This window comes from Sphingopyxis panaciterrae, from assembly GCF_011762125.1.
Taxonomy (GTDB): Bacteria; Pseudomonadota; Alphaproteobacteria; order Sphingomonadales; family Sphingomonadaceae; genus Sphingopyxis; species Sphingopyxis panaciterrae.
Map to the genome: position 1 here is coordinate 170601 of NZ_JAASQN010000002.1, position 56484 is coordinate 227084.

At 65.5% G+C, this 56484-nt stretch carries 52 protein-coding genes and 2 tRNA genes (1 of these 54 cut by a window edge); 19 read left to right on the forward strand and 35 right to left on the reverse strand.

The window, feature by feature from the left end:
• Positions 1-148: 148 nt before the first annotated feature.
• Positions 149-955 carry an N-formylglutamate amidohydrolase gene (locus tag FHR22_RS08505; protein ID WP_166941127.1) on the reverse strand — a complete coding sequence of 269 codons (807 nt, stop codon included), beginning with the start codon at positions 953-955 and terminating at the stop codon, positions 149-151.
• A gap of 210 nt (positions 956-1165) precedes the next feature.
• On the opposite strand from FHR22_RS08505, the gene cpdR reads away from it, so the two are divergent.
• Positions 1166-1543: a cell cycle two-component system response regulator CpdR gene (gene cpdR / locus FHR22_RS08510; RefSeq protein WP_166941129.1), complete on the forward strand. Its 378-nt coding sequence runs from the start codon at positions 1166-1168 to the stop codon at positions 1541-1543.
• Between the two features lie 71 nt (positions 1544-1614).
• Positions 1615-1689: transfer RNA gene (locus tag FHR22_RS08515), tRNA-Val, on the forward strand.
• Between the two features lie 181 nt (positions 1690-1870).
• Here the strand turns inward: FHR22_RS08515 and FHR22_RS08520 are convergent.
• Positions 1871-2662 (reverse strand): SDR family oxidoreductase, encoded by a 792-nt coding sequence (locus FHR22_RS08520; RefSeq protein WP_166941131.1) that lies wholly within the window; start codon positions 2660-2662, stop codon positions 1871-1873.
• A gap of 106 nt (positions 2663-2768) precedes the next feature.
• Here FHR22_RS08520 and FHR22_RS08525 point away from each other — a divergent pair, with 106 nt between their 5' ends.
• The 4 genes from FHR22_RS08525 (at position 2769) to FHR22_RS08540 (ending at position 7750) form a co-directional block, all read left to right on the forward strand.
• Positions 2769-3635, forward strand: coding sequence for an alpha/beta fold hydrolase (locus FHR22_RS08525; protein ID WP_166941133.1), 867 nt, complete (start codon positions 2769-2771; stop codon positions 3633-3635).
• A gap of 11 nt (positions 3636-3646) precedes the next feature.
• Positions 3647-4411, forward strand: coding sequence for an energy transducer TonB (locus FHR22_RS08530; RefSeq protein WP_243853621.1), 765 nt, complete (start codon positions 3647-3649; stop codon positions 4409-4411).
• Between the two features lie 145 nt (positions 4412-4556).
• Positions 4557-6968, forward strand: coding sequence for a TonB-dependent receptor (locus tag FHR22_RS08535; RefSeq protein WP_341786584.1), 2412 nt, complete (start codon positions 4557-4559; stop codon positions 6966-6968).
• A gap of 98 nt (positions 6969-7066) precedes the next feature.
• The gene (locus tag FHR22_RS08540; RefSeq protein ID WP_166941135.1) at positions 7067-7750 is read left to right on the forward strand and encodes a Fe2+-dependent dioxygenase; all 684 of its coding nucleotides are present in this window, start codon (positions 7067-7069) and stop codon (positions 7748-7750) included.
• Here the strand turns inward: FHR22_RS08540 and FHR22_RS08545 are convergent.
• The 5 genes from FHR22_RS08545 to FHR22_RS08565 form a co-directional block, all read right to left on the reverse strand.
• Entirely contained in the window at positions 7747-8697 is a 951-nt protein-coding gene (locus FHR22_RS08545; RefSeq protein WP_208417594.1) for an FAD:protein FMN transferase, read from the reverse strand. The genes FHR22_RS08540 and FHR22_RS08545 overlap by 4 nt on opposite strands.
• 11 nt (positions 8698-8708) lie before the next feature.
• Entirely contained in the window at positions 8709-9554 is an 846-nt protein-coding gene (locus tag FHR22_RS08550; RefSeq protein WP_166941137.1) for a DUF4198 domain-containing protein, read from the reverse strand.
• Positions 9555-9570: 16 nt separating this feature from the next.
• A complete protein-coding gene (locus FHR22_RS08555; RefSeq protein WP_341786585.1) occupies positions 9571-10092 on the reverse strand; it encodes a DUF2271 domain-containing protein in 522 nt (173 codons plus the stop codon).
• A gap of 12 nt (positions 10093-10104) precedes the next feature.
• The gene (locus tag FHR22_RS08560; protein WP_166941139.1) at positions 10105-10749 is read right to left on the reverse strand and encodes a PepSY-associated TM helix domain-containing protein; all 645 of its coding nucleotides are present in this window, start codon (positions 10747-10749) and stop codon (positions 10105-10107) included.
• 155 nt (positions 10750-10904) lie between these two features.
• Positions 10905-11342 (reverse strand): Lrp/AsnC family transcriptional regulator, encoded by a 438-nt coding sequence (locus FHR22_RS08565; protein WP_166941141.1) that lies wholly within the window; start codon positions 11340-11342, stop codon positions 10905-10907.
• 150 nt (positions 11343-11492) lie between these two features.
• On the opposite strand from FHR22_RS08565, the gene FHR22_RS08570 reads away from it, so the two are divergent.
• The gene (locus tag FHR22_RS08570; protein ID WP_166941143.1) at positions 11493-12542 is read left to right on the forward strand and encodes an ornithine cyclodeaminase; all 1050 of its coding nucleotides are present in this window, start codon (positions 11493-11495) and stop codon (positions 12540-12542) included.
• 223 nt (positions 12543-12765) lie between these two features.
• Here the strand turns inward: FHR22_RS08570 and FHR22_RS08575 are convergent.
• Positions 12766-12858: transfer RNA gene (locus FHR22_RS08575), tRNA-Ser, on the reverse strand.
• Positions 12859-13097: 239 nt separating this feature from the next.
• Between FHR22_RS08575 and FHR22_RS08580 the strand changes: the two genes are divergently transcribed.
• Positions 13098-13886 (forward strand): DUF1134 domain-containing protein, encoded by a 789-nt coding sequence (locus tag FHR22_RS08580; protein WP_166941145.1) that lies wholly within the window; start codon positions 13098-13100, stop codon positions 13884-13886.
• 486 nt (positions 13887-14372) lie between these two features.
• Here the strand turns inward: FHR22_RS08580 and FHR22_RS08585 are convergent, their stop codons facing one another.
• The 3 genes from FHR22_RS08585 to FHR22_RS08595 form a co-directional block, all read right to left on the reverse strand.
• Entirely contained in the window at positions 14373-15044 is a 672-nt protein-coding gene (locus FHR22_RS08585) for a fasciclin domain-containing protein (RefSeq protein ID WP_166941147.1), read from the reverse strand.
• Positions 15045-15151: 107 nt separating this feature from the next.
• Positions 15152-16273, reverse strand: a complete 1122-nt coding sequence (locus FHR22_RS08590; protein ID WP_166941148.1) for an NAD(P) transhydrogenase subunit alpha — start codon at positions 16271-16273, stop codon at positions 15152-15154.
• A 12-nt stretch (positions 16274-16285) separates the two neighbouring features.
• On the reverse strand, positions 16286-16408 hold the full coding sequence (locus FHR22_RS08595) for an aa3-type cytochrome c oxidase subunit IV (RefSeq protein ID WP_166941149.1): 123 nt from the start codon (positions 16406-16408) through the stop codon (positions 16286-16288).
• Positions 16409-16653: 245 nt separating this feature from the next.
• Here FHR22_RS08595 and FHR22_RS08600 point away from each other — a divergent pair, with 245 nt between their 5' ends.
• The 3 genes from FHR22_RS08600 to FHR22_RS08610 all read left to right on the forward strand — a co-directional run bounded on the left by FHR22_RS08600 (position 16654) and on the right by FHR22_RS08610 (position 19180).
• Positions 16654-18087: a sigma-54-dependent transcriptional regulator gene (locus FHR22_RS08600; protein ID WP_166941150.1), complete on the forward strand. Its 1434-nt coding sequence runs from the start codon at positions 16654-16656 to the stop codon at positions 18085-18087.
• A gap of 98 nt (positions 18088-18185) precedes the next feature.
• A complete protein-coding gene (locus FHR22_RS08605) occupies positions 18186-18839 on the forward strand; it encodes an SRPBCC family protein (RefSeq protein WP_166941151.1) in 654 nt (217 codons plus the stop codon).
• A complete protein-coding gene (locus tag FHR22_RS08610; RefSeq protein ID WP_166941152.1) occupies positions 18839-19180 on the forward strand; it encodes an ArsR/SmtB family transcription factor in 342 nt (113 codons plus the stop codon). Before FHR22_RS08605 ends, FHR22_RS08610 begins: the two co-directional genes overlap by 1 nt.
• Here FHR22_RS08610 and folP read toward each other — a convergent pair.
• The 7 genes from folP to glmM all read right to left on the reverse strand — a co-directional run bounded on the left by folP (position 19177) and on the right by glmM (position 25943).
• The gene (gene folP / locus FHR22_RS08615; protein WP_166941153.1) at positions 19177-20307 is read right to left on the reverse strand and encodes a dihydropteroate synthase; all 1131 of its coding nucleotides are present in this window, start codon (positions 20305-20307) and stop codon (positions 19177-19179) included. The genes FHR22_RS08610 and folP overlap by 4 nt on opposite strands.
• 100 nt (positions 20308-20407) lie before the next feature.
• Positions 20408-21547 carry a site-specific DNA-methyltransferase gene (locus FHR22_RS08620; protein ID WP_166941154.1) on the reverse strand — a complete coding sequence of 380 codons (1140 nt, stop codon included), beginning with the start codon at positions 21545-21547 and terminating at the stop codon, positions 20408-20410.
• A 217-nt stretch (positions 21548-21764) separates the two neighbouring features.
• Complete coding sequence (locus FHR22_RS08625; protein ID WP_166941156.1) at positions 21765-22661, reverse strand: oxidoreductase; 897 nt, start codon at positions 22659-22661, stop codon at positions 21765-21767.
• Positions 22662-22689: 28 nt separating this feature from the next.
• A complete protein-coding gene (locus FHR22_RS08630) occupies positions 22690-23244 on the reverse strand; it encodes a ribonuclease HII (RefSeq protein WP_166942555.1) in 555 nt (184 codons plus the stop codon).
• Positions 23241-24383: a bifunctional hydroxymethylpyrimidine kinase/phosphomethylpyrimidine kinase gene (thiD, locus tag FHR22_RS08635; protein WP_166941158.1), complete on the reverse strand. Its 1143-nt coding sequence runs from the start codon at positions 24381-24383 to the stop codon at positions 23241-23243. The genes FHR22_RS08630 and thiD overlap by 4 nt, the downstream gene beginning before the upstream one ends.
• Complete coding sequence (locus FHR22_RS08640; protein WP_166941160.1) at positions 24380-24604, reverse strand: DUF1272 domain-containing protein; 225 nt, start codon at positions 24602-24604, stop codon at positions 24380-24382. Before FHR22_RS08640 ends, thiD begins: the two co-directional genes overlap by 4 nt.
• The gene (gene glmM / locus FHR22_RS08645; RefSeq protein ID WP_166941162.1) at positions 24597-25943 is read right to left on the reverse strand and encodes a phosphoglucosamine mutase; all 1347 of its coding nucleotides are present in this window, start codon (positions 25941-25943) and stop codon (positions 24597-24599) included. The genes FHR22_RS08640 and glmM overlap by 8 nt, the downstream gene beginning before the upstream one ends.
• Positions 25944-26119: 176 nt before the next feature.
• On the opposite strand from glmM, the gene FHR22_RS08650 reads away from it, so the two are divergent.
• Positions 26120-27370: a dicarboxylate/amino acid:cation symporter gene (locus tag FHR22_RS08650; protein WP_166941164.1), complete on the forward strand. Its 1251-nt coding sequence runs from the start codon at positions 26120-26122 to the stop codon at positions 27368-27370.
• Complete coding sequence (locus FHR22_RS08655) at positions 27367-28362, forward strand: aldo/keto reductase (RefSeq protein ID WP_166941166.1); 996 nt, start codon at positions 27367-27369, stop codon at positions 28360-28362. The genes FHR22_RS08650 and FHR22_RS08655 overlap by 4 nt, the downstream gene beginning before the upstream one ends.
• Before the next feature lie 50 nt (positions 28363-28412).
• On the opposite strand, the gene FHR22_RS08660 is transcribed toward FHR22_RS08655, so the two are convergent.
• The 5 genes from FHR22_RS08660 to FHR22_RS08680 are packed head-to-tail and all read right to left on the reverse strand — an operon-like array spanning position 28413 to position 34067.
• Positions 28413-28937 (reverse strand): DUF1003 domain-containing protein, encoded by a 525-nt coding sequence (locus tag FHR22_RS08660; protein ID WP_166941168.1) that lies wholly within the window; start codon positions 28935-28937, stop codon positions 28413-28415.
• A 4-nt stretch (positions 28938-28941) separates the two neighbouring features.
• Positions 28942-29643 (reverse strand): NnrU family protein, encoded by a 702-nt coding sequence (locus FHR22_RS08665; protein WP_166941170.1) that lies wholly within the window; start codon positions 29641-29643, stop codon positions 28942-28944.
• A 53-nt stretch (positions 29644-29696) separates the two neighbouring features.
• Entirely contained in the window at positions 29697-30998 is a 1302-nt protein-coding gene (locus tag FHR22_RS08670; protein ID WP_166941172.1) for an amidohydrolase family protein, read from the reverse strand.
• The gene (locus tag FHR22_RS08675; RefSeq protein WP_166941174.1) at positions 30995-32419 is read right to left on the reverse strand and encodes an amidohydrolase; all 1425 of its coding nucleotides are present in this window, start codon (positions 32417-32419) and stop codon (positions 30995-30997) included. The genes FHR22_RS08670 and FHR22_RS08675 overlap by 4 nt, the downstream gene beginning before the upstream one ends.
• 4 nt (positions 32420-32423) lie before the next feature.
• Positions 32424-34067 carry a peptide MFS transporter gene (locus FHR22_RS08680; protein ID WP_166941176.1) on the reverse strand — a complete coding sequence of 548 codons (1644 nt, stop codon included), beginning with the start codon at positions 34065-34067 and terminating at the stop codon, positions 32424-32426.
• A gap of 185 nt (positions 34068-34252) precedes the next feature.
• On the opposite strand from FHR22_RS08680, the gene FHR22_RS08685 reads away from it, so the two are divergent.
• Positions 34253-34834, forward strand: coding sequence for a nitroreductase family protein (locus FHR22_RS08685; protein ID WP_166942558.1), 582 nt, complete (start codon positions 34253-34255; stop codon positions 34832-34834).
• Positions 34835-34905: 71 nt separating this feature from the next.
• Positions 34906-35253 (forward strand): GntR family transcriptional regulator, encoded by a 348-nt coding sequence (locus tag FHR22_RS08690; RefSeq protein ID WP_166941178.1) that lies wholly within the window; start codon positions 34906-34908, stop codon positions 35251-35253.
• Positions 35254-35268: 15 nt separating this feature from the next.
• Here the strand turns inward: FHR22_RS08690 and FHR22_RS08695 are convergent, their stop codons facing one another.
• From FHR22_RS08695 to FHR22_RS08740, 10 genes are all read right to left on the reverse strand, one after another.
• Positions 35269-37092 carry a tetratricopeptide repeat protein gene (locus tag FHR22_RS08695; protein WP_243853622.1) on the reverse strand — a complete coding sequence of 608 codons (1824 nt, stop codon included), beginning with the start codon at positions 37090-37092 and terminating at the stop codon, positions 35269-35271.
• A gap of 21 nt (positions 37093-37113) precedes the next feature.
• The gene (prsR, locus tag FHR22_RS08700) at positions 37114-38511 is read right to left on the reverse strand and encodes a PEP-CTERM-box response regulator transcription factor (RefSeq protein ID WP_166941182.1); all 1398 of its coding nucleotides are present in this window, start codon (positions 38509-38511) and stop codon (positions 37114-37116) included.
• Complete coding sequence (gene prsK, locus FHR22_RS08705) at positions 38508-40652, reverse strand: XrtA/PEP-CTERM system histidine kinase PrsK (RefSeq protein WP_208417595.1); 2145 nt, start codon at positions 40650-40652, stop codon at positions 38508-38510. Before prsK ends, prsR begins: the two co-directional genes overlap by 4 nt.
• 2 nt (positions 40653-40654) lie before the next feature.
• Positions 40655-42043, reverse strand: a complete 1389-nt coding sequence (locus FHR22_RS08710) for a TIGR03013 family XrtA/PEP-CTERM system glycosyltransferase (protein WP_166941186.1) — start codon at positions 42041-42043, stop codon at positions 40655-40657.
• A 341-nt stretch (positions 42044-42384) separates the two neighbouring features.
• The gene (locus FHR22_RS08715) at positions 42385-44433 is read right to left on the reverse strand and encodes a transglycosylase domain-containing protein (RefSeq protein ID WP_166941188.1); all 2049 of its coding nucleotides are present in this window, start codon (positions 44431-44433) and stop codon (positions 42385-42387) included.
• 90 nt (positions 44434-44523) lie between these two features.
• The gene (locus FHR22_RS08720) at positions 44524-46353 is read right to left on the reverse strand and encodes a DUF885 domain-containing protein (protein WP_166941190.1); all 1830 of its coding nucleotides are present in this window, start codon (positions 46351-46353) and stop codon (positions 44524-44526) included.
• A 32-nt stretch (positions 46354-46385) separates the two neighbouring features.
• Entirely contained in the window at positions 46386-47111 is a 726-nt protein-coding gene (locus FHR22_RS08725; protein WP_166941192.1) for a helix-turn-helix domain-containing protein, read from the reverse strand.
• Between the two features lie 5 nt (positions 47112-47116).
• The gene (locus tag FHR22_RS08730; RefSeq protein WP_166941194.1) at positions 47117-48166 is read right to left on the reverse strand and encodes a mannose-1-phosphate guanylyltransferase; all 1050 of its coding nucleotides are present in this window, start codon (positions 48164-48166) and stop codon (positions 47117-47119) included.
• A 284-nt stretch (positions 48167-48450) separates the two neighbouring features.
• Positions 48451-49731 carry a diguanylate cyclase domain-containing protein gene (locus FHR22_RS08735; protein ID WP_166941196.1) on the reverse strand — a complete coding sequence of 427 codons (1281 nt, stop codon included), beginning with the start codon at positions 49729-49731 and terminating at the stop codon, positions 48451-48453.
• Positions 49732-49827: 96 nt separating this feature from the next.
• Complete coding sequence (locus tag FHR22_RS08740) at positions 49828-51216, reverse strand: helix-turn-helix domain-containing protein (protein ID WP_166941198.1); 1389 nt, start codon at positions 51214-51216, stop codon at positions 49828-49830.
• A gap of 138 nt (positions 51217-51354) precedes the next feature.
• Between FHR22_RS08740 and FHR22_RS08745 the strand changes: the two genes are divergently transcribed.
• Together FHR22_RS08745 and FHR22_RS08750 are read left to right on the forward strand one after the other, a co-directional pair.
• Positions 51355-52947, forward strand: a complete 1593-nt coding sequence (locus FHR22_RS08745) for an isocitrate lyase (protein ID WP_166942562.1) — start codon at positions 51355-51357, stop codon at positions 52945-52947.
• Positions 52948-53266: 319 nt separating this feature from the next.
• Complete coding sequence (locus FHR22_RS08750) at positions 53267-53563, forward strand: WYL domain-containing protein (RefSeq protein ID WP_166941200.1); 297 nt, start codon at positions 53267-53269, stop codon at positions 53561-53563.
• 28 nt (positions 53564-53591) lie between these two features.
• Here FHR22_RS08750 and FHR22_RS08755 read toward each other — a convergent pair whose 3' ends face one another.
• Together FHR22_RS08755 and FHR22_RS08760 are read right to left on the reverse strand one after the other, a co-directional pair.
• Positions 53592-54575: a TerC family protein gene (locus FHR22_RS08755; RefSeq protein ID WP_166941202.1), complete on the reverse strand. Its 984-nt coding sequence runs from the start codon at positions 54573-54575 to the stop codon at positions 53592-53594.
• A 71-nt stretch (positions 54576-54646) separates the two neighbouring features.
• A complete protein-coding gene (locus FHR22_RS08760; RefSeq protein ID WP_166941204.1) occupies positions 54647-54844 on the reverse strand; it encodes a hypothetical protein in 198 nt (65 codons plus the stop codon).
• A 245-nt stretch (positions 54845-55089) separates the two neighbouring features.
• Between FHR22_RS08760 and FHR22_RS08765 the strand changes: the two genes are divergently transcribed.
• Complete coding sequence (locus tag FHR22_RS08765; protein ID WP_166941206.1) at positions 55090-55854, forward strand: crotonase/enoyl-CoA hydratase family protein; 765 nt, start codon at positions 55090-55092, stop codon at positions 55852-55854.
• A 2-nt stretch (positions 55855-55856) separates the two neighbouring features.
• A protein-coding gene (locus FHR22_RS08770) for an alpha/beta hydrolase family protein (RefSeq protein ID WP_166941208.1) crosses the window boundary here: on the forward strand, positions 55857-56484 show its 5' portion. It continues 251 nt past the right edge of the window; only the first 628 of its 879 coding nucleotides appear in the window; it begins with the start codon at positions 55857-55859; the stop codon falls past the right edge of the window.

The window sequence follows — 56484 nt, forward strand, 5'->3', positions numbered from 1 at the left end:
CATCCCGGGCTTGACCCGGGATCCCGCTTTTTAAGGTTATCCGGCAATTTGTGACGCCAAGCGGGACCCCGGATCAAGTCCGGGGTGACGAGGATGGAGATGGCAGCTCTCGGCCAAAACCCGCCCCACAGCAGATCGATATGTCCGCTTACTCCGCTGCCAGCGGCGGAATTTCGACAACGGGCGCCATCTGCCCCGCCTCCGCTACCAGCCGCGCGAACCACTGCGCCAGCGATGCCAGCCGATCCGCGTCCGGCAACCGGTCGGGCGCCAGATACAGGCTGCGGTCGATTTCGATCTGCACCGCATGAATCGCGCGCTCGGGCTGGCCGTGGGTGCGGACGATGTGTCCGCCCGCATAAGGCTGGTTGCGCGTCACCGGCACGTCGAGCCGCCCGGCCGCTTCGACCACAAAGTCGACCAGCCATGCCCCGGCGGTGACGCCATAATGGTCGCCGACGACGATTCGGGCGCCATGGCCTGCCTGCCCCGCCGGAATCGGCGGCATGCTGTGAAGATCGATCAATATGGCGTGTCCGAAGCGCCGCTGCGCCGCCGCAAGTTCTTCGGCGAGCGCCGTCTGATAGGGCCGATGGAAAGATACGAGCCGCCAGGCGAGCCCCGCACCGTCGATCGGACGCTTCCACAAAGGCCCGCAATCGGCGAGCCGCGTCGGCACGACACCGAGTCCCGCACGCTCCTTGCGCCCCGGCGCGGAAAATTGCGGCCGCAGCGCTGGCGCCACCTCGCTCGGCGCCATCTGGCTTTCACCCCGGTTGCAGTCGGCAACCGCGCGCGCCCAGAGCGCCTGCACCACCGTTGCCCCCGCCTCGCAGGCGCCGTGCGCGATCAGGTCGCACCATCCGTCCTCGAGCCGTTCGAGTTCGGGCCGCCCCACCCGCGCTGCGGAGAGGATCTCGGGCGGATAGATACGCCCCGCGTGGGGAATCGACACGATAACGGGTCCGCTGGCCGCGGGCCGATTGACAGCAATGGCGGCTGGCGGGATGGTGCGGTGCGGCATTCGCCATGCGTGCCAAAAAAGAGCAGGTAAATCCAGCGCTCACGGGAATTTGTTAAATCTCTCGCGCTATGACGCGGCTTCAGACATCGGAGTGGCCGGCAGCAACCGGCAGCAACGAGGACCAGGGGACAGACTTTCCATATGATTCGTATTTTGCTGGCCGAAGATGATGATGTGATGCGCGAATATCTCGCGCGGGCGCTGACCAGCGCCGGTTATCACGTGACCGCCGTCGATCGCGGGACCGAGGCCGTTCCCTATATCGATTCGGGCACCTTCGACCTGCTATTGTCCGATATTGTCATGCCCGAAATGGACGGGATCGAACTCGCCCAGCATAGCGCGAAGGTCGCGCCGCAGACGCAGGTGATGTTCATCACCGGCTTCGCCGCCGTATCGCTGCGCGCCGAGGAAAATGTGCCGCAGGCGAAATTGCTGTCGAAGCCCTTCCATCTCAAGGACCTGGTGCGCGAAGTCGATAATATGTTCGGCCGGGCCGACCGGTCGAGCCAACAATAACGACGCCAAAGCCAGCGAAGGGCTTGCCAAGCGATGCGGGGGATATTAGGGGCCGCGTCACCCCAAGGGATGGGCGTGTAGCTCAGTGGTAGAGCACTGTGTTGACATCGCAGGGGTCGCAAGTTCAATCCTTGCCACGCCCACCATTAAAAACGCCGCCACCCTGATGGGTTGGCGGCGTTTTTGCTGTGGGCAATCCGAACCTTCCCGTGCCCCTGCGAAGGCAGGGGCCCATCTCCCGCCATCACGAAATCCGGCGACCGGCGCTGGAAAAGGATAGCGCAGGCGATGGGCCCCTGCCTTCGCAGGGGCACGGAAGCATGGGGTTCAGGCCATGCCTTTTGCCAGATCGCCGCGCGAGGCATCGCCGATCTGGCTGCCGCCGTCGCAGTCAAGGATCGTGCCGGTGATATAGCCCGCCGCGGGCGAGCAGAGGAACACCGCCGATTCGGCGACCTCTTCGACTTCGCCCCAGCGCTTCATCGCGATCCGGTCATAATGCGCCTGCCGCGTTGCCGCATCGGGGGCGAGCCGCGCCATCCCCTCGGTCCCGGCGATCGGCCCGGGCGAGATACCGTTTACCCGCACCTCGGGGCCCCACTCGAGCGCGAGAACCCGGATCAGCTGGTTGATGCCCGCTTTCGCTGCGCAGGCATGCGCCTGCAACGCCGACGCATTGACCGCCTGCCCCGCGGTGATCGCGATCAGCGACGCGCCCGGCCGGACCAGCAGGTCGTGGCAGCCGCGAAACACGTTGAACGTGCCGTTGAGATCGATGTCGACGACGGTGCGAAACGCATTCGCCGACATGCCGAGTACCGGCGCCAGAAAATTGCCCGCCGCGCCCGAAATGACGATGTCCATCGGGCCCAGCTTGTCGGCCACCGTTTCCATCACCCCGCGAATCGCGGCATAGTCGCGCACGTCGCCCGACAGGCCGATCGCGTCATGACCGATCTCGGCGGCGGCGCGCTGCGCCTTGTCGGGGTCGCGGCCCGCAACCGCGACCTTCGCCCCCAGTTCGGCAAAGCGCTTCGCAATGCCCAGGTTGATGCCGCTCGTGCCCCCGGCGACGAATGCCGTCTTGCCGGCCAGCAGATTGTCGCGGAACGTGCTCATGGATTTCTTCTCCCCGATGCGGCGATCCGTCGGCGCCGCGCATGCGGGGTTGACGGGAGTGAATCAGTCGCCTTTTGAAACTCGACAAGACAGCAAGGATGAAACGATGGCAAGCGGCCCCACCTCGAACAGCTTTATCTCGCAGCGGCTGAAGCTCCATTATGCCGACTGGGGGAATCTGGACGCCCCGCCGCTTTTGCTCGTCCACGGCGGCCGCGACCATTGCCGCAGCTGGGATTGGGTCGCTGAACGGCTGGCGGATCGCTACCATGTCATCGCCCCCGATCTTCGCGGCCACGGCGACAGCGCCTGGTCGCCCGACGGCAATTATGAAATGGGCGCCTTCGTCTATGACCTGGCGCAGCTGATCCATCAACTCGACCTCGCACCGGTGACGATCGTCGCCCATTCGATGGGCGGCAATATTTCGACGCGTTATACGGGGCTCTATCCCGGCAATGTGAAAAAGCTGGTGTCGATCGAAGGGCTCGGCCCCTCCCCCGCGGTGCAGCAAGAGCGTGCAAAGACCCCGTTCGACGAACGCATGCGGCAATGGATCGCCGACAAACGGCAGGCGGCGGGCCGCTCGCCGAAGCGCTACGCCACGCTCGACGAAGCGCTGGCGCGGATGATGAGCGAGAACAGCTATCTGACCGAGGCGCAGGCACGTCACCTGACCATCCACGGCGCTAGCCGCAACGAGGACGGCAGCTGGAGCTGGAAGTTCGACAATTATCTCAACATCTGGACGATCTTCGATATGCCACAGGACGAACTGCACCGGCTGTGGTCGAACATCAGTTGCCCGACCCTGCTCCTCTACGGCGCCGACAGCTGGGCGTCGAACCCCGACAAGGACGGGCGCATGGCGCATTTCGGCACCGCCAAGGTGATCGAGTTCGAAAATGCCGGGCACTGGCTGCATCACGACCAGTTCGACCGGTTCATGTCCACGCTAGACGAATTCCTCTAAAAGCCCGTCGGTTGCGCGGGACCTTCACGCGCGTCGAGACGGCAGCGATGGCCTATACGGGGCAGATTTCAGTGCGACAGCGAATGGCGGCGGGCAGCGGCGCGCTGCTTGCCGTGGCCGCGATCGGCCTGGGTTTCGCCGCCGGGCTCGATCTCGACGTCGTTCGCAAGGCCGGCGAGACGATCTCCGCGATCGCGATTCCGGCGCCTGAGCCGCCGCGCGTCGAACCGGTGCCGCAAAAGGTCGCCGCTGAAACGCAGAGCGGCAAGGCCTCCGCTGCAAACCGCCATGCCAAGGCCGCCGCCATCGTCGCGCCGAAACCGGTAATCCCGCCGCCGGTGTCGCCGCCGATCGCGACGGCGACAAGGAGCGGCACCGGAAACGACGCTTCGGCAGGCGCCGCGCCGAACCCCGGCCCGGGATCGGGCGCCGGCGGGCAAGGTGACGGCACGGGCGCGGGCGGCACGGGGAGCGGAACCGGCGGCGGCACCAGGCCGGTCTGGCGCAGCGGCACGATCCGCGACCGCGATTATCCGAAATCGGCCAGCCGCGCGAAAACGGGCGGCGAGGTCGAGACGCGCTTCACCATCCTCCCGACCGGACGCGTATCGGGATGCCGCGTCACCCGGTCGAGCGGCGACGCATCGCTCGATGCGACGACGTGCCGCCTGATCGAAGACCGCTTTCGCTTCAAACCCGCCACCAACGGCGCCGGCGATCCAGTCGCCAGCCTGTATGGCTGGCGGCAAAGCTGGTGGCTCGAAACGCGACGCTGAGCCTGCCTTCCCCTACGTCCGCTTATATCTGCGGCTGGCAATGCGGCAAATTGCGACAATATCGCGAACGATTATCAATATCTGTTGACAGTGAGAACGACTCTCAATAGCGGCCTGCCCGTCCATAACAAAGGGGGTAACAGCCGTGAAAAATACGACGTCCGCCACATTCCTGGCGCTCTCCTGCGTCGGCAGCCTGATGAGCACGACCGCGCTGGCGGCCAATCTCGATGCCGAAACGTCGACCGATCAGCAAAGCGAACGCGAACGCCGCGAGGAGCGCGAGCAGATCGTCGTCACCGGGGACCATTATCAGACGCAGCAGGAATCGCCGAAATCGACGCGTTCGGTACGCGACACGCCGCAGACGGTCACCGTCATCACCGGCGAGACGATCGAGCAGCAGAACCTCCTTACCCTCCGCGACATGCTGTCGACGGTGCCCGGTATCACCTTCGGCGCCGCCGAAGGCGGTTCGCCCCCGGCCGACTCGATCAACTTCCGCGGCTATTCGGCGGGCAGCGACATCACGCAGGACGGCGTCCGCGACAGCGCGGCCTACAGCCGCTCCGACTCGTTCAACCTCGAACAGCTTGAAATCGTCAACGGCGCCAACTCGGTACAGAGCGGCGCCGGTTCGGTCGGCGGTTCGATCAACATCGTCACCAAGCGCCCGCTCGACGACACCCGCGTCATCGTGACCGGCGGCGTCGGCACCGACGATTATTACCGCGGCACCGTCGACGCCAATGTCCGTGTCAACGACCTGATCGCGGTCCGCCTCAACGCGATGGCGCACAAGAATGACGTTCCCGGCCGCGACGTCGAAAATTACGAGCGCTGGGGCGTTGCGCCGTCGATCAGCATCGGCATGTCGGGCCCAACCAAGCTGACGCTGCAATATCTGCACCAGGAAGACGACAATATCCCGCAATATGGCGTGCCCTATTATAACGGCATCATTCCGGGCGCCCACCGCAGCGACTATTTCGGCTATCGCAACGTCGATACGCAGGAGATCACGGTCGATCAGGCAACGGCGATCTTCGAGCATGAACTCAGCGACAACTGGTCGGTCCGCAACCTCGCGCGCTGGCAGCAGGTCAGCCAGTTGACCATCGTCGGCCCGCCGCAGGGCACCTATTGCCTCGCGAGCGGCGTGACGCCGACCGGCGGCGCCTGCACCGTCGATCTCGATACGCGCACCGGCCCTGGCCAAGTCTACAACATCACGATTCCGGCCGGCTATTATTACATCACCGGTCCGCGCGGCACCTATCGCGACAGCAAGAACGAACTGATGTACGATCAGATCGATTTCCGCGGCGTATTCAACACCGGTGCGATCGAACATACGATGGTTATCGGCGCGTCGGCGATGTGGGAAAAATATTCGCTGAACAGCGGCAGCGCCTATCGCAACGCCGACGGCAGCAATCCCTTTGCCTTCAACCCCGCCGCGCCCGATCCGACGGCGCATTTCCCTTATGTCAACATCGCCAATCCCAACGAGATCGTGATCGGCCCCAACCTGCCGGGTGCGACCTATGGCAGCAACGTCTACACCGGCCCCGTCAATCTGACCCAGACCGGCCGCCAGATCGGCGAAGTGAACAACTATGCCGTCTACCTGTTCGACGCGATGAAGCTCGGCAAGTTCGAACTCAACGGCGGTGTCCGCTATGAAAAGAGCAGCGGGTCGAACCGCAACGGTCTCGGCACCGTGATTCCGACCGAATATAGCGACAACCTCTTCTCCTACCGCATCGGTGCCGTTTACAAGCCGATCGAGGCCGTCACCCTCTACGCCGCCTTCGGCAACTCGAAGACGCCGTCGCAATCGTCGGTGAACGGCGCCTGCTCGGACGCGGTGGCCAACGGCAATTGCAACGTCAAACCCGAAGGCGCCAAAAATTACGAGATCGGCGTCAAGGCCGAGGTCGCGGGCGGCAAACTGCTGCTGAGCGCCGCCGCTTTCCGCAACGAGCGCGACAGCTACCGCGTCAATTCGGGCGATCCGCTGCTTCCCGACCAGGTCCTCGAAGGTCATTCGCGCGTCGATGGCCTTGCGTTGAGCGCGGTCGGGCAAATCCTGCCCGGCTGGTCGGTTACCGCCAACTACACCTATCTGAAGAGCAAGGTGATCCAGTCGGTGTCCGATTTCTGCCTCGCCAATCCGGGCCAGGGCAGCTGCACGAACTCACCCGCGTTTCCCGACGTGGTCGCGGGTGCGCTGTTGCAGAACACGCCGAAGCATTCGGGCAGCCTCTTCACCACCTACGAACTGCCGTTCGGCCTGAAGGTCGGTTATGGTGTGACCTATCAGGGCAAGTTCGCGTTCAACCTGCCGACGGCGACCGTCCCGGCGATCAGCTATTCCGACGATTATTGGGTTCACAACGCCTATCTGGCCTATGATTTCAACGATCGCATTTCGGCGCAGCTCAACGTGAAGAATTTCACCGACAAGCTCTACTACACCCGCATCCGCAACAATGGCTGGGCAACCCCCGGCGATGCGCGGTCGGCGGTGCTGACGCTCTCCGTCGGCTTCTGACCTACGGTGGCGGGGGCGGTTCGATACCGCTCCCGCCATTGATCCGCACCCCAACCTATGGCAGCGCGAAGCGGTAGTGCCGAAGGGACATCCCGCCCATGCTGATCGCCATTCCCGACCTTCTGTCCGCGGACGAATTGTCCGACGTCCGGATGATCATCGACGCTGCCGGCTGGATCGACGGCAATGCGACATCGGGACCGCAATCGGCGCTCGCCAAACGCAACGAACAATTGCCCGAAGATAGCGACGCCTCCAAACAGGCCGGGCGCCTCATTCTCGAAGCGCTGGGCCGCTCGCCGCTGTTCGTCGCATCGTCGCTCCCGCTCAAAATCTACCCGCCGCTGTTCAACAGCTATGGCGAGGGACAGGAGTTCGATACCCACGTCGACAACGCGATCCGCATCAAGCGCGGCGTCGATTTTCGTATCCGCAGCGACCTGTCGGTCACCGTCTTTCTCGAAGCGCCCGAAAATTACGACGGCGGCGACTTGCTGATCGAGGATCATTATGGCGTGCAGCGGGTCAAGCTTCCCGCCGGCCATGCCGTGGTCTACCCCTCGTCAAGCCTGCACCGCGTGACCCCGATCACCCGCGGGCGCCGCGTCGCCTCCTTCTTCTGGCTGCAATCGATGATCCGCGATGCCGAGGCGCGGCGCACCCTGTTCGACCTCGACCGCGCTATCCAGCGGCTGACCGGCGATCTTGGCGGCAAGGACCGTTCGGTGATCGAACTCACCGGCGTCTATCACAACCTATTGCGGCGCTGGGCAGACAGCTAAGCCAGCATCTCACGCCACGCGCGCGACAGATATTCGGCGTCGCCCGCCAGCACGCACGCGGCGAGGTCCCGCTCGTCGGCCAGCGCAATGGCGGCTTCCGGCCCCGGCACGGTCAGCGCGGTCGCCCAGCCGTCCGCCATCATGCAACTGCGGTGCACCACCGTCACCGACGACACGTCATGCGCGATCGGCCGCCGCGTGCGCGGATCGAAGCTGTGCGAATAATATCGGCCGCCGTCCGCAAATCCGCGGCGATAATTGCCCGACGTCGCGACGGAGAGGTCGTGAAGCGCGATGCGATAGGGTGCCACCGGCGATGCGGGCGGCAGCTCCAGGTCGACCCACCATGGCTGCCCGTCGGGGCGGATCCCCTCCCCGCGCAATTCGCCGCCGACCTCGATCAGAAAATGGCGGACACCGGCGGCGAGCAGCCATTCGGCGGCCAGGTCGACGCCATAGCCCTTGGCGATCCCCGACAGGTCGAGCGCCGCGCCGTCACCGCGCCGGATACGCCCGGTCGAAGCATCAAAATCGATTCCGCCGGCAGCGGGAGGAGCCGCCGGTTCGCCCGGCACCCGATCGACCGGCCCCGCGCTGCCAAAGCCCCAGCACTCGGTCAGCGCGCCGAGGCCCGGATCGAAAGCGCCGCCGCTCGCCTCGGCGATATCCAGCGCCGCCCCGACCACCTGCGCCAACCCGGCAGGAATGGTATGCCACGCCCCCGCAGCCGCGCGATTGAAGCGCGACAGGTCCGATGCCGGCTCCCACTGGCTCATCTGCGCGACGACCGTGTCGAGCGCCTCCTGAACGCCCTCAGCCACCCCCGCGGGCGGCGCCACCGCCTGCAGCGACCAGCTCGTCCCCATACTCTCACCGGCACAGGTCAGGATATTCGCCCCCGGATCGCGCCCGGCGAAAGCCGCCGGCGTCAGCGCCCGGGGGATCAATATGCGGTCGGTCAGGGCGCCATCACTTCCAGCGTCGTGACATAGCTCGCGCGGCGCTGCGGCGCTGCGGGGGCGGCTTCGGGCGCGCCCTCGCCTTCGGGCCGCTCGCTCCGCGGGGTCGTGACGTTGACCCAATACATGCCGGCTTCGGGCCAGGTCACCTCGACCTTGCCCTCGGCATCGGTCTTGAGGTCGATCTGGCCAAGCTGATCGCGATAGCGGATCCCGCCGGGAATGATCGTCACCGGGAGGCCCGCAGTCGGTTTGCCGTCGAGCAGGAACTGGAACGTCGCCGCCTCCCCCGAAATCAGGTCGTTGGGATGGGTGACCGGAACCAGCTCGATCCCCTTGCCCGTCGGCTTGAACAGCGTCGTCGTCGGCTCACCGACGGTCACGAAAATCTCGTTGCGATTATTCGATTCGGCCGTTTGCACGTTCGTCGCGCCGGCGGGAATCTTTTCCGCGAGATTGGCGGTCGTCGTCCCGCGCGGCAGGCGTTCGGTCTTGCCGTTCAGATCATAGCTGCCCATCAAGCCGTCGGACACCGACGCGATGCGCCACGTGCCCTTCTGCGTCAGATGCACGTCGAAGGTGCTGCGATACCGGCCGGTCGCCTTATTCTCGATCGCCGCTTCGGTGCCGTCGGGCGCCCAGGCCTTCAGCGCGTCGAGCCGCATCGGCTGATGCTCGAAATAGAACAGGTCGTTCGACACCGCGGCATCGACCGTCACCCACACATCGTCGCCCGACAGCACGGTCGACGACGGCATCATCCACTGGCGATGCGCGCTCGCCGGAACCGCGGCGAGCGCCACCAACGCAGCAGTCGCCGCGAAACCCCAAAATCGCTTGTTCATTCCCTGTCCTTTCAGATTAGCGGAAGGAGACCGAAACGGCCCCGAGTTCGCTTGCCCCCGCGGCGCGCCCGCCTGCACCGGCCTTGGCCGGCCAGGTAAAGGGAATGCGCAGCAATTCACGGCCGCCCACCTCACGCGCCGCCTCGATCACCAGCGTGTACTGGCCGGGCGTCTGCACGCCGAGCTGCGCGCGCGTGAACGAGATTTTGTGCGTACCCGGCGCGCGCGTCGCGCCGGTGATCCCGTTGGCGGGAAAGCTCATCGTGCGTCCCGATGCGCGCCACCACTGGCGAACATCGCGCAGCCATTTGGTGCCCTCGTTCGCCTTCATGTCATGGTCGTACCAGACCGCGACGGTCTTCGCCTTGGCGCCCGCCTTCTCGACCCAAAAGGCCACATAGGGTTTGTGATATTCGGCGACCTTCAGCCGCGGGATCGCGACGGTAACGTCCATCGTTCCCGGATCGGCGGCGAGTGCGGGCACGGCCAGCGTCGCGCCGGCACCAAAGGACAGGACGATACGATAGGGCAGTTGCACGGCGACAATCTCCTAGTGGATGAAAATGATGGCGATCGCGGCGGGAATCGCAATCCCGGCCCCGACGAGCGGCCAGGTGCTCTTCCGCTTGGCGGAATGAAGTTGCAGCAGGAACAACCCGGTGATCGCAAAGACCAGGCAGGCGCCCGCGAAGATATCGATGAACAGGCTCCATTCACCGCCCGAATTGCGGCCCTTGTGGAGGTCGTTGAGATAGGAGATCCAGCCGCGGCTGGTGACCTCGCTTGTCACCGCGCCGCTCGCCCGGTCGATCGCCACCCACGCGTCGCCGCCGGGACGCGGCGCGGGCAGATACACCTCTTCGGCCGACCATTCCGCCTCCGCCGACGCCCGCACCGGGAAATGATCCTCGACCCATGCTGCCACGGGTTTCGGCAGCCCCGCCTTGCCGTCGGCGTGCCCTGCCGATGCCAGTTGACGCAGCAAGGCCGGCGGCAATTGCCCACCCTTCTCGGTCACGACGGGCGTTCCCTCGATGTCGGCGGCATGATTGAGGGTGAAGCCGGTAATCGCGAACAGCAGCAAGCCGATCAGGCTGATGGCCGAACTCATCCAGTGCCACATATGGAGCTGTTTCAGCCAAAAGGCTTTCCGGCTCTTCTTGGTCGCCGGGCGCGAGGATGTGGGTGCGTGCATCGATGATTTCTGAACGGAAAGGATGACCGGCCATTATCGAGAACGATTCTCAATTACAATAATATTCGGGACATTTCCTTCGCGCACAGCCGATTCTTTCCCCTGGCGTCAGGACCCGTTAATTCCGCCGGGCGGATCATCATTGCCGCGTCGCGTCAAACGGTGCTCAGCAACAGGCTCGTCTCGCTGTTCTCGACCCCGTCGATCATCCGCACTTCGCGCAGCACGCGGTCGAAGTCCGACAGATTCTGGGCGCGGATATCGGCGACAAGGTCCCAACTCCCGTTGGTCGTATGCAACGAGCGGATTTCGGTAATGCCGCGAAGCTTGAGAATGACCTGCGTCGTCGACTTTCCGGTGACCTCGATGAGCATGACCGCACGCACGGTCCGGTCGTCATAATCCTCGCGAACACGGACCGTGAAGCCCAGCAGCGCACCCGTTTCCAGCAAACGGTCGAGCCTGTTCTGCACGGTACCGCGTGCGACACCCAAGGCATCGGCCAGCTTCGACAGCGACGCACGCCCATCGGCGCGAAGATGCGCGATGATACGGCGATCAAGATCATCAGGGATATATTTGGCGCTTCCCATGGCGAGCCCCTGTGAACGATATTGCCGGTTTGAACAAACCGGCTAGCAGATATGCTAGGTTTCATACAATATATAAGACCGGATTGCGATTTCGGTAGACAGGAGAGAAGCGTAAAATCGGACCACAGTCCATAAGGAAGAGGATCCGCCATGCCGCCTGTCGCCTCCGAGCTCGCGTATATTCCGTTCGTCAGCGTCGAAAATATGATGCGCCTCGTCCATCATTTCGGGATCGAAACCATCCTCGATGAACTGACCGACGCGGTCGAGGCGGATTATCGGCGGTGGGACCGCTTCGAAAAGGCTCCCCGCCTCGCCTCGCACTCGAAAGAGGGGGTGATCGAACTGATGCCGACTTCCGACGGCGAAGCCTTCAGTTTCAAATATGTGAATGGCCATCCGAGCAACACCGCAAAGGGGTTCCAGACCGTCGCGGCCTTCGGCCTCCTCGCGCGCGTCGACACCGGCTATCCGCTGATGCTCACCGAAATGACGCTGCTGACCGCGCTGCGGACCGCCGCGACCTCGGCGATGGCGGCACGACAACTGGCGCCGGAAGGCGCGCGGGTCATGGCGATGATCGGCAATGGCGCCCAGGCCGAATTTCAGGCGCTTGCGATGAAGGCGGTCGTCGGGATCGAGGAAGTGCGCCTTTACGACATCGATCCCGAAGCGATCGCAAAGACAGCGCGCAACCTCGCCGGCAGCGGCCTTCGCATCGTCACCTGTTCGGCCTCGCAAGATGCGATCGAGGGCGCACACATCATCACGACCTGCACCGCCGACAAGGCCTATGCCACGATCCTGACCGACAATATGGTCGGCGCCGGCGTCCATATCAACGCGATCGGCGGCGATTGCCCGGGCAAGACCGAACTCCACAGGGACATATTGGCGCGCGCCCGGACCTTCGTCGAATTCGAGCCGCAAACGCGGATCGAAGGCGAAATCCAGCAGATGGACGAAAGCTATCCCGTGACCGAATTCTGGCGGGTGCTGCAGGGTGACGCCGAAGGACGCGAGGACGTGCGCCAGATCACCCTGTTCGACAGCGTCGGCTTCGCGATCGAGGATTTCTCCGCCCTTCGCTACGTCTATGCCAAGCTGCAAGGCACCGACTTCTTTCAACAGATCGACATCTTGGCCGACCCCGACGATCCCCGCGACCTTTACGGCATGCTTCAGCGCGCGGCCGCCTGACCCTCCATCGCTGCCCGGCCAAGCGGGCCCGCCGCCGCCCGCCGGCTGCGGCCGCGATCAGCGGGCTGCAGCCCCTCTTCCCACATCTTCTTCGCCGGAAATTTGATGGCGACGAGGAGGCGCGCGCGCGCCCACCGCGCTCCTTCGAATCACTCGAATCATCGGCAAGCCCCGGAAGTCCCCGGACTTCCGGGCCGCTCGCAAATTCGAAGGGATAGTTAAGTGGCGGAGACGGAGGGATTCGAACCCTCGGTACCGGATTTACCAGTACGACGGTTTAGCAAACCGTTGGTTTCAGCCACTCACCCACGTCTCCGCATGGCCCGCCGCGCTAACGGCAGTCTGGCTTAGGCGGGTCGCTATAGCCATGGCTTTCGCGCCTCGCAACGCCAAACATTGCCCTTTTTTTACCCGTTCTGCACGACTCGCAGATGAAATGATTCGGCCTGGCGCAAAATCGACTCAAGTCATCGCCCATTCATTGCCCCTGATTCAAAGAGCGAGTCATGGTTAACCCGCATGGCGCCGCGCCGCGCCAACCGATTGGGGGACAATATGCGTAACAAATTCGCCGCCTTTGCCGTCACGGCCTTCGCCGCGATCGGACTGGCCGCATCGCCGATCCCGGCGATGGCGCAGATGACGCAGGTCGATCCGAACACCGCGATCGATTCGGACCTCGACAATCCGAATCCGGCGCCGCCATCCTCATCCGACACCCCGGCGGGCGACTACAATTCGTCCGGCAGCGACATCAACAGCGATCTCGCCACCGGCGACGAACAGACCGCCGTCGCCCCCGACACCGTCCCGACCGTCGGCACCGATCCCGAAACGGCGGCGGCGAATGCCAAGCCGGGCACCACCTACAAGAAGGACGATCTGATCGGCGCGGCCGAAGGCGTGTTCGGCAAGGGCGCCCAGGGCCTCGCCAGCATGATCGAGGACATATTGAAGAAGCAGGGCGAACCCAACGCTTACATCGTCGGCCGCGAAGCCAGCGGCGCGCTGGTCCTCGGCGTCCGCTACGGCTCGGGCACGCTTTACCACAAGGTGGAGGGCGAGCGCCCCGCCTATTGGACCGGGCCGTCGATCGGTTTCGACGCGGGCGCCAACGCCGGCAATACCTTCGTCCTCGTCTATAATCTGTTCGACAGCGAAGACCTCTACAAGCGCTTCCCCGCAGGCGAAGGCGCGGCCTATCTGATCGGCGGCTTCAATGCCTCCTATCTCCGCCGCGGCGACATCGTGCTGATCCCGATCCGCGTCGGCGTCGGCGCGCGCCTCGGCGCCAATGTCGGTTATATGAAGTTTCGCAAGAAGCAGAGCTGGGTGCCGTTCTGAGGCCGCAAAGCTAGCCAAGGGGGCGAAGCCCGCGCTTCGGCGCGGGCTTTTTCTTTGGTGATTGCGCCGGTTGCAAACGCAAAGCACGGATGCCCGCTTTGGGGTGGTGAGCGCACGTTCGCTAACCATCCATAACCGTCGCCCCCGCGAAGGCGGGGGCCGCTGGCAACCTTGCGCTCGGCCGATTGCGGCCCCCGCCTTCGCGGGGGCGACGGTTATTTGGCTAGCGTCCGCAATCGGCCGCTTCTTGCCGTTGCCTCCGCTCCTCGTCATCCCGGGCTTGACCCGGGATCCCGCTTTTTTGAGGGCAGCGACAGCTTTCGACTTCAAGCGGGACCCCGGATCAAGTCCGGGGTGGCGGTGAATGGCATGGCCGCTCCCAGCCGAAACCGGACATTCGAATTTGCCCGCGCCGCCCTGCGACGAAAATCCATTCCCGCTGCAACCCGCCAAGCAGAGGCCTGCCCGGCGGGTTACAATCTTGCGTCAGTTCACGGGATCAGCCGCCGGCGCAGCTTCGGTTGCCGGCGCGGCCGGCGCGGCATCGGCCGCAGGTTCGGCGGCAGCCAGCGTCGGCATCAGCACGCCATTAAGAACGTGGATCATGCCGTTCGACTGCGCGACATCGGCCTGGGTCACATAGCCCGAGCTGCCCTGCGTCCCGTCGACCTTGATGTTGCCCTGCACTTCGGTGAAGGTCAGCGGCTCGCCTTCGACCGTGGTCAGCGTCGTCTTGCCGCCGCCCGCCTTGATCTTGGCATACAGGTCGGTCGAGGTAATGCGGCCGGGGACGACGTGATATTTCAGCACCTGCGCCAGATGATCCTTGTTGAGCGGATCCATCAGATAGGCGGTCATCGGCGGCGGCACCGCGGAAAAGGCCTGATCGGTAGGCGCGAAGACGGTGAACGGCCCGGCGGCGCTCAGCGTGTCGGCCAGGCCGGCGGCGGTGATCGCCTGCACCAGCGTCTTGTGCTCGGGCGAGCTCGTCGCATTCTGGACGATATTCCAGCCATCCTGCATCGCGCCGGCGGCAGCATCGGCCTCGGCGGCGGTCGCTTCGCCTTCATCGGCGGCGCGCGCCTGGGCGGCAGGAACCGCCATCGCGGCGGCGGTCAGGGCAAATAGGGGAACAGCGAAAAACTTCGCACGCAGCATCATTACTCTCCGGTTGTTGATAAGTTCAGGGTTTGCAGACCCTGAACCATCCTAACCGGACGAAGTTCCAAGAAAAGGCCAAATTTGGCCATTTTCAGATAGAAATACTATCCCAGCAACCGCTCGTTGACGACCTTGCCGCCCTGCGTCAGGCGCACGGCGTTGCCGATTTCCTCGTCGAGCACGGGCTTGCCCTGCTCCTTGTCCCAGAAGGCCGACAGGAAGTTGAACAGGTTGCGGCTGAACAGCGCACTGGTGTCGGCGGGCATCAGCGCCGCGATATTGCTCGCGCCGATCACGGTGACGCCATGGATGCGCTTTGCTTCGCCCGACACCGATCCTTCGACATTGCCGCCGCTTTCGGCCGCCATGTCGACGATCACGCTGCCGGCGCGCATCGTCGCGAGCTGGGCGTCGCTGATCAGCCGCGGCGCCGGCCGCCCCGGGATCAGCGCGGTGGTGATGACGATGTCCTGCTTGGCGATGTGCGATGAGACCAGTTCGGCCTGCGCCGCCTTATATTCGTCCGACATTTCGGTGGCATAGCCGCCCGTGCCCTCGCCCTCGATCCCCGCGACACTCTCGACGAAGATCGGCTTGGCGCCGAGTGACATGATCTGTTCCTTGGTCGCGGCGCGTACGTCGGTCGCGCTGACCTGCGCACCCAGGCGCCGCGCGGTCGCGATCGCCTGAAGGCCCGCAACCCCGACGCCCATCACGAACGCCTTCGCGGCGCTGACCGTGCCCGCGGCGGTCATCATCATCGGAAAGGCGCGGCCATAGGCGTTTGCCGCCATCAGCACCGCCTTGTAGCCGGCGAGGTTCGCCTGGCTCGACAATATGTCCATCGACTGCGCGCGCGTGATGCGCGGCATGAATTCCATCGCGAGGGTTTCGAGGCCCAGCTTGGCATATTCGTCGACCCGCGCGCGCTCTCCGAACGGGTTGAGCCCGGCGGCGAGCCAGGCGCCGTCGGCGAAGCCCTTCAGCCCCGCGGGATCGGGGCCCTGGATGCCGAGGATGATGTTCGCCCCCTTCAGCACCGATGCGCGGTCGCCGACCGTCGCACCCGCGGCGGCATAATCGGCATCGGCGATCGAGGCCTGCTCGCCCGCTCCCGCTTCGACGGCCAGTTCAGCGCCCAGCCCGATGAATTTCTTCACCGTTTCGGGGGTTGCAGCGACGCGGGTCTCGCCGGCGGCGAGCTCCTTCAGCACAGCGATGCGCATCGCGGAGGCCGGTCAGGAAGCGAGCAGGAGAACGACGAAGATCGTCACGACCGCCGTAATAACCGACCCAACCTTCAGCAGATTGAGGAAACCCGCATAGGTTTCGTTCGCCGCCTTCATTTCCTGCTGTGCCATCGCTGTTCCCCTTATCTGTGTCAGCTTCGCCACGCGCATCGGCGCGGTGCAGAATCGGAATTTCGCGCTAGCCTTAGCCACGCTGTCCGATATGCTCAAGTGGGGCTTTGGCCGAAAAAAGCGGGATTCAGGCCCTCAGCAAAAGCGGAATGGCCTTAATCGCCCTTTTACCCCTGTCCGGTAAAGCGGTTCGCTATCGCGGAACTATGGCATAAGATGCCGATAAAGGGGCAGATTCGAAGACGATGGCAAGCACGCGTGACACGCGAATGGTGATGATCGTCGATAGCGAGCCTGCACAGCAGCGCTTTCTGTCGGCCCTCGTGTCGCGCGGCGGCTGGCGCAGCGTCGTCGCCGCCGACACCGACACCGCGCTCGCGAAACTCGGTACGCAGGAAGGCATGGCGCTCGACGCGGTCATCGTCGATCAGGGCGCGCCGGGCATGTCGATCCCCGATTTCGTCGCCGAACTGCGTCGCTGGCGCCCCGCGCTCCCGCTGGTCGTCATCACCATGCGCAACGGGGTCGAGGTCGCTGTCGGCGCAATGCGTGCCGGGGCCAGCGACTTCGTGCAGAAGCCGATCGCACCCGACCGGCTGCTCAGCGCGCTCGACCGCATCGTCTCGACCAGCGGACCGCAGGGTGAACTCCGTCCGCTGACCGAAAAGCTCCGCGCGCCGCTCGCCTTCGAAGAGATCATCGGGTCGAGCCCCAATTTCCGCAGCGCGCTGGCGATTGCGGCCAAGGCGGCGCGGGCGCGCGTGCCGGTGATGATCAACGGCCGGCCAGGCACCGGCAAGGAAGTCTTTGCCCGCGCGATCCACAGCGCGTCGCCGCGCGCGCGCGGCGCACTCGTCATGGTCGACTGTTCGGCGGTGTCGCCGGGGCTCATCGGGTCGGGGCTGTTCGGCCATGAACGCGGCGCCTTCGCCGGCGCGTTCGACCGCCAGGTCGGACGGCTCGTACAGGCCGACGCGGGCAGCATCATCATCGACCATGTCGAATGCATTCCGCTGGAAACGCAGGCAAAGCTCGTCGAATTCCTGAACACCGGCGAAGTCCAGATGATCGGCGGGAGCATCCGCCAGAGCGTCGACGTGCGGATCATCGCGACCAGCGCCAGCCCGCTCGACAAGCTGATCGAGGCGGGCCATTTCCGCGAAGACCTGTTTTACGCCCTGTCGAGCGCGCAATTCACCCTGCCCTCGCTGAGCGAGCGCCGCGGTGACGTCGGCCCGCTCGCGCGACATCTGCTCGCGCGGATCGGCGGATTGCCGGGAATGGGGCCGATCGGGGTCACCGACGACGCGCTGCGGTTGCTCGCCGCCTATGCCTGGCCCGGCAATGTCCGCCAGTTGCAGGACGTGCTGTTCCGCGCCGCGGTCGCCAGCAAGACCGACGTGCTGACCAGCGCCGATTTCCGCGCGATCGAGGCGACGTTGGGCGGCGGCGGGGTGGCGAGCGACGGCAATGTCGCGATCAACGGCGAAGCGATCGGTGTCACCCTGTACCTGCCCGACGGCAATCTGCGGCCGCTCGAAGAAATCGAGGCCGACGTCATCCGCCTCGCGATCGGCCATTATCGCGGCCGGATGAGCGAAGTCGCGCGCCGCCTCGGCATCGGGCGATCGACGCTGTACCGCAAGCTCGCCGACCTGGGGATCGATACGGCGGCCTGACGGCTCAACACATCGCTGACCCGGCCCAACATATAATCCTGTACTTATATAATCTCGAACTTATACATCTCTCCTGACAGCCATCAGGAGAGTCGCTCATGTCGTTCGAACCCGTTGCCCAGGCCGCCATGGTCGTCCGCAAGGTCGAGGATGTCACCCATGCGGGCCAGCGCGCCCGCGCCGTCGTCGCCTCACGCGATTATCCGACGGACATCGCCGACCTGTGGAACGCGATCACCGAAAAGGACCGCATTCCGCGGTGGTTCGCCCCGGTCAGCGGCGACCTCGAACTTGGCGGGCGCTATCAGATCAAGGGCAATGCCGGTGGAACGGTCACCGCGTGCGAACCGCCGCGGCGCTTTGCCCTGACCTGGGAATTTAGCGGCGGGATGAGCTGGGTCGAGGTCGAGCTGGCCGAAGCGGGTGGCGATCGCACGCGCCTGACGCTGCGGCATATCGCGCCGCTCGACGACAAGTCGGAAGAATTTTGGGACCGCTTCGGCCCCGGTGCGGTCGGCGTCGGCTGGGACCTGTCGCTGATGGGGCTCGGCTGGCATATCGAAACGGGTGAAAGCAATGAGCGCTTCGCCGAAGAGACGTGGGCGCTCGGCGACGAAGGCAAAGCCTTCGCGACCTGGAGCAGCGACGCCTGGACCGCCGCGTCGCTTGCCTATGGCACCGATGAAGCCGCGGCGCGGCGCGCGGGCGCCAGTACGACCGCCTTTTACACGGGCGCCGAAGCCCCCGAGTGATGCATGCGTTCGACATTCTCGGCGACCCGGTACGGCGGCGCATTCTCGAACTGCTCGCCGGCGGGCAACGCAGTTCGGGAGCGGTCACCGAGGTGATCATGGTCGAATTCGGCATCTCGCAGCCCGCGGTATCGCAGCATCTGCGTATCCTGCGTGACAGCGGCTTTGCCGTCGCGCGCGCCGAAGGACGGCAGCGTTTGTACGTCATCGCGCCCGAACGCTTCGACGAGGTCGATGCGTGGGTGCAGCGTTTCCGGCGCATGTGGGAACCGCGGTTCGAGGCGCTGGCAACCGAAGTCGCACGTGGGAAGAAGAAGCGAGGACCGGAAAGCGAAGACTAGGCCGTCAGCGCTGCATCCCTTAACCCGCGCCAGACGCGCAGCGCCTGCCGGTTTTCGGCAATGTCGTGCACGCGCAGCATCTGCGCTCCCTGGGTCGCCGCCTGATAATGCAGCGCGACGGTACCACCGAGCCGCTGGTCCGCGGGTGCCTCGTTATCGAGCGCGCCGATCATCCGCTTGCGGCTGGCGCCGAACAGGATCGGACAGCCAAGCGTGTGAAACAGCGCCAGACCGTTGATGAGCGCAAGATTGGCGGCAATTCCCTTGCCGAAGCCGAGCCCGGGATCGACGATGATCTTCACCGGATCGATACCCGCCGCAACACAGGCGGCAACGCGCTCGGCGAGCATGTCGTAGACATCGAACAAGACATGGTCATAGCCGCCGCCCTCGTGCGGATCGCTCTTTGCCGACGGCGCATGCATCAGCACCACCGGGCAGCCTGCCCGCACCACGACCTCCATCGCGCGGTCGTCGTAGCGCAGCGCCGAAATATCGTTGACGATGCCTGCGCCCGCGGCGAGCGCCGCCTCCATCACCGCGGCCTTGCGCGTGTCGATCGACACCGCGACGCCGCCCTTCGCCAGCGCCGACACGACGCCTTCGACCCGCTGGATTTCGTCGCCTTCCCAGATCAGCGGCGCGCCAGGCCGCGTCGATTCGCCGCCGACGTCGATGATCGCGGCGCCCGCCGACGCCATCGCAAAGCCCGCATCGGCGGCCGCGGCGGTATCGACATGTTTGCCGCCGTCCGAAAAGCTGTCGGGCGTGACGTTGAGGATACCCATCAGTTGCGGTTCGTTCAGCCGCACCGTTCGCGCGCCGAGTTGCAGCGCCCCGCGCGGCCGCACGGTCGCCGCGCGCTGCATCGCCGCCGCCCGTGCCAGCGCATCGGGCATCGCGGCGATCCAGGCGTCGAGATCGGATACGCTGACGATCGCCGATTTCACCGCCCCGCCATCGCGCAGACTGACCTGCCACGCCGCGAACCAGACCATCGTATCGGCAATGCGCAGGCAATCACCGTCGAGTTCGTGCGGGCGATCGACGAAGCAGGCCGGACGGCAATAGATTTGCGCCGAAGCCGACGCGCTGCCGAGGTCGGGTTTGGTCAGCGGATGGAACATGCTTCTTCCCCACATCGTCGCCCCCGCGAAGGCGGGGGCCGTTGGCGACCTTGCGCGACGCCGATAGCGGCCCCGCCTTCGTGGGGCGACGCCCTGTTTTTTACGCCTCGTTCGCCAGCAGCCAATCCTGCCGCACCGCATCGATCACGCGCAATTCCTTGCCGGTATCGACATGCCAGAATGTCCAGCCATTGCAGCTCGGCGTGCCCTGTACCCCCGCGCCGACCTTATGGATCGAACCCGCGGGCTGTCCTTCGCATTCCAGGCTGCCGTCGACGCGCACCTTCGCCTTCCAGCGGCGTTTCGTATCGGTCAGCACCGTCCCCGGCGCAATCATCCCGCATTCGACCAGCGTGCCAAAGGCAACGCGCGTCGCGGCCTTCGGCGCCATCATCGTCTTCACCGCGCTTTCGTCGAGCGGCAGCGCCATTTCGATGCGCTCTTTCGCGGCGGCGATATAATCATCCTCGCGCTCGATCCCGATGAAGTGACGGCCGAGGCGCTTCGCGACCGCGCCGGTCGTGCCGGTACCGAAGAAGGGATCGAGGATCACGTCGCCGGGGTTCGAGCAGGCGAGCAGGATGCGATAGAGCAGCGCCTCGGGCTTTTGCGTCGGGTGGACCTTGTGCCCGCCCTTTTTGAGCCGTTCCTGTCCCGCGCAGATCGGGATCAGCCAGTCGCTGCGCATCTGCAGCTCGTCGTTCAGCGTCTTCATCGCGCGATAGTTGAAAGTATAGCGCGCCTTCTCCCCCATCGACGCCCAGATCAGCGTCTCATGCGCGTTGGTAAAGCGAGTACCCTTGAAATTGGGCATCGGATTGGCCTTGCGCCACACGACATCGTTGAGGATCCAATATCCCTGGTCCTGCAACGCGGTGCCGACGCGAAAGATATTGTGATAGCTGCCGATCACCCAGATGCTGCCGCCGGGTTTCAGGATACGCTTCGCTTCCTTGAGCCAGCCATGAGTGAACCGGTCATAGGTCGCGAGGCTGTCGAACTTGTCCCACTCGTCGTCCACCGCATCGACCTGGCTGCCGTCGGGGCGCAGCAGGTCGCCGCCAAGCTGGAGATTATAGGGCGGGTCGGCGAAGATCATATCGACCGACGCGGCGGGCAGCGAACGCATCATCTCGACGCAGTCACCCTGCAGGATGCTGTCGAGCGGCAGGTCTGCGGGTGCGACCTTTACCGCGCGCTGCTTCGTCGCCGGGGCCTTGACCCGTTCCATCACACCCATGTTTCGCCCCTGTCTTCGACTGAAAGAAGGCCCTGATGAGTCAGGCGGCACCCGCCGTCAAGCACCGGACTCTAGGGATTCCGCGTGACTAACTGGTTAATATGAGGAGAACGAAAGGAGTCTGACACACCATATGGAGTCCGCCGCGAATCGCAGACTCAACCACTGGTGGTGTGATGATTCGGACTCACCCGCGAAAAAAAATTTGCGTTGCGGCTTAAATCCCCGGATCGATCCCGGTCAGCTCGATCGAACGCACCCACAGCTCGCGCGCCAGCTTCGGGTCGCGCGCATCGCGCGTCGCCCGCGCCGGGCCCGAGCGTCCCGACACTTCGCCAAGCCCCTGCGGACCCAGATAATCGCCGCCCTGCACATTCGCGCCCGTCGCCGCCTGCAAGGTCGGCCAGGCCCCCTGCGCCGCGCTGTTGAAAAAGGGCGTCGCGAGCGGTGTCATGGTGCGCAGCGGCAGCGGCAGGTGTCGCGTCAATTCGGTGAGCGCGACCCCCGGATGACATCCGATCGCCTGCGTCGCGCGTGCCGCAGCGCCGAGCCGCCGGTCGAGTTCGAACATATGGAGCAGGTTGGCGAGCTTGCTCGTCTGGTAGCGCTGCCAATTATGATAGCTCCGCGACGCCGACAGATCGCTGAAATCGATCTCGCCGCCCTTGTGCGCGATGCTCGACGTGATGACGATGCGGTCGTCGACATGGGCATGCACCAGCCCCGTAAAGGCGAAGGTGCCAAGGTGATTGACCCCGAATTGCAACTCATACCCTTGCTTGGTGAGCGTCCGCGGCGGGATCATGACCCCGGCATTGTTGATCAGCACGTCGATCCGCGGCCCCGCGAGCACCGCCTTGGCGGCGTCGCGAAGCTGGTCGATATCGGCAAGGTCGAGCGCGAGGAACGATAGTTCGGCGTTCGGGACATCGCCCCGGATACGGCTCATCGCCACCTCGGCCCGCTCGGCATCGCGGCAGGCAAGGACGACCTGCGCACCGCGCGCCGCCAGGACTCTCGCCGTCTCGAATCCGATCCCCGCATTGGCACCGGTGATAAGGAAAATACGCCCCGTTTGCGTGCCGACGTCGTCGGCCGTGAATCCGTTGCGCATCCGTGTCCCCTCTCAGGCTCCGGGCATTTCAGACCAGCTGCAGTTGAGCGACCGGCGCAAAACTGGTCCGATGAAGCGGCGTCGGTCCGTGCTGACGCAGCGCCGCAAGATGACGGGCGGTACCATAACCCATATTGGTCTCCCAGCCAAAAGCGGGAAAATCGCGCGCCATCGCGACCATATAGCGGTCGCGATGCTCCTTGGCGATGATGCTCGCCGCCGAAATGCACGGATGGATCGCATCGCCGCCGATGATCGCGGTCGCGGCATAGCGCCATTTCGGCAGCCGGTTTCCGTCGACCAGCACCTCGGCGGGCTCGAACCCCAGCGCCTCGACCGCGCGCGTCATCGCGAGGAAGGTCGCCTGCAATATGTTGATGCGGTCGATCTCGGCGACGCTCGCCTCGCCGACGCCCCAGCGGCAGCGCGCCTTGATCTGGATTTCCAGTTCGCCGCGGCGCTTCGCGGTGAGTTTCTTGCTATCGTCGAGCCCGGCAATCCCGCCCTCGCAGAGCAGCACCGCCGCCGCGACCACAGGCCCCGCGAGCGGTCCGCGGCCGGCTTCATCGACCCCGACGATCATATGCGCCATGGCGGATAACGCCGATATTCGCCCGCTTGGTAGAGGCACAGCCGGTTCCCCGCCGGATCGGTCAGCCGCGCCTCGCGCCAGCCCCATTCCTCATCCCTCGGCATCTGGTCGAAGCGCACTCCGCGCCGCGCCAGATACGCCACCCACGCGTCGAGCGCGCCGCTTTCCAGATAGGTCGTCGCGCCGCCCGCCACGCCGTCACCGACATGGATCGACAGCGTCACGCCATTGATCGCCTCGAACCGCGCATAACCATTGCTTGGCCTGTCGACGATCTGCGACAGGCCGAGCTGCTTGTAGAAGGCCACCGATGCCGCATAATCGGCGGCGGGCAGCGTGAACTGGTTGAGCGCCGGACCGGTAAAAAGCCCGTCGTTGCGCACCGCCTGCTGGCCCATCGGGCCATGGCCTTCGCCCAGACCCGGCGCATCGAGCAGCGCCAGCCGCACGAAATCGCGGGCCCGCGCGACCGCGGGCTCGATCGGCATGCCCTGCGCCAGCCCGGCCGCGATCGCACTTGCCAGCGTGCAGCCGGTGCCATGCGTATGCATGGTGTCGATCCGGGGTGCTTCCCAACGCGCGACCTCCCCTTCGCCGGGCTCGACCAGCCGGTCGGTGACCGTCTCGCCGGCGCCGTGCCCGCCCTTGACGAGCAAGGCGCAGCCGTGCGCGAGAATGGCGGCCTCGCCGCCCAGCGCATCGAGTTCGTCCAGATTGGGCGTCGCGACGGTCGCGCGGCCCAGCAGCGCCTCGAACGCCCGGATCGTCGCCGCATCGGCGAGCACCGATCCGCTCGTCGCGACCATCACGGGGTCGAACACCACCGGCACCGTCGCCAGATCGGCCCGGCGCAGCCGCTCCGCGACCGCCGCCGCGGTTTCGGCGCTGCCGATCATGCCGATCTTGATCGCATCGAGGCCGATATCGGCAACGACGCTATCGATCTGCATCAACACCATCTCGGCCGGGATCGCGTGCACGCCCTGCACGCCCATGCTGTTCTGCGCGGTGATCGCCGTAATCGCGGTCATCGCATGGCCGCCAAGCATCGTCACCGTCTTGATATCGGCCTGGATGCCCGCACCCCCGCCGCTATCCGATCCGGCAATGATCAGGACGCGTGCGGTCAACCCTTATACTTTCGCACCGTCGATCCCGGGTATTTCGCCAGCGCCGCGCCTTCGCGAAGCGGCCGGTCAAGCAGGTCGCCGCCGCAATTCGGGCATTGCTCGTCCAGCCGGTCGGCACAATTCGCGCAATAGGTGCATTCGAGCGAGCAGATGAACGCACCATGGGCGTTCGCAGGCAGATCACGCCCGCACTTTTCACAATCGGGTCTCATTTCAAGCATGTCGGTTCGCTGCCTCCTTTACGGCGTCGCATATCATATCGACGACCTGTTCAACCTGTGTCGCATCGTCGCCCTCGGCCATCACGCGGATCACCGGTTCGGTGCCCGACGCGCGAATAACCAGGCGACCGCGCCCTGCGAGTGCCGCCTCGCCATCGGCGATGACGGTCTGTACATGACTGTTCTCGAGCGGCTTGCCGCCCGCGAAACGCACATTCTTCAAAAGCTGCGGCACCGGATCGAACTGGTGGAGCAATTCGCTCGCGGGCCGCTCCGCCGCCACCAGTTCGGCCAGCACCTGGAGCCCGGCAAGCGTGCCGTCGCCCGTCGTCGCATGGTCCGACAGGATCATATGCCCCGACTGTTCGCCGCCGACGTTGAAGCCGCCTTCCTTCATCCGTTCGAGCACGTAGCGATCGCCCACCTTGGTGCGCTCGAGCCGCAATCCCTCGCCTTCGAGGAAGCGTTCGAGCCCGAGGTTCGACATCACCGTCGCGACGACGCCGCCGCCTTTCAGCCGGCCCTGCCGTGCCCAGCTTGCGCCGATCAGCCCCATGATCTGGTCGCCGTCGACAATCGCGCCCTTTTCATCGACGACGATCAGCCGGTCGGCATCACCGTCCAACGCGATGCCGATGTCGGCGCCGCTGGCGACGACGGTTTCCTGGAGCAATCCAGGCGAAGTCGAGCCGCATTTGTCGTTGATATTGGTACCATTGGGCGTGATCCCAACCGCGACGACATCGGCGCCGAGTTCCCAGAACACCGTCGGCGCGCTGTTATAGGCGGCACCGTTGGCGCAATCGAGGACGATCTTCAGCCCGTCCAGACGCATCGATTCGGGCAGGCTCTGTTTCACGGCGTGAATATAGCGCCCGCGCGCATCCTCGATGCGCTTGGCGCGGCCGATCTGCGCCGGTTCGGCAAGCTTGGGCTCACTCGCCAGCAGCAGTTCGATCTGGATTTCATCCTCGTCGGACAATTTATAGCCGTCGGGGCCGAACAGCTTGATCCCATTATCGTAAAAGGGGTTGTGGCTGGCCGACAGCATGACGCCCAGGTCGGCGCGCATCGATCGCGTCAGCATCGCCACCGCCGGGGTCGGCATCGGCCCCACCTGCACGACATCCATGCCGACGCTGGTGAAGCCGGCGACGAGCGCATTTTCGAGCATATAGCCGGAAATGCGGGTATCCTTGCCGATGACGACGCGATGCTTGTGATCGCCACGCAGGAAATGCGCGCCCGCCGCCATGCCGACGCGCATCGCCACCTCGACCGTCATCGGAATCTGGTTCGTCAGGCCGCGGATCCCGTCGGTTCCGAAAAACTTGCGCATGGCACCTCTGCTACTTAAGCCGTGAAGAAAGGCGAAGACCTGCCCCGGCTCCCCGGGATGGCCCCCGAGAAGCACTTTCCGGCCCAAAAACCGGTTCCCACTTTTACCGGGGGGTGCTCTAAGTCACTCAATTTTGCTTGGCAAGCAGGCCAGGAAAAACACGGGGGAAATCCATCTTGAAATCTGCCTGGTTCATCTTGTCGGCGCTGATCGCAGGGATGCTACTTGGCATCGGTGTCGAAATCGTGTCGCCCAGCGCGGGAACCGCGTCGCTGCCCTTCATCGAACCGATCGGCACCTTGTGGCTCAATGCGCTGAAAATGACGATCGTGCCGCTGATCGTCGCACTGCTGATCACCGGTATCACCGCGACTGCCGACGCCGCGCGGGCGGGTAAGCTCGCCGGGCGCGCTGTCATGACCTTCCTCGGCGCGATCTTCCTGTCGGGGTTGATGACGCTGGTGCTGTTGCCGCTGCTCCTCCGGCTCTTCCCGCTCTCGGCCGGCGCCGCCGCGGCGCTGCGCGACGGGCTCGGCGGCACGGCCGAGGCCGGCCCTTCACCGACCTTTGCCGATTTCCTGCTGTCGCTGATCCCGACCAACCCGATCGCGGCGGCCGCCGAGACCGCAATCCTGCCGCTGATCGTCTTCACCACCATTTTCGCCTTCGCCATCACGCGCATCTCGCCCGTCCATCGCGCGACGCTGTCGGGGCTGTTCAGCGCGCTGGGCGAGGCGATGCTCGTCGTCATCACCTGGGTGCTCGCGCTCGCGCCGATCGGCGTCTTCGCGCTCGGCTATGCGCTCGCGGTCAAGGCGGGCGTCGCGGCGTTCGGCGGCCTCGTCCATTATGTGCTGATGCTGTCGGCGATCGGCATTTCAATCACCATCCTCGGCCTGCTGCTCGCCTGGCTCGTCGTCGGCGTGCCGCTGCCGCGCTTCTTTCGCGCGATGGTGCCGACCTTCGCGGTCGCGATCAGTACCCAAAGCTCGCTCGCCAGCCTGCCCGCGATGCTCAAGGCGTCGCACGACCTTGGCGTCGACCCGAAAAAGGCCGACGTCGTCCTGCCGCTCGCGGTCGCGATCTTCCGGTTCACCAGCCCCGCAATGAACCTTGCCGTGGTCGTCTATGTCGCATGGCTGTTCGGCATCCAGCTGACGCCATGGGAAATGGCGGTCGGCCTGGCGGTCGCGATGGCGGCGGCGCTCTCATCGGTCAGCCTGCCCGGCTCGATCAGCTTCGTCACCTCGATCGCGCCGATCGCGGTGTCGATGGGCGTCCCCGTCGCGCCCCTGGGCCTGCTTGTCGCGGTCGAGACTTTTCCCGATATCTTCCGTACGCTCGGCAATGTCGTCGGCGACGTCGCCGCGACCAAATTCGCCGCCGACGAGATCGAGGACGATCCCCCATCAGGAGAAGCGCCATGAAATATCGCACCCTCGGCCATGGCCTTCAAGTTTCCGCGATCGGGATCGGCTGCATGCCGATGATCAAGGGCGGCAATATCCTCTACGGCGAAAATGCCGACCTCGGCGAATCGACGCGCGCGATCCACCGCGCGATCGACCTTGGCGTCACCTTCTTCGACACCGCGCAAATCTATGGCCCGTTCAGCAACGAAGAACTGCTCGGCGATGCGATCAAGGGCAGGCGCGACGGCCTCGTCATCGCGACCAAGTTCGGGTTCAAATTCGACGGCAACCAGATCGTCGGCGTCGACGGCTCGCCCGAAAATGCCCGTAAGGCCTGCGAAGGCTCGCTCCAGCGGCTCGGCATCGACACGATCGACCTGTTCTACCAGCACCGCGTCGATCCCTCGATCGCGATCGAAGAGGTCGTCGGCGGGATGATGGAGTTGGTGAACGAGGGCAAGGTCCGCCACATCGCGCTATCCGAAGCCGGCCCCGAAACGATCCGCCGCGCCGCCAAGGCCGCGCCGATCACCGCATTGCAGAGCGAATATTCGATCTGGGAGCGCGAGGTCGAGGACGAAATCCTGCCCGCCTGCCGCGAAAACGGCATCGGCTTCATCCCCTATTCGCCGCTCGGCCGCGGCTTCCTCGCCGGCACCATCCGCAGCCGCGACGAGCTGGCGGAGAATGACTGGCGCCGCAACGATCCGCGCTATTCTGAGGAGAATCTTCCCGCCAACCTCGCGATCGTCGATGCGATCGGCGCCGTCGCCGACCGGCATGGCGCGTCAAAGGCGCAGATCGCGCTCGCCTGGCTGCTGGCACAGGGCGACGATATCGTCCCGATCCCGGGCACCAAACGCCGCGCAACGATGGAAGACAGCGTCGCCGCCGCCGAGGTCATACTGACCGCTGCCGACCTCGCCGCGATCAACGCCGCCGCGCCCAAGGGCGGGACGAGCGGCCCGCGCTATGGCGAGGCGGGAATGCGGATGGTGCGGCTGTAAATTCCTTCTCCCTTGATGGAAAAAGGATACGCAGCCTTATCGCGAAGCGATTAGGCGGAGTCGGCGGGAGGCGGCTTGCCCAGCTCCCGTATCGCCCCGCTCAATTCATCCATCTTATGGTGCAGCCGCATGATCTCCAGCTCGGCGCGCAAATTGATCTCGTAATCGAGCCCCGCGGCGATGCGGTCCTTCGCCGAGGCGCGGTTCTGGCTCATCATGATGATCGGCGCCTGCACCGCGGCCAATGTCGACAGCATCAGATTGAGGAAGATGAAGGGATAGGGATCGAACGCCATCCCCCAGCGCGCGAGCACATCCGAATTGAGCAGCATCCAGCCGAGCAGGACGGCGGTGAAGGCAATGATGAACCCCCACGACCCGCCCACCGCCGCCACCCGGTCCGACAGCCGCGCGCCGAAGCTCGTTTCCTGATCGACCAGGTCGGCGGCATCGCGGCTGGTCAGGCGGCGTTCGGCGATCGCGTCGAGGACGCGGCGCTCGTCATCGTCGAGCTCCTCGAGCGGCCGCCCGAGGAGGCGCAGCGACAGGTCAGCGGTCTTCGTCGCATCGTGCATCGCGTCACCCGATCCAGCGCCAGATACCCGCGGCCATATAGCCCATCGCGCCATGCGCCCAGGTCGCGGCGATCCACAGCACGATGCCGCCGAACAAGGCATGCGGGCGCGGGATCGTGTCGCCCCATGGCGTTACCCCGCCGATCTGGCGCGCAAAGGGGATAAAGCTCGTCCGCGCCGCCCAATGCCGCCAGCTATCGCCCATCAGCCGCGCCTTTTTGACATCCTGCCCCGCCGACCCGGCGAGCGCGAGAAAGGCGATCGTCGCCGACAATATGAACTGCGCCGGGGTCGGCATCACCAGCGCATGCGCCAGCGCCCAGAGCGCAAAGCCCCACATCATCGGATGGCGCGTGATCGCATAAACCCCGCGCGGTGCGCCCTGCGCCGCGAAGGCGGCGTTCGGCGCCGGCAAGGCGGGATTGCCGATCAACGACCCCATGAACAATATGCTCGCGAACAGGACGATCGCCGATGCCACGCCCCAGAGCGCGTCGCCGACGACCCATAAGGGCGGCTCGGGCGGCATCCCGCGCCACGCCTGCACGACCATGATCAGGCACGCGATCGCAACGATCGAATAGACGATCAGGAACGCCCGCTCGCCCATCCGCCCGGCAAGCGGCGCGCGCATCGGGTGCGACAGCGCGAAATGCGTGCCGACGAACAGCACGCATGTCGTGACCAGCAGCGACATCGGTTGCATTGGGTCCTCTCCTCCCCGCTCTTTCCCGGCGCCGCGTTGGTCAGTCGCCGCGCCTACCTGTCATAAGCCTTGGGCAACGCCCCTTCGGCCGGCGTCGCATAACGGTCGCGCAGGCGGTCCTGCCGCGTCGTCAGCGATTGCGCCTTGCCGTCGATCCACACGCCGGTCGGCCGGCTGCCGAGTTCGAGCGGGTCATTATCCCAGATCACCACATCACCGACCCGGCCCGGGCGCAGCGATCCGATGCTGCCCTCCAGACCGACGGCCCGCGCCGGAGCGCTGCTGATCGACGCAAAGGCCTGGTCCCACGTCAGCCCGCTCGCCCCCGGCACGCGGGCGAGGCCGACAAGATTACCGGCATATTGCGTCGTATAGCCCATCTTGTGCGCATCGTCGTCGTCGAACACCCCGACCGACACATCGACCCCGGCCGCCTTCAACCGCCCGGCGTTCGACTGCGTCGCGCCGAGCCGCTCGAAGCTGTCGGGCAGGTCGCTGAGCGGTGATACCAGCACCGGTGCCTTCGCCGCCGCAATCTCGCGCGCGACCAGCCAGCCTTCGGTGACGCCGACGAGGACGAGCTTCAACGCGGGAAACTCGCCCTTCAGCTTGATGACGTTCAATATATCGGCGGCGCGATCGACGCGCACGAACAGCGGCGTCGTGCCGTCGATCACGCGCACCAGCGCCTCGGCATCGGCGCGCTGGATCATCGCGTCATTGCCCCATTCGGCCAATGTCGCGGGATTGCGGGCAAAGCTGCGCGCCGCGAGCAATTGTTCGCGGAACAGCAGGAAGGTCGCGGCGCGGCTCCCGCCTGCCTTCGCCGATCCCGCCTCGCCGAACGCGACGAACTGCAGCGCGCGCGGCTTGGTCACCATGTCCATGTCGTCGGCAAGGTCGACGACCGCGCCCTGCCCGGCGAACAGATTGCTGCTGCTTTCGGGCGCGACGATCGCGCGCGTGATGCCCGCCGCGCGGTTGACCGCGACGGGCGATCCCATCGGGTTGAGCGCCGGTGCGATGTCGAGCCCCGCCGAAAAGCGCGAGCGGCCCGCCGAACGGTCGTTGGTCCCGCTGACGGCGTCGACTTCGGTCAGCCCGACGCGGCTGAACGCCGCGACGATGCCGGGGGTCACCCATTTGCCCTGCGCATCGATGCGCTCCATGCCGGCCGGCACCGCAACACCGTCGCCCGCGGCAAAAACCTTGCCGCCGCGGATGATCACCGAACCACCCTCGATCGGCGCACTGCCATCGCCGATCACCAGCTTCGCATTGACGATGGCGACGTCCTGCGCGGCGGCGGGAAGCGCGGCCAGCGCCGCGGCGGACAGAAGGAACGCGCGGATCATTTCACATCCCCTTCACCCGGCTGGCCGAGTTCGAAGTCGGTCACCGGCCGCCGTTTCGGATCCTTGGCGTCGAACATCAGCGCGCCGTCGATCCAGACCTTTTCGGGGCGGGTATAAACGCTGAACGGATTGCCGTTCCACAGCACGACATCGGCCATCTTGCCGGGCTTCAGGCTGCCGATCTTGTCGGCCAGCCCGATCGCGCGCGCGGGGTTGATGCCGAGCCAGGTCCATGCCTGCTCGTCGCTGATCTGCATCCCCATGCGGCGACCGGCGGCGAGCGCCTTGGCGGCCTCCTGGTTCAGGCGCTGGATCTGGTTCGCGTCGTCCGAATGGACGATCGTGCACGCGCCTTCCTTGTACATCAGCGCGATATTCTCGGGCACCGCGTCATAAGCTTCCATCTTGAAGCCCCACCAGTCGGCCCACATCGCAGCGCAAATGCCTTCCTTCTTCAAGAGGTCGGCGATCTTATATGCCTCGACCGCATGATGGAACGCCGACACCTTATAGCCGAACTCGTGGCTCATATCGATGACCTGCGCCATTTCGTCGGCGCGGTAGCAATGATTCTGGACGAGGATTTCGCCCGACAGCACCCCCGCGAGCGTTTCCATCGCGAGGTCGCGGTCGACCGCCTTCCCCTCGTCGAGCTTCTTCTTATACGCTGCGGCCTTCGCCCAGGTCTGGCGATCGACCGCCATATTGCCCATGCGGGTCGACGGCATGCGGCCCTTCGCGCCATAGACGCGCTTGGGATTTTCGCCGCACGCCATCTTCAGGCCATAGGGGGCGCCGGGGAATTTCATCCCCTGCACGGTGCGCGACGGCACATTCTTGAGCACGACCGAACGGCCGCCCATCAAATTCGCGCTGCCCGGCAGGATTTCGAGCGTCGTGATGCCCCCGTTGGTCAGCGCCCGCGTAAAGCCCGGATCCTGCGGCCAGACGCTATGTTCGCTCCACACTTCGGCGGTGATCGGGCCGGTCGCTTCATTGCCGTCCGAATGCGCATCGACACTGGGCGACGGATAATCGCCAAGGTGGCTGTGAATGTCGATCACGCCGGGGGTCAGATATTTGCCGGTGCCGTCGATGACGTCGGCGTCGGTGGGCAATTCCATGTCGGAGCCGCCGACGCGGTCGACCTTGCCGCTCGACATCACGATCGACCCATTGTCGATCCGCCCGCCTTCGCCGTCGAAGATCGTGACACCCTTCACTACCGTCAGGCGGGTCGGATATCCCTTGTACGTCGACGGATAAGGATCCTTGTTGAACTTCACCGGCTTCGCCGCCACCGCAGCAGGCTCGTCGCTCGCCGACTTGGTATCGGTGCCACTCGAAGCCCCCGTCGCCGCGCAACCGGCGAACGCCAGCGACACCGCAGCCAGCAGGCTGCCTTTAACGCCGCGGATCATGCGCTTAAACTCCCTTGGGCTCGGGATGGACCCCGGCCGCCTGCGGCTCAGCCTCGCCGATGCCCGCCAAACCGTCTTCGCGATCGCGCAGCGTGTCGAGGTGCATCCACTTCTTCACGATCGGCGACAGGGCGAGCACGACGACGCTGACGCCGATGGTGATCAGGCCGATCTCCCAATAGATGCCCAGCGTCGCTTCCTTCGTCATGCTGCCGCTTTCGCCGCCCGTCGCCTCGCCGATCTTGCCCGCAACGAAATTGCCGACCGCGGTCATGTAGAACCACGCGCCCATGATCAGCGACGCGAGGTAGCTCGGCGCCAGCCGGTTCATCGCGCTGAGGCCGACCGGCGAGAGGCAAAGCTCGCCCGTCGTGTGGAGCAGATACAGCAGGAAGACGAAGACGACCGGCGTCATCGCTTCGGGCCCGACGCTCTGCGCGCCCCAGACGAAGACAAGGAAACCAACGCCGACCTGCGCCAGCGCGATGGCGAATTTCGCCGGCGCCGACGGCTCGAGACCGCGCTTGCCCAGCCATTGCCACAGGCCGGCAAAGACCGGTGCGAAGAGGATGATGTAGATCGGGTTGATCGACTGGAACACCGACGCGGGAACCCCGCCGATGTCGACATAGCGGTCGGTGTAGAGGTTGAAACTGCCGCCCGCCTGCTCGAACAGGCCCCAGAACAGCGGGTTGAGCGCGATCAGGAAAAGGATGGCGAACATGCGCTCGCGCGGTTCCTTGGGCAATTTGAAGCTTTCGTAGAGAACATAGCCGAGCAGCGCGAGGCCCGAGACGATCAGCAGGTTCTGGATGATATCCTGATATTGGATCAGCGCCCACATCACCGCGACCGCGGCGATGCCGGTGCCGTAGACGGTCATTTCCTTGCGCTTCGGCAGCGGCGCCGGCGCCTCGCCCGCGCCAAGCAGGACATTCTTGCCGAGCACGAAGACGATCAGCCCCGCGACCATGCCGATCCCGGCGAGGCCGAAGCCATAGGCCCAGCCGATTTTCTGCCCAAGATAGCCGACAAGGATCGTGCCGAGCGCGGCGCCGGTGTTAATCCCCATATAGAAGATCGTGTAGGCGGCGTCGCGGCGGACGTCGGTCAGGCGATAGAGCTGGCCGACCATCACCGAGATATTCGCCTTGAGAAAGCCCGATCCGACGATGATCAGCGCAAGCGCGAGCCAGAAGATGTTGATCGCGCCGTCAGCCTGCTTGACCGCCGCATCGGTAATCCCGTGATCGCCTTCGAACGCCATGAACAAATGGCCGAGCGCGAGCAGCACCCCGCCGAACACCACCGCCTTGCGCTGTCCCAGATAGCGGTCGGCCAGATAGCCGCCGAGCACGGGGGTGATGTAAACGAGGCTGGTATAGGCGCCATAGATCAGGTTCGATTTGCCATCCGAAAACAGCCAGTGCTGAGTGAGGTAGAAGATCAGCAGCGCACGCATGCCATAGTAGGAGAAACGCTCCCACATCTCGGCGAAGAAGAGCATGTAGAGGCCCTTGGGATGCCCCGCGAACTCGGGCTTCTTGCTACCGGCGATCAACGCGCCGATGGTCAGGAACACCCCCAAAATAACCAGCGCGATGACCGCGATCCAGTCGCCTTCGTCCCAAAGGCCCATCTCTTTCATCTATGCGTCCCTTTTCCCGATTATTTTTTGCGCCGGCTCCCGCCGCGCGAATGGGGCAACCTAGCGCGAAAATTACGCAAGGGAAGAATCTAATTGCGCGTGAAACCGGTTGGATCGGGCCGAAAACTGTTGCGAATGGTTCGCAACACTTGCGCAAACGTCAACAGCGCGCCACATGGTGCGCCATGTTCAACGACCATAGCTCGCTCCTCGCCCATCTCGCCACCCGCCGCTCGGGGAAGGCCCGCGACATGGTTGCGCCCGGCCCCGATTCCGCGCAGCTCAGGGACATCATCGCCCTTGCGCTCCGCACCCCCGATCATGGCAAGCTCGCGCCGTGGCGGATCGTCAACGTGGCCGACGATCAGCGCGAGGCGTTTGCGGCGCTGCTGAAGTCCGCCTGGGTCAGCGAGAATCCCGGCGCGGCGGGGATGGACCTGTCGGCGCTCGACCAGTTCGCGCATCAGGCGCCGACGCTGCTCGTCCTCGTCTCGACCCCCGTCCCGGGCGTCAAAATCCCGGTGTGGGAACAGCAGATGTCGGCGGGTGCCGTCGGCATGAACCTGCTCCATGCCGCGCACGCGCATGGCTTCGTCGGCAGCTGGCTGACCGGATGGGCAGCCTATAGCCCGAACGTCGCCGCCGCGTTCGGCGTAGGCGCGGGCGATACGATCGTCGGCTATTTCTTCCTCGGCACCGCGGGCGGGGAACTCTCCGAACGGCCGCGGCCCGAATATGACGATGTCGTTCGTGCCTGGGACATTTAATTTCAGACAAAAAAGCAAATTTGTAATAGGGTGCGTTTGACTGTGCTGCTGTCTTATGGCATTAAGGCGGCATGCTCGATCAGTCCAAACCCGTGTATCAGCGCCTGCGCGATGTCATCGCCAACGCGATCCTCGACGGCAGCTTCCGCGACGGCGACATGTTGCCGTCGGTCCGCTCGCTCGCGGCGGAGGAAGGCGCAAACCCGCTGACCGTCGCCAAGGCGTATCAGACCTTCCAGGACGAGGGACTGGTCACGGTGAAACGCGGCGTCGGCATGTTCGTCGCACAGGGCGCGACGGACCGGTTGCGGACGCTGATGCGCGAGGATTTCCTCAACAATGTCTGGCCACCTGTCGCCGACCAGATGCGCCGCATCGGACTGGATGCCCGGACCCTGCTCGATTTGACCGAGGCTTGAGTTAGCACTGCGGCCCTACCGCCCGATCTGCCGCGCCTTGTCGCGCAAATCGGCCGCACTCTGAATATCGCCGGCATCCGCCAGCCGGTCGGCGTATAGCCGCATGATCTCCGCATTCAGCGGTTGCAGGCGATAGGCGAGCGCGATCAGCGCGGTCGCACGCCGGCCATCGCCTTTCGCCGCCCACGCCTTCGAAAGCTCGCGCAGCACGACGACGTCGCGATTGCCGATGCGGCGGCGGACACGCTCGAAATGGGCGATCGCCTGGTCCCAATGTTCAAGATCCATCGCAAGGTGCCCGGCCAGCCGGTCGGCGGCGATACTCGACGGCTGGCTGTCGCGCAGCGCGAGGATCGCGGCGCTCGACCCGGCGGTATCCCCCGCGCGAAACAGCGCATGCGCCAGTCGCAAGGTCGTGCGCTCGCCGGCATCGAGGTCGCGCGCGGCGCGATAGGAGCGGACGGCGACCTCAAACTGCCCCCCCGCCATCGCGGCATCGCCGAGCAGGATATGGGCATCGGCGACGCCGCGGTTCGCATCGCGCAATTCGGTCGCCCGCTCGATCGCGCGGCCGCTCTGCCCCGCGGCGATATCGGCCGCGATCGCGGGGATCATCTTGGCGGGATTGAGCGGTTCGGCTTCGGCCGCCATCGACAGGAAACCATAGTCGTTGTCGACCGCGAACGGCGCCGCGTCGCCGCGCGACAGCGATGCGGCGCGCGCCAGATAGTCGGCCGCCTCGCCGCGCCGGCCCAGTTCGGCGGCCACGCGTCCCGCAAGCAGCAGCGACCAGCTGTCGGCATCGTCGCGGTCGACGACCGGGATCAGCGCCTCAGCCGCCCCGTCGGCATCTCCGCCCGCCCAGTCCGCGACCGCGAGGACGCGCCGCGCGGTCATATTATTCGGTTGTTCGGCAAGCAGCCGATCGGCCCAGGTCGCGGCGACCGCTTCACCGCCGAGCTCCAGCTCGACGATCGCGCTGAGCAGCATGAAGGCCGGCACCCCGTCCATCAGCCCGCGCGTCCGCTGCAACAGGCTGCGCGCGAGCCGATAATTGCCCGCGCGTGCGGCGAGCACCGCCTGCAGATAATAGATGCGCGGGTTGCCCGGCGCGATCGCCGCCGCGCGGCGCAACGCGCCGAGCATATCGCGATACCGGCCGAGGTCGCCGAGCGTCGCAGCCTGCTCGATCAGCGCATCGGCATTGTCGGGATCGGCGGCGAGCGCCGCGTCATACCACTCGATCGAGGCATTGAGCCCTTGCTCGGTGCGGATCAGGTTCGCCTTATAGGCGAGTGCCGCGCTATTGTCCTTGTCGAGCTCGATCGCATAATCGACCGCGTCGCGCGCACCCAGCGTGTCGGCATTGGCGTCGCGAAAGCGCGCGACATCGACCCACAGCGCCGATTCACGCGGCAGTTCGCGCACCGCGCGGTCGAACGCATCGCGCGCCGCGCCAAGGTCGCCATTGTCGAGATGGACATTGCCCGCGACCCACGCCGCCTCGCCCATCGCTTGCGGCGCGATCGGCCCCGCATCGAGCGTTTCGAGCGCGCGCGTCCCGTCGCCCTGCAACGCATAGGCCCGGGCGAGCAACGCGCGGAGCGCGCTTTCGTCGCCGCCGGCGCCGATCGCCGCCTGCACCGAAGCCGCGGCCGCCACCCCGTCGCCGAGCCGCAGTGCGACGCGCGCCAGTTCGACCCGCTCGTCGATCGCCTTCGGATTGTCGGCGACCGCCGCCTGCAAATCGGCGCGCCGCTGTTCGAGCGTCTGGCGCGTATCCGCCGGGCGCGCGCCGTCGCACCCGGCCAGCACCGCCGCGATCAGCAGCGCGCTCATCCAGGAACGCCGTCGCGTCATTCAGGCCTGCATCCGATATTGTTTGAGCAGGTCGTAAAGCGTCGGCCGGCTGATCCCGAGCAGCTTCGCCGCGGCCGAGATATTGCCTTCGCTCTGCGTCACCGCGCGGCGGATCGCGACGCGATCGGCCGCCTCGCGCGCGCTGCGCAGGTTCAGCCACGCCTCCTCGCCCGCCGCATCGCCGTCTGTCCCGCCCGACATGTCGAGGTCGCCCCTGGTCACCAGCTTGCCGTCGGCCATGATGACCGCGCGCTTGATCCGGTTTTCGAGCTCGCGGACATTCCCCGGCCAGCGCCCCTCGTCGATCGCCTGCAACGCGTCGGGCGCGAAACCGCGCACGCCGGGGTTCATCTCCGGCGCATATTGGTGCAGGAAATGCCGCGCGAGCAGCACCGCGTCGCCCGGCCGTTCCGCAAGCGACGGGATTTTCACCACCATCTCGGCGAGCCGGTAATAAAGATCGTCGCGAAAACTCTGCACCGCGATCATCGCATCGAGATCGCGGTGCGTCGCGCACACGATGCGGGTGTCGACCGCGATCGGCCGCCGCCCGCCGATCCGCTCGATCGTTCGCTCCTGCAGGAAGCGGAGCAATTTGACCTGCAGCGGCAGCGGAATGTCGCCGACCTCGTCGAGGAACAACGTCCCGCCATGCGCAAGTTCGATCTTGCCCTCGGTCGTCTTGACCGCGCCGGTGAACGCGCCCTTTTCATGCCCGAACAATTCGCTTTCGAGCAGATTTTCGGGAATTGCGGCGCAATTGATCGCGACGAACGCGCCGTCGCGGCGCCCGCTCGCCTCGTGCAATCCGCGCGCCAGCAATTCCTTGCCCGTCCCGCTCGCGCCGAGCAGCATGACACTGACGCCCAGGTTCGCAACCCGCTCGATCGTCCGCGCCACCTTCTGCATCTCGGGCGCGCCGGTGATCATCCCGCCGAGCACGCGATTGTCACTCGCCCCCTGCTCGGCCAGCCGGGCGTTTTCGACTTCCAGTTCGCGCACATGAAAGGCGCGGCGGACGATCAGCCCCAGTTCCTCGATATCGATCGGTTTCTGGTAGAAATCCCACGCCCCGTTCGCGATTGCGGTCAGCGCGCTCGCGCGTTCACCATGCCCCGACACCACGATCACCTTGGTGTCGGGCTTCATCTCCAGGATCGCCTTCAGCGTCCGGAAGCCTTCGCGCGTTCCGTCGGGATCGGGCGGCAATCCCAGGTCGAGCGTCACCACCGCCGGCTCTTCGGCGCGCAGCAGTTCGATTGCGCCGTCATGGTCGCCCGCGATCAGGACCATATATCCCTCATACGCCCATTTGAGCTGCGCCTGCAGCCCCGGATCATCCTCGACGATCAGCAGCTTGGGCAGCGATTTGGGAAGGTCGGAGCCGGTCTCGCTCATGGCTTTGCCACTTTCATCATCGGTTCGGGCGACCCCATATCGCCCCGCGTATCGGCCACCGGCAGCCACAGCGAAAAATTGCTGCCGCGTCCGGGCTCGCTCGCCACGTCGATCGTCCCGCCCATCGCCTGTGCCAGCCCGAGCGCCTCGAACGCGCCAAGGCCGAAACCCGCGTCCTTCGTCGACACGAAGGGCTTGAACAGTTCCTCGCGGATGAAGGCCCGGCTCATCCCGGTCCCTTCGTCGATCACGTCGATGCGGACGCGCCCCTGCTCGCCCGTCGCGACGATCTGGACCGGGCTGTTCGCCGGCGAGGCATCGATCGCATTGGCGGCAAGATGCTGGACGATCTGGCGGATCGAGGCCGCATCGCCCCACGCGGCAAGCCCCGCCTGGCAGCTGACGAACAGGGCCCGCCGCGGCCGCACTTCCGCCGCCACCGCCTGCAACAGCGGTTCGACCAGCACGCGTTCGGCTTCCGCCGCGCGGCCACGCGCGCGCGGCGAGAGGCGGACGAGCAGATCGGACAGGCGCCCCGCCGAAATCTTCAGCGTTTCGATCATGTCGGCGCGAAATTCGGGTTTGTCGGCATGCCGCTCGGCATTGCGCGCGAGCAGGCTGAGCTGGCTCGCCAGATTCTTGATGTCGTGCATGATGAAGGCGAAGCGACGGTTGAACTCGTCGAAACGCCGCGCTTCCGACAAGGCCTGCTGGCTCTGCGCTTCGGCAAGATAGGAAGCCGCCTGCTGCCCCGCGATACGCAGCACGTCGAGATCTTCCCAGTCGAGCGCACGCGAAATACCGGGCCGCTGGAGAATGACGACCGCGATCATGCGCTGGAAATGCAATATCGGCACGACCACCCACGCGCCCGGATCGGCGATCAGCCAGTCGGGGATCGCCAGATCGGCGTTCGGTCCCGTCGTCGTCCCCCGGCGCAGCGTGTCGAGTTCGACGATATGCCGCGTTTCCTGGAGCATGAAAGCCGACCGCAGCGACAGCGTCGCCCCGTCCGGGCCGTCCGCGCCGCCGGTCGGCCAATGCCAATGGTCGGTAACGCGAAAACCGCCGAGCGCGTCGGGCCGCATCAGCAGCGCCCCCGGGCTGCCGGTCAGTTCGGCGAGCGCTTTCGCGACGCGCCGGTGAAGATTGCCGTCGTCGGGTTCGGACGGTTCGCCCGCCTGCCCCCCGCCATCGCCCAGCGTTGCGGTGAAGCGCATCCATTCGGCGCGATAATCATAGCGATGCTCAAAGAAATGCTTCGATATCATCACCGAAAGCCACGCCCGCGCGCGGCGCGACACGAACAATAACCCGCCGGCGCCAAGGGCGACGATCAGGAAGATACCCTGCGCCAGATTGCCGTAATCGCCGCCGACAAGCCGCGCGATCGCGCCAGTCAGCCCGATCAGGATCAGATAGGCGGCGGCGCCCAGCAGGATGATCGTGCGCATCGCCGCGGTGCGCGAGAGCTGCATCCGTTCGCGCCCGATATCCATCGCCGCCACGACGTAAGTCGGCAGGGTCAACAGCGCCATCGCCGGCAGCAGCTGGATCAGCGTCGACGCCGGCTTGCCGGTCAGGGCGCCAAGCAACTGGAAATTGAGTTCATACCCCCACAGCATGGCAAAGCCGCCCGCGACCGCCATCGCCGGCATCCGCAGCGCGCTGCTCCCGTGGCGCGCGCCGCCGTCGATGATCAGCAGCCCGCCCGACGCGACGATCATCGCCGCAATTTCCACCATCGGGCGGATCCATGCCCCCGCCGCCGCGCCTTCGCGCCAATAGGCGGCTACGCCCGAAACGAAGCTGAGCAGGCTGATCGCGACGAGCAACCGCGCGATCAGGCGCAGCGGGCGCGGCATCGGCGCAGCGGGCGACCAGAAACTCGCGCCCAGCCAGCCGAGCATCGCGGCGTTGCGCACCGCCTGCGCCACCAGCGCCTCGGACGAACCGGGATCGAAAAGATAGAGCGTCGCACACCAGAATGCGCTCGCGCCGGCAGCGGCGATCAGCCAGCGCGGCGCCGGCACCAGCACCGCCATCCGCGCACGCGGCCGCGACAGCAGCCACAGCGTGACCCCGACGAAACCGACCAGCGCGAGCGCGGCGAGGATATGCGAAGCGCCCCCCAGCAGCATGGTCAGCGCGCTCCCTCCGGCCACAGCACGACGCGGACCGTCTGGAGCAGGATCAACAGGTCGAGGAAGGGCGAGTAATTTTTCGCATAATAAAGGTCATATTCAAGCTTCACGCGCGCATCCTCGACCGACGCGCCATAGGGATAATTGATCTGCGCCCAGCCCGTCAGCCCGGGCTTCACCATGTGCCGTTCGGCATAGAATGGCAGCTGCAGCTCGAGCTCTTCGACAAAGCTCGGCCGCTCGGGGCGCGGCCCGACGAAGCTCATGTCGCCTTTCAGCACGCACCAGAGCTGCGGCAGCTCGTCGATGCGAAGCTTGCGGATGATATTGCCGACGCGGGTGATCCGCGGGTCGTTCTCGCTTGCCCACACCGCCTTGCCAGCCGCCTCGGCGTCAGTGCGCATCGACCGGATTTTCAGGATATCATAGGGCTCGCCGAACATGCCGACGCGCGACTGGCGATAGAAAATAGGGCCCTTGCTGTCGAGTTTCACCGCGATGGCGGCGATCAGCATCAGCGGCAGGCCGATCACGAGCACGGCAAGGCTGGCGAGAATGTCGAACACCCGCTTGCCCGCTTTCGAAATCCGCTGTCCGGCCGAAAAGCCGTCGGAAAAGATGAGCCCGCTGGGATTGGTCGTCGCCAGGTCGACACGCCCCGTCTCGCGCTCGATAAAGCTCGCGATGTCGTTGACATGGACCCCCGTCGTCTTGACGCGCAACAGGTCGGCAAGCGGTAACGCGTTGCGCCGCTCTTCGAGCGCCAGCACGACCTCGCCCGCGCTCAGCGCAACGACATGATCCGACAGGTTCGGAATCTTCTCGCGCGGAACGGCGCCCGCCATCGTCTTTTCGAAATCGGCCATCGCGACGAAGCCGGCGATCGTCAGCCCGCTCCCCGGCTGATCGGCCAGCGCCTGCAATCGCGCCGCCCGCGGTCCGGCGCCGAGCACCAGGATGCGGCGGCGAAAGGCGTCGGGTGCCGCGGTCTGGGTCAGCGCGAGCCGGATCAGCGACAGCGCGGTGATCGCGAGGCCCATCGCATAAAGGCTGTTCGCGCGCCACAGGGTCACCGTCGGCAGCAGGAAGCCGAGCACGGCAATGAAGATGACGCCAAGCGAGACCGCGACGAGCAGGCGTGCGGTCGCAAAGCGCATCGAACGCAGCGCCTCGGTCCCGTACATGCCGGTCGCCATCATGCCGAGCGAATTGGCGATCGCAAAGGTCGCGATCGGCAGCCAGCGGTCGCCGAGCGGACCCGCGTCGAAACCGGCCTGCTGCGCATAAATATGCCACGCCCCCTCCGCCGAGCCGAGCAAGGCGAGGAAATCGACCAGCGCCAGCCAGACGACCGCATAGGGGACATAATGTTTGAACAGTCTGAACATGAAACCGCTGCGCCCTTCCGGGCTGCGACACTAGCTGCCAGGGGTGAAGTGTCGGTTAATTTTACACTCGCTTATGCCACGGGCGCGCCGGTGGCAAATCGAAAGCAGACGGGTGACGGAGTGGGGAGCCAGGACAGATGATCAGGCACGGCTGTTTTCGGCCCGGAGTTGCCGTCCCGTCCATCGTCACCCCGGACTTGATCCGGGGTGACGATAGACCTCGAAAACCGTCGGCGCCCTCAAAAAAAGCGGAATCCCGGGTCAAGCCCGGGATGACGAAAGTGGGTGGTGCCTATGGCAGCTCCCCACCCCAATGCCACCGTCCGTCTCAGCTATTCGCGCTACTGCGGTGGCGTGGGCGCTGCCGGCGGCGCCTCCCCCGGACGGCTTTCGTTGATCGGCAGCTTCAGGTCGATGCGCGTGCCGCCGATTTCGGTCGATATCACGGCATTGCCGTCCTGAACCCCGACGCGCGTCGTCTCGCCGATCGGGACCGCGCCGATATCGGGGATATCGAGCGGCTGGACCGGACCGGCGGGATTCTTCGCCGGCGCCGCCGGGCGCTTCTTCGTCCCCGCCGCGCCGGTCATGAAATCGCGCCAGATGCGCGCTGGCGCGCCGCCCCCCGAAACGCCGCGCAGCGGTGAATTGTCGTCATTGCCGATCCATATCCCGACGACGAGGCCGTTTGCATAGCCGACGAACAGCGCGTCGCGATTGTCCTGGCTCGTCCCGGTCTTGCCGAAATTCGCCTGCGGCAGCCGCGCCGCGCGCCCGGTCCCGCGATTGACCGCGGCGCGAAGCATCTGCTCGATATCGTCATGCACACCCGATCCGAAGCTGTCGGGGCCCGAGAACAGGCGCTCGAACCAGCCCGGCTCGTCGGTCTTGAAGGCATGCGGGACGACAGGATAGCTGTTCGCCGCGACGCCCGCATAGGCTGCCGTGAGTTCGAGCAAGGTCATGCTCGATGTGCCGAGCGCGAGGCTCGGGTCGCCCTTGGCAAGCGGTGCGGTGACGCCAAGGTCGCGTGCCATGTCGATCACCTTGTCATCACCGACCTCACGCAGCAGGCGGACGGCGGCGACGTTGCTCGACGCGGCAAAGGCATCCTCGAGCGTGATCGTCCTGGAATAGGCCTCGCCTGCATTTTTCGGCCGGTAGGATCCGGTTTCGATCGGACCGTTGTCGATCACATCATCGGGGTCCCACCCGGCCCGCAGCGCCGCGAGATAGACGAACAGCTTGAAGGTCGATCCGGGCTGGCGCTGCGCCTGCGTCACGCGGTTGAAGGGCGAATCGGCATAGTCGCGCCCGCCGACCATTGCGACGACCTCGCCATTGGGACGCATCGCGACCAGCGCGACCTGTGCCTTGCCAAGGCTCGCGCCGTTGATCGCGCGGCGCGCCGCCGCCTGCAGCCGCGAATCGAGCGTCGTGCGGATCGTCTGCCGCGCATATCCGACGTCGCTGAGCTTGCGCGCCTCGGGCAGCGCCCAGTCGGCGAAATAAGTGCCGGTGGGTAGCGTATTGCGACTGCGCACGTCGATCCGCGGCGTCCGCAGCGCCTTCGCCTCGCCCGCGGTCAGATAGCCGGTGTCGACCATCGCACCGACGACCAGCCGCATCCGCTTTTCGGCAAGGTCGGGATTGCGCGTCGGCGCGAGGCGTGAAGGCGCCTGGACGAGCCCCGCGAGCATCGCTGCCTGCGCGGGGGTCAGCTTTTCGGGCTGGCGGTAGAAATAATGCATCGACGCGGCGCGCAGGCCGTAAGTGTTGTCGCCGAAATAGGCGTTCGACAGATAGCGTTCGAGAATCTCGTCCTTGCTCAGCCACGCCTCGAGCCAGAAGGCGATCATTGCCTCGCGCGCCTTGCGCCCGAGCGTGCGCTTGGGGGTGAGGAAGGTGAATTTCGCCAGCTGCTGGGTGATCGTGCTGCCGCCCTGCGTGCGCCCGCCGGTGATATTGCTCCACACCGCGCGCGCGACACTGCGCGGATCGACGCCCCAATGGCTGTAGAACCGCCGGTCCTCGATCGCGAGAAAGGCGCCGGTGACATGTTTGGGCAGATCCTTTGCCTTCACCGGCGTGTCGACGATCGCCCCGATCCGCGCGATCGGGGTGCCGTCCGACGCGAGCAAGGTGATCTGCGGCGGTGCGATCGGTTCGAGCGACTTCGACAGCGGCGCGGTGATCGCGAGCCAGCCGACAAGCAGGATGAAGAGGATCGCGAAGACGGCAAAACCGCGCGAGATACGGCGCAGCCATCTGCGGCGCGGCGAGAGCGGAACCTCGGGTGCCGGCAACGCCGCATCGGGCAGAGGCAAGCCGCCCACCGGGACGGGTTCGGGCTGGGACGCGGCGGCGGGACGGCGACGAAAAAACAACATGCGTGGGCCCGTATTAAACAGGCAACACAGCATAAGCAAATATCTTGGGCCGGCGCCGCGTCGCGCGGCGACGGCTCCCTATCCCGGGGTTCAGGCCATTTTCACCGCCGTCCAGCGCTCGATCACCGATTCCAGGACAGAAATCGGCATCGCGCCCGCCGACAGCGCCGTGTCGTGGAAACCGCGCAGGTCGAACCTGTCGCCAAGCGTCGCCCGCGCCTTTTCGCGGATCGCGACCCAGCTCGTCTGCCCGACCATATAGCTCGTCGCCTGCCCCGGCCACACGCAATAGCGTTCGATTTCGGTGATGTTCGACGGCTCGGGGGTGCCCAGCGCCTCGTTATAATATTGGATCGCCTTTTCGCGCGTCCACCGGAAATGGTGGAGCCCGGTGTCGACGACAAGCCGCGCGGCGCGGAACATATAGCTTTGCAGATAGCCGAGCCGCCCCCACGCATCCTTTTCATACATGCCCATCTCGTCGGCGAGCTGCTCGGCATACAGCCCCCAGCCCTCGGTGTAGACCGAATAGGCGGGCAGACGGCGCAGCCGCGGAATCCCCGTCGCTTCCTGTGCCAGCGCGATCTTATGATGATGCCCCGGCGACGCCTCATGATAGGTCAGCGTCGGCAGCGTCCAGCTCGGGTTTTCGGCGGTGTCGCGCAGGTTGATGTAATAGGCGCCGGGGCGCGACCCGTCGGGCGCGGGCATCTGATAATAGCCGCCCGTCGCGCCGGCCTCGATGTCGGGCGGCACGCGGCGGATGTCGACCTTCGCCTTCGGCAGCCGGCCGAACGCCTCGGGCAGGCGGCGCTGAACCTCTTGCACCTGCTCGTTCAATTTGGCGATCAGTTCCGCTTTCCCCGCGTCGGTGTTGGGGTAGAGGAAGCGCGGATCCTTGCCGAGTGCGCGAAGCCGCTCGGCAACGCTGCCCTTCGTCATTCCCTGCGCCTTGAAGATCGCATCGGCGCGCGACGTCAGTTCGGCCATGCGATCGAGACCGAGCTTGTGCACCTCCTCGGCGCTCATCCCCGTCGTCGTCGCATAGCGCAGCGCATAGGCGTAATATTCGTCGCCCTTGGGCAGGCGCCAGACGCCGGCATCGTGCGTGGCGCGCGGGCGGACGGCCTTGAGCTCTGCCGCCTGACGCTGCATCGCGGGATAGATTTTGCGCTCGACGATCGCGGCGCAACGCGCGGCCCAGTCGCCGGCGATATCCTTCGTCTTCGCCTGGATATTGGTGGTCAGCGCATTGGCGGCCGCGGCGGGCGCCATGATGCTGGCGAACTGGACGAGGGTGCGGTCGATGACGAAATCGGGCGGCAGAATCCCCGCGGCATGATCGGCCTTGATCCGCCCCGTTTCATTGTCGAGCTGGACCGCGAAATCGGCGCAGCGTGCCAGATAGGCCTCGGCATCGGCGCTGCCCGCAATGCTGTGCTGGTTGATCAGGAAATCGGGGATCGAACGATAGCTGCCGCTCAGCTGCGTCACCGGATGCGGTTCGGGCCAGCTGTGCAGGCCATAGGTGAAGCTGTCATAAGCCTTCACATAATCTTCCCACGGCCCGCGGAAGGTTTCGTAATTGACGAGGTCCATCCCCGAAAGCTTTGAGACATCGATCTTTTTCAGTTCGGCAAGGCCGGTGCGATAGAGATCGTGACCCTGTTCGATACCCGCGGGCGAGCGGTCGGCGAGCTTCGATTTCGCCGCGGCGCGATCACCCTTGTCGAGCCCGAGCGCGGTGGCGAATTCGGGATCCTGATCGACCATCATGTCGTAAATGCGCTCGTAAAGCGCGGTCAACTTTGCCCCCTCCCCGCCCGATGTCCCGGCGAGCATCGCGCGCGCGGGTGATTTGATGCCGGCAAGGGCGGATGTCGCGGCCAGCGTGGCGAGCAACGTGCGGCGATCGAGCATGGTGGAGTCTCCGTATAGCGTGTATTAGCTGACTATAACAGAGTGGGTCGATGCTGTCTTGTATCCACTTGATCCCGTCGCCACCAACCCGGCGTCGCGCCGGTCAACCGCGCGACCGCGTGCGTCATATGCGACTGGTCGGTAAAATGCAGACGGTGCGCGACATCGGCGAACGGCTCGCCACCGCCCCGCGCCGCGCGAAAGGCGGCGCGGGCACGGACGTCGGCGCGATACGCCTTGGGCGTGCAATCATAGGCAGCGCGAAAACCGCGACTCAACGTCTCGGCGCGCACGCCATGCCGGTCGGCCCAGTCGGCGAGCAGGAAGGGTTCGAGGCCGCGCAGGTCGGCGGCAAGCATATCGGGCCAGTCGAGCAGCGTGCTTGCCCGGGCGGCAAAGCCTTCGGAAAGCAGCGCCGAGGCGGCGCGCGGATCGCGCGCGGCGAGCCGGACGAGCCGGTCGGGGTCGGCGGTGTGGCCGTATAGATGCGGACTTGCCGCCATATCGGCGGGCAGGTCGAGGATCAGGACGCGCGCGCCCACCGCGTCGAAGCGGTTGAGATGCGATTCGAACGCGTGGTGGATCAGCACGTCGCCGGGGCGAACATTCCAGCGCCCCTCGTCGCCGGCTTCCTGATAGCCGCCCTCCAGTACCACCGCCGCGAACGGCACGTCATGGCAATGGCGCGCGCGCCGTTCCTGCGCACCGTGATGTAGCAAGCCGATCGGCGCAGCGGCGAAGCAGGAGGCCACGGACATCGCGCCTATTCGCGCGCCTTGGCCGCCGCACGAACGTCCTGCGATCGGGCGAGCGGCATCACCAATATGTCGTCGCCGTCGACGATCACCGCGACATGCTCCATCCCGACCAGCGACACCCGCTTGCCGCCCGCGCGAACCAGATTGCCGCGCGAATCGTGGAGGAAAGCGTCACCGGCCACGGCATTGCCCCCGTCGTCCTTACCCTCGGCGAGCGCATGCACCGCGTGCCAGCTGCCGAGATCGGACCAGCCCATCGCGACGGGGACCACGGCGGTGCGGTCCTCCCTCTCCATCACGGCATAGTCGATCGAATCGCTGGGCGCTCGTTCGAAGGCGATGGCATCGGCGTAGAGCGCATCGCCGTCGCGCATTCCCGCCGCGACCGCCTTGTCCGCGGCCTCGAAAATCGCGCGGCAATGGGTCAGCATGGCATCGCGCATTCGCCCGGCGCGGAACAGGAAAATACCTGCATTCCAGTTATATCCACCTGCGGCGAGCATCCGTTCAGCCTCTTCGAGCGGCGGCTTCTCGACAAAGCGGTCGACCGCGAAGCCCCAATCTTCGCCGCCGCCGCCGAGCGGGCGACCGCTCGCGATATAACCGAATCCGGTGTCGGGCCGGTCAGGGGTGATGCCAAAGGTCACGAGCCGGTCCTGCTGCGCCAGCCCCACCGCCTTCGCGATCGCGGCGTGAAAGGCGGGCACGTCGGCGATGACATGATCGCTGGGCATGACGAGCAGTAGCGTATCGGCATCGGCCTGCGCGACCGCGAGCGCGATCGCCGCCGCCGTGCCGCGCGGCATCGGTTCGACGATCAGCGCCGCCTCGCGGTCGCCCAGTTGCTCGCGAACGGTCGCGACATGGCTGTCGCCGCACAGGATTTGCGGCGGCAGGAAATCGCGGCCCGCCGGCGTGCGCGCCACCGTTTGCTGAAACAGGCTCGCTTCGCCCGCAAGCGGCAGGAACTGCTTGGCGCGCGTACCGCGCGATTCGGGCCAAAGCCGCGTTCCCGCGCCACCGCACAGGATGACGGGTTGGATAAGCAGGGTCATGCCACGCAACCTATCGCCTCGCACGGCGGCGGTCACCCCATATCGCGCGGCAAGGCGGATTTGGGTTATCGATCGGGCAAGAATGACGGTTTCGGGGGTGGGAAGCGGCCGTTGCTTCGCCCATCCTCGTCATCCCGGGCTTGACCCGGGATCCCGCTTTTCTTGGGGAGCACCGGCAGTTTCGGCATCAAGCGGGACCCCGGATCAAGTCCGGGGTGACAAAAAGGGATAACGGCGGCTCCCTGCCGATAGCCGTCACCCGAAACCACCCTTCCCCGCCGCCGCTAAATCCGTGCCACCTCGCTCCGGTTACGCCCCGCTTCCTTCGCCCGGTACAGCGCCCCGTCGCATGCCGCGAGCAGGTCGCGCGGCTTCGTGTCGGCGAGTTCGGACGCGACGACGCAGCCGCAGCTGACCGTCAGGCGCGGCGCAACGGGCGACGCGGGATGCGCGATTGCCAGCTTCGCCAGTTCGTCTTCGATCGTCTGCAGGATCGTTTCCGGATCGCCGATACCGGGCAGCAGCAGCACGAATTCCTCGCCGCCATAGCGCGCGGCCAGATCATAGGGCCGCCGCGCAATGCCTTGCAATATTTGGGCAAGCGCGATCAGCGCCTCGTCGCCCGCAACATGGCCGTGCCGGTCGTTATAAAGCTTGAAATGATCGACGTCGATCATCGCCAGCGTCACCGGCTCGCCGGTTCGCGTGGCGTGCAGGCAGGCCTTGGCAAGTTCGGCGTCGAGCCGCCGCCGGTTTGCCAGCCCGGTCAGCGGGTCTTCCTGCGTCTGCTGGTGCAGCTTTTCCCCGGCAAGATGCGCTTCGGTGATGTCGACGACGAAACCGACTGCGCGCCGAGGACGGCCATCAGCGTCCTCGACGACATGGCCCGCCGAACGCAGCCAGCGCAGCGCACCATCGGGGCGGACGATGCGAAAGATCATCTCATAGTCCCGCTCTTCGGCGACAAGTCGCGTCGCCGTCTGCCGGACTTCGGTGACGCGCTCGACGTCGCCCGGATGCACGAAGGCGCGAAAGGACGCAATGTCCCGCACCGGCTGCGCGGGATCGCGGCCCATGATCCGGTACCATTGCTCGTCGCACGTCAACCGGTCGCCGACCAGATCATAATCCCAGATGCCGAGGCCGCCGACGCGGATCGCCATCTCCATCCGCTCGTGCGCTTCCTTGAGTTCGGCCGTGCGCGCCGCATCGCGCTCGCTCATGTCGCGCGCCAGGCCAAAGAACAGCTTCTGTCCGTCGATGAACTGACAGGTCAGGCTGATCTCGACCGGAAAGGCCGATCCGTCCTTGCGAACCGCCGTCTCCTGAAAATGCATCGCCAGTCCCACCGGCGCATCGCGCCATCGCGCCGCATTGGCCGCGGCGTCGGCACCGCGCGAGATGTCGTTGATCGACATGCGCAACAGCTCGTCGCGCGTGTAGCCAAGATCGGCGCAGGATCGGGCGTTGACGTCGAGGAAGCGGCCGGCCGCGTCATGGACGAAGAATCCGTCGGGCACCGTTTCCAGCAGGATGCGAAAGGCGTTCTCGTTGATCGTCGGCACGGCTATCCACTCCCGGTCGCGAACGCCTTCATTTGCAGCTTTTTTCCCGGCGAGCCAGCACGCAAATCGGCTTTACGCGGCATTTGGCATATCGGCTCAATCGCCCGCGAAATCGAAGGCGCTCACCCCGCGCTCGCCCTCCCGGAACCGCAGCGGACGCGCGAGCGGCGGCATCGACCGCTGGATGCAGCCCGTCCGCGTGCAACGGCGGCAACCAAGGCCGATCGGGGTCGCGGGCGACCGCATCAAATCGATCCCGCGCGCGGCAATCAGCGGCGCGGCGACCTTGGCGTCGACGCCGACGCAAACGGCAAAGCGCGCAGGGGTGCCGCTGCCCGTCGCGCCGGGGGCTGCGACCGATCGCGATTGCGTGAACCAACGCGTCCCGTCCTCCAGCTCGACCAGGTCGGCAACGACCTCGCCCGGCCGCGCGAATGCCTCATGCACACCCCACAGGGGGCAACGCGCATCGCCGTCGACCAACGGCGACTGGCTGGCCCCGGCATAACGCTTGCTCCCCTGCCCCGCGCGGTCGATGCGCAGCATGAAGAAGGGCAGCCCGCGCGCGCCGACGCGCTGCAAGGTGGTCAACCGGTGCGCGACCTGTTCATATCCGGCGCCGAAGCGGCGCTGGAGCAGCAGCAGATCATAGCCCGTCGCATCGCACGCGCGCAGGAAACGGCTGTATGGCATCATCAGCGCGGCGGCGAAATATTGGATCAAGTGGCGCTCGAACATCCGCGCCGCAGCATTTTCGGCGAATTCGGCGCCCGCGACAAGCGCGTCGATCTCCGCCTTCGCCTCGATCTGCGCCAGCGTCGCCGCGGCCTGGAAGGTACGCGACGCCGGACGCAGCAGTTCGTTCAGCATCAGTTGCCGCGCGTGCCAGTCGAGCCAGCGCAGCCGGTCGGGCATCACGTCGCTCGGCAAGATGCGGATGCCCAGCTGGTGCCGCGTACGCAAACGCTCCGAAATCGTGCCATAAAGATCGCCGCCCGCGAGGCGCAGTTCGTCGGCGAGCTCCTCGGCCCGGGCGTCGAGATCGGCGAAATGGTTACGCCATTTTTCGATCGCGCGGCGCACGGCGGCAACTTCGGGCGCTTCATCGACACCTTCGGTGCGCGCTTCGGGCGCCGCGTCGAACAACCGCGCGAACGCCGCGGCGGTCGCGGACGCGGTCTGCAACCATTCCTCTGCCTCTTGCGCGCCGATACCCAGGTCGGCGAAACGCGGGTCGGCCAGCCTCCGCCTGAGACCGGCCAGGCCGCCCGGCACCTCTTCGCCGCCGAGTTTCGCCGCGTCGAAATCAAAACGTTCCGCGAGCCTTACGATCACCGTGGCAGACAGCGGCCGCTGCCCATGCTCGATCAGATTGAGGTAGCTTGGCGAAATCTCCAGCGTCTCGGCCATCGCCGCCTGCGTCATCCCGGCCTCCCGACGCGCCCGCCGAACCGCAGCCCCTGCGAACACCCGCCGCTCCGCCATATCTGTAACTTTCTTTACTAATTTACACGTCTTTTTACACCATACCGCCAAATTTCACAATTATTATTGACAAAGCTTTTCACTTTGCGCGGCACTTTCGTCAACTTCCACCCATCAGCTTCGAACAAGGACATGATGATGGGCTATCAGGAAGACATGGCACAGGCAGGCCGCCTCATCCGCGATTATGACGGCACGTGGGACGGCATCAGCGGCGAAAGCATCGCCCGCATGCGCGCCCAGAACAAGTTCAAGACCGGCCTCGACGTCGCCCGCTACACCGCGCGCATCATGCGCGCCGACATGGCCGCCTATGACGCTGATCCCGCGAACTACACCCAGTCGCTGGGCTGCTGGCACGGCTTCATCGCGCAGCAGAAGATGATCTCGATCAAGAAGCATTTCGGCACCGTCAAGGGCCGCTACATCTACCTCTCGGGCTGGATGATCGCCGCGCTGCGCAGCGAATTCGGTCCGCTGCCCGACCAGTCGATGCACGAAAAAACCAGCGTTCCGGCGCTGATCGAGGAAATCTACACCTTCCTCCGCCAGGCCGACGCCCGCGAACTCGGCATGCTGTTCCGCGACCTCGACGCGGCGCGCGCCGAAGGCGACGAACTCAAGGCCAAGCAGGTCCAGGCCGCGATCGACAATCATGAAACGCACGTCGTGCCGATCATCGCCGACATCGACGCCGGCTTCGGCAATGCCGAGGCGACCTATCTGCTCGCCAAGAAGATGATCGAGGCGGGCGCCTGTGCGCTGCAGATCGAGAACCAGGTCTCGGACGAAAAGCAGTGCGGCCATCAGGACGGCAAGGTCACCGTGCCGCACGAGGATTTCATCGCGAAAATCCGCGCCTGCCGCTACGCCTTCATGGAGCTCGGCGTCGAGGACGGCATCGTCGTGACCCGCACCGACAGCCTCGGCGCGGGCCTGACCAAGCAGATCGCCTTCTCGAAGGAAGCCGGCGACCTCGGCGACCAGTATAACAGCTTCCTCGACTGCGAAGAGGTCGAAGGCGCGGGCAACCCCGGCGACGTCCTCATCAACCGCGACGGCAAGCTGGTGCGCCCGAAGCGCCTGCCCTCGAACCTCTATCAGTTCCGTTCGGGAACCGGCGAAGACCGCTGCGTCATGGACTGTATCGCGTCTTTGCAGAACGGCGCGGACCTGCTGTGGATCGAGACAGAAAAGCCGCACATCGAACAGATCGCCGGCATGGTCGACCGCATCCGCGAAGTCGTTCCCAATGCGAAGCTCGCCTATAACAATTCACCGAGCTTCAACTGGACGCTGAACTTCCGTCAGCAAGTGTTCGACGCGTGGGAGAAGGACGGCAAGGACGTCAGCGCCTACGATCGCGCCAAGCTGATGAGTGCCGATTATGACGGCACGCCGCTCGGCGACGAAGCCGACGACCGCATCCGCACCTTCCAGCGTGATTCAGCCAAGCGCGCGGGCATCTTCCACCACCTGATCACGCTGCCGACCTATCACACCGCAGCGCTGTCGACCGACAATCTCGCGAAGGAATATTTCGGCGAAGAAGGCATGCTCGGCTATGTCGCCGGCGTCCAGCGCAAGGAAATCCGCCAGGGCATCGCTTGCGTGAAGCACCAGAATATGTCGGGCAGCGACATCGGCGACGACCATAAGGAATATTTTGCCGGCGAAGCGGCGCTCAAGGCCGCGGGCAAGGACAATACGATGAACCAGTTTGCGGCCTAAAGGCCGCGGCGGGAACCAGTTTGCGGCCTGAAGGCCGCGGCGGGAATCAGTTCGCCGCCTGATCACGAGTTTGGCGCGGGAGCCCGTTGCACCTCCCGCGTCATCCCTCTTGGCGCGGGGTTTGCGACCCAGCCCCGCGCCTCCCGAGCTTTCCTGGGGAGGAAAGCCTGTCCGTCGGAAGCCTCCGGGCTTCCGGCGGACATTTTTATTGAGCCGGCGAAAAGCAAAAGCTGCGCATATGACAACGTTTTCCCTTGCCCAAAAGGCCGCGCCTGTGCATTATGCTGCAACGCACAAAATCCTCCCCAAGGTATTTCTCATGAGCGATAATCGGCTGAAGGTGATGGAAGCCATTGCCCGCCGTCGCCGCATCACGGCGCAGTATAACGGGACGCGCATGACGCTCGCCCCGCACCAGCTGTTCGAGCGCCATGGCGCCCTGTTCATCAGCGCATTGAATCTCGACAAGAATTGGCGTTCGGACGAAGAACGCCGGCTCGGTCATTTCAAGCTCGACGGGCTGAGCGAACCCGAACTGGCCGAAGAATTCGAACCGCTGCCCTCGTTCGAGGCGGCGCCGCCGCGCGACGACGATGTCCTGCTGATGGCGGTGTAAGGGGCGGACTCGCCGCCCGCCCCTTTCCCTAAAGCGCCGGAGGCTCGTCCGCCTTCGTCTTGACCAGCGACCAGATCACGCCGCCCGTGATCAATGCCACCGTCACGCCAAGGCTGACCAGCGGCGGGAATTTGTCACCGCCCAGGACAAAGTCGGCCACGAAGATCTTCGATCCGATGAACACCAGCACCAGCGCGAGCGCATATTTCAGATAGTGGAAACGGTGCACCATCGCCGCGAGCGCAAAATAGAGCGCGCGCAGGCCGAGGATCGCCATGATGTTCGACGTATAGACGATGAACGTATCGGTGGTGATTGCAAAGATCGCCGGCACGCTGTCGACCGCGAACACCAGGTCGGCGAGGTTGATCACGACGAGCGCGAGGAACAGCGGGGTCGCCGCGAGCACCAGCTTGCCGGTCTTCGTATCGGGGGCGCGAACGAAAAATTTCTCGCCATGCAATTCATTGGTGATCGGAATGTGCCGCGACAGCCATTTGACGACCGGATTACCCGCGACGTCCATCGGCTTCTCGCCCGCGAACAGCATCTTGATCCCGGTGAACACAAGGAACGCCGCGAACACATAGAGCAGCCAGCCATATTCGGTGACCAGCGCCGCCCCGCCCGCGATCATGATCCCGCGCAGCACGATCACCGCGACGATGCCCCAGAGCAACGCGCGATACTGGTAGCGCGCCGGGATCGCGAAGGTCGCGAAGATCAGCGAGATGACGAAGATATTGTCGATCGACAGCGCCTTCTCGATGAAGAAGCCGGTGAAATATTGCAGGCCGGCCTCGCCGCCCTTCGCGGCCCAGATCCAGCCGCCGAACGCCAGCGCGATGCCGATATAGAGGGTGGAGAGCTTCAGGCTCTCCTTGATGCCCATCTCCTTGTTCTCCTTGTTCAATATGCCAAGGTCGAAGGCGGTGAGCAGGGTGACGAGCCCGATGAAGGCAAGCCAGAACCAGGCCGGTGTGCCCAGCCAGTCGGCGAAAAGAAATTCCATGACAGCTTTCCTGGAACGCGCCGCGGCACGCCGCCCCGCGGGACGGCGTGCCGGACGCCTGTTCTATCTGATTAGAATGCGAGCGCTGTACGGCGCGGCGCGGGACGAATCGACAGGGCTGCGAGCCGTTTCTTGACCGCGAGCTTCAGCGTCTTGAGCCGCAGCAGGCGAAACGGGTCGGCACCGCGCCGACGCGCCTCATGGCGCTCGGCATCGTCGAGTTGGCGATGCAGCACGGTCAATCGATAAAGATTGGGATGATATGTCATAAAGGGCCTCCTGATTGATGATCAAGCAGGTGACGCCGATGCAAGGACCCCGGTTCAGGGGGGAGGAGGGCCGCAGAGCATCGGTGTCACCCGATGCGGTCCGACATCACGTGGCGGGACACATCCCGCCGACGCCAGAGGGGCCCGGCCCGCATATCCATAATGTAGGAAGCCGATCCGCCGCTTGCAAGTCCCCTTCGCGCGCGGCACCTTCGCGGTGCGCCAGCCAAAGGGGAAAATATCCTATGTCCGTGCTCATCGACCGCGACGGTCCGGTGACGATCGTCACCATCGACCGCCCCGAAAAGCGCAACGCGGTCGATCCCGCGACGGCGGCGGCGCTGCGCGACGCCTTCACCGCCTTCGCCGCGGATCCCGATGCGCGGGTCGCGATCCTGACCGGGAGCGGCGGCCATTTCTGCGCCGGTTTCGATCTGGGGGCGGTCGGGACGACGCGCTACGCTCCCGATGGCCCGGGCCCGATGGGGCCGACGCGGATGCTGGTCGAAAAGCCGGTGATTGCCGCGGTCGAGGGGCATGCGGTAGCGGGCGGGCTGGAACTCGCCCTGTGGTGCGACCTGCGCGTCGTGGCGGCAAGCGCGGTTTTCGGCGTCTATTGCCGCCGCTGGGGCGTGCCGTTGATCGACGGCGGCACCGTCCGCCTGCCGCGCATCGTCGGGCAGGGCCGCGCGCTCGACATGATCCTGACCGGCCGCCCGGTTGCCGCCGACGAAGCACAGCGCATCGGGCTGGCCGACCGGGTGGTTGCCGATCGAACCGCCCTCCCCGCCGCGATCACCCTCGCGCAGCAGATCGCCGCCTTTCCGCAAACATGCATGAACAGCGACCGGTTGAGCGCCTATCGCCAATGGGACTTCGACCTGGAAGCCGCACTCGCCTATGAAGCGCATGCCGGCGTGGCGCCGCTGCGCGACGGCGCGGTGGCCGGGGCGCGGAAATTCACCGAGGGCGCCGGACGCGGCGGGAATTTTGCCATAGGGAAAGAATGACGATGAAAATCTGGTTTGCCGCGGCGCTCGCCGCCCTGCCCCTGCCGGCCGTCGCCGCGGCGCCCGACATTCCCGCCGCCATCTATACCGATCCGGCCGCCGACAAGGCGCACCCCGCCGCAATGGAGGTCGTCCATATCCCGAGCGGCGATGTCGCAATCAACGGCGTCGTCTATGTCCCAGCTGGCGCCGGACCGCATCCGACCGTCGTCCTGTGCCACGGCCTGCCCGGCAACGAAAAGAGCGTCGATCTCGCGCAAGCGATGCGGCGCGCCGGCTGGACGGTGATCACCTTCAACTATCGCGGGTCGTGGGGCAGCCCGGGCGACTATCGTTTTGCCCGGAATCTCGAGGACGCCGACGCGGTGCTCGCCTTCGCGCGCGATCCCGCCAACGCGGCGAAGCTGCGCATCGATCCGAAGCGCCTGGTCATCATGGGCCACAGCATGGGCGGCTGGGTGACCGCGCTGACCGCGGCGCATGACAAGGCGCTGCTTGGCGCGGCGATGATCTCGGCTGGCAATATGGGCTGGCTCGGCAAGCTGCCGCGCGAGCAGGCGATCAAGATGCTCGGCAACAACGGAACCGAGGCACTTGCCGGGACGACGCCCGAAATCATGGCCGACGAAC

What these genes read in the sequence shown, in the direction of transcription:
- cpdR (WP_166941129.1), top strand. Translation starts at nt 1,166, where the DNA reads ATGATTCGTATTTTGCTGGCCGAAGATGATGATGTGATGCGCGAATAT.
- FHR22_RS08520 (WP_166941131.1), bottom strand. Translation starts at nt 2,662, where the DNA reads ATGAGCACGTTCCGCGACAATCTGCTGGCCGGCAAGACGGCATTCGTC.
- FHR22_RS08525 (WP_166941133.1), top strand. Translation starts at nt 2,769, where the DNA reads ATGGCAAGCGGCCCCACCTCGAACAGCTTTATCTCGCAGCGGCTGAAG.
- FHR22_RS08540 (WP_166941135.1), top strand. Translation starts at nt 7,067, where the DNA reads ATGCTGATCGCCATTCCCGACCTTCTGTCCGCGGACGAATTGTCCGAC.
- FHR22_RS08550 (WP_166941137.1), bottom strand. Translation starts at nt 9,554, where the DNA reads ATGAACAAGCGATTTTGGGGTTTCGCGGCGACTGCTGCGTTGGTGGCG.
- FHR22_RS08560 (WP_166941139.1), bottom strand. Translation starts at nt 10,749, where the DNA reads ATGCACGCACCCACATCCTCGCGCCCGGCGACCAAGAAGAGCCGGAAA.
- FHR22_RS08565 (WP_166941141.1), bottom strand. Translation starts at nt 11,342, where the DNA reads ATGGGAAGCGCCAAATATATCCCTGATGATCTTGATCGCCGTATCATC.
- FHR22_RS08570 (WP_166941143.1), top strand. Translation starts at nt 11,493, where the DNA reads ATGCCGCCTGTCGCCTCCGAGCTCGCGTATATTCCGTTCGTCAGCGTC.
- FHR22_RS08580 (WP_166941145.1), top strand. Translation starts at nt 13,098, where the DNA reads ATGCGTAACAAATTCGCCGCCTTTGCCGTCACGGCCTTCGCCGCGATC.
- FHR22_RS08585 (WP_166941147.1), bottom strand. Translation starts at nt 15,044, where the DNA reads ATGCTGCGTGCGAAGTTTTTCGCTGTTCCCCTATTTGCCCTGACCGCC.
- FHR22_RS08590 (WP_166941148.1), bottom strand. Translation starts at nt 16,273, where the DNA reads ATGCGCATCGCTGTGCTGAAGGAGCTCGCCGCCGGCGAGACCCGCGTC.
- FHR22_RS08595 (WP_166941149.1), bottom strand. Translation starts at nt 16,408, where the DNA reads ATGGCACAGCAGGAAATGAAGGCGGCGAACGAAACCTATGCGGGTTTC.
- FHR22_RS08600 (WP_166941150.1), top strand. Translation starts at nt 16,654, where the DNA reads ATGGCAAGCACGCGTGACACGCGAATGGTGATGATCGTCGATAGCGAG.
- FHR22_RS08605 (WP_166941151.1), top strand. Translation starts at nt 18,186, where the DNA reads ATGTCGTTCGAACCCGTTGCCCAGGCCGCCATGGTCGTCCGCAAGGTC.
- FHR22_RS08610 (WP_166941152.1), top strand. Translation starts at nt 18,839, where the DNA reads ATGCATGCGTTCGACATTCTCGGCGACCCGGTACGGCGGCGCATTCTC.
- folP (WP_166941153.1), bottom strand. Translation starts at nt 20,307, where the DNA reads ATGTTCCATCCGCTGACCAAACCCGACCTCGGCAGCGCGTCGGCTTCG.
- FHR22_RS08620 (WP_166941154.1), bottom strand. Translation starts at nt 21,547, where the DNA reads ATGGGTGTGATGGAACGGGTCAAGGCCCCGGCGACGAAGCAGCGCGCG.
- FHR22_RS08625 (WP_166941156.1), bottom strand. Translation starts at nt 22,661, where the DNA reads ATGCGCAACGGATTCACGGCCGACGACGTCGGCACGCAAACGGGGCGT.
- FHR22_RS08630 (WP_166942555.1), bottom strand. Translation starts at nt 23,244, where the DNA reads ATGATCGTCGGGGTCGATGAAGCCGGCCGCGGACCGCTCGCGGGGCCT.
- FHR22_RS08640 (WP_166941160.1), bottom strand. Translation starts at nt 24,604, where the DNA reads ATGCTTGAAATGAGACCCGATTGTGAAAAGTGCGGGCGTGATCTGCCT.
- glmM (WP_166941162.1), bottom strand. Translation starts at nt 25,943, where the DNA reads ATGCGCAAGTTTTTCGGAACCGACGGGATCCGCGGCCTGACGAACCAG.
- FHR22_RS08655 (WP_166941166.1), top strand. Translation starts at nt 27,367, where the DNA reads ATGAAATATCGCACCCTCGGCCATGGCCTTCAAGTTTCCGCGATCGGG.
- FHR22_RS08660 (WP_166941168.1), bottom strand. Translation starts at nt 28,937, where the DNA reads ATGCACGATGCGACGAAGACCGCTGACCTGTCGCTGCGCCTCCTCGGG.
- FHR22_RS08665 (WP_166941170.1), bottom strand. Translation starts at nt 29,643, where the DNA reads ATGCAACCGATGTCGCTGCTGGTCACGACATGCGTGCTGTTCGTCGGC.
- FHR22_RS08670 (WP_166941172.1), bottom strand. Translation starts at nt 30,998, where the DNA reads ATGATCCGCGCGTTCCTTCTGTCCGCCGCGGCGCTGGCCGCGCTTCCC.
- FHR22_RS08675 (WP_166941174.1), bottom strand. Translation starts at nt 32,419, where the DNA reads ATGATCCGCGGCGTTAAAGGCAGCCTGCTGGCTGCGGTGTCGCTGGCG.
- FHR22_RS08680 (WP_166941176.1), bottom strand. Translation starts at nt 34,067, where the DNA reads ATGAAAGAGATGGGCCTTTGGGACGAAGGCGACTGGATCGCGGTCATC.
- FHR22_RS08685 (WP_166942558.1), top strand. Translation starts at nt 34,253, where the DNA reads ATGTTCAACGACCATAGCTCGCTCCTCGCCCATCTCGCCACCCGCCGC.
- FHR22_RS08690 (WP_166941178.1), top strand. Translation starts at nt 34,906, where the DNA reads ATGCTCGATCAGTCCAAACCCGTGTATCAGCGCCTGCGCGATGTCATC.
- FHR22_RS08695 (WP_243853622.1), bottom strand. Translation starts at nt 37,092, where the DNA reads ATGAGCGCGCTGCTGATCGCGGCGGTGCTGGCCGGGTGCGACGGCGCG.
- prsR (WP_166941182.1), bottom strand. Translation starts at nt 38,511, where the DNA reads ATGAGCGAGACCGGCTCCGACCTTCCCAAATCGCTGCCCAAGCTGCTG.
- prsK (WP_208417595.1), bottom strand. Translation starts at nt 40,652, where the DNA reads ATGCTGCTGGGGGGCGCTTCGCATATCCTCGCCGCGCTCGCGCTGGTC.
- FHR22_RS08710 (WP_166941186.1), bottom strand. Translation starts at nt 42,043, where the DNA reads ATGTTCAGACTGTTCAAACATTATGTCCCCTATGCGGTCGTCTGGCTG.
- FHR22_RS08715 (WP_166941188.1), bottom strand. Translation starts at nt 44,433, where the DNA reads ATGTTGTTTTTTCGTCGCCGTCCCGCCGCCGCGTCCCAGCCCGAACCC.
- FHR22_RS08720 (WP_166941190.1), bottom strand. Translation starts at nt 46,353, where the DNA reads ATGCTCGATCGCCGCACGTTGCTCGCCACGCTGGCCGCGACATCCGCC.
- FHR22_RS08725 (WP_166941192.1), bottom strand. Translation starts at nt 47,111, where the DNA reads ATGTCCGTGGCCTCCTGCTTCGCCGCTGCGCCGATCGGCTTGCTACAT.
- FHR22_RS08730 (WP_166941194.1), bottom strand. Translation starts at nt 48,166, where the DNA reads ATGACCCTGCTTATCCAACCCGTCATCCTGTGCGGTGGCGCGGGAACG.
- FHR22_RS08740 (WP_166941198.1), bottom strand. Translation starts at nt 51,216, where the DNA reads ATGGCGGAGCGGCGGGTGTTCGCAGGGGCTGCGGTTCGGCGGGCGCGT.
- FHR22_RS08745 (WP_166942562.1), top strand. Translation starts at nt 51,355, where the DNA reads ATGGGCTATCAGGAAGACATGGCACAGGCAGGCCGCCTCATCCGCGAT.
- FHR22_RS08750 (WP_166941200.1), top strand. Translation starts at nt 53,267, where the DNA reads ATGAGCGATAATCGGCTGAAGGTGATGGAAGCCATTGCCCGCCGTCGC.
- FHR22_RS08755 (WP_166941202.1), bottom strand. Translation starts at nt 54,575, where the DNA reads ATGGAATTTCTTTTCGCCGACTGGCTGGGCACACCGGCCTGGTTCTGG.
- FHR22_RS08760 (WP_166941204.1), bottom strand. Translation starts at nt 54,844, where the DNA reads ATGACATATCATCCCAATCTTTATCGATTGACCGTGCTGCATCGCCAA.
- FHR22_RS08765 (WP_166941206.1), top strand. Translation starts at nt 55,090, where the DNA reads ATGTCCGTGCTCATCGACCGCGACGGTCCGGTGACGATCGTCACCATC.